At 62.2% G+C, this 57,671-nt stretch carries 51 protein-coding genes and 2 tRNA genes (1 of these 53 running past the window's edge); 6 read left to right on the plus strand and 47 right to left on the minus strand.

The genetic code is table 11. The annotated features are described in order from the left end of the window. Positions 1 to 700: 700 nt before the first annotated feature. From HY896_12790 to HY896_12800, 3 genes are all read right to left on the minus strand, one after another. On the minus strand, positions 701 to 889 hold the full coding sequence (locus HY896_12790) for a hypothetical protein (protein ID MBI5577222.1): 189 nt from the start codon (positions 887 to 889) through the stop codon (positions 701 to 703). Positions 890 to 1,708: 819 nt separating this feature from the next. Continuing rightward, on the minus strand, positions 1,709 to 1,966 hold the full coding sequence (locus HY896_12795; protein ID MBI5577223.1) for a hypothetical protein: 258 nt from the start codon (positions 1,964 to 1,966) through the stop codon (positions 1,709 to 1,711). Positions 1,967 to 2,528: 562 nt separating this feature from the next. Next, positions 2,529 to 2,614: transfer RNA gene (locus HY896_12800), tRNA-Leu, on the minus strand. Positions 2,615 to 2,756: 142 nt separating this feature from the next. On the opposite strand from HY896_12800, the gene HY896_12805 reads away from it, so the two are divergent. After that, on the plus strand, positions 2,757 to 4,589 hold the full coding sequence (locus HY896_12805; GenBank protein ID MBI5577224.1) for a NapC/NirT family cytochrome c: 1,833 nt from the start codon (positions 2,757 to 2,759) through the stop codon (positions 4,587 to 4,589). A gap of 58 nt (positions 4,590 to 4,647) precedes the next feature. On the opposite strand, the gene dinB is transcribed toward HY896_12805, so the two are convergent. The 12 genes from dinB to HY896_12865 all read right to left on the minus strand — a co-directional run bounded on the left by dinB (position 4,648) and on the right by HY896_12865 (position 18,367). After that, positions 4,648 to 5,877, minus strand: a complete 1,230-nt coding sequence (gene dinB, locus HY896_12810) for a DNA polymerase IV (protein MBI5577225.1) — start codon at positions 5,875 to 5,877, stop codon at positions 4,648 to 4,650. Positions 5,878 to 5,908: 31 nt separating this feature from the next. Beyond that, positions 5,909 to 6,766 (minus strand): lipoyl synthase, encoded by an 858-nt coding sequence (lipA, locus tag HY896_12815; protein ID MBI5577226.1) that lies wholly within the window; start codon positions 6,764 to 6,766, stop codon positions 5,909 to 5,911. Next, positions 6,763 to 7,389, minus strand: a complete 627-nt coding sequence (gene lipB, locus HY896_12820; GenBank protein MBI5577227.1) for a lipoyl(octanoyl) transferase LipB — start codon at positions 7,387 to 7,389, stop codon at positions 6,763 to 6,765. The genes lipA and lipB overlap by 4 nt, the downstream gene beginning before the upstream one ends. Positions 7,390 to 7,447: 58 nt before the next feature. Beyond that, positions 7,448 to 8,776 (minus strand): 2-oxo acid dehydrogenase subunit E2, encoded by a 1,329-nt coding sequence (locus HY896_12825; protein ID MBI5577228.1) that lies wholly within the window; start codon positions 8,774 to 8,776, stop codon positions 7,448 to 7,450. Between the two features lie 20 nt (positions 8,777 to 8,796). Next, positions 8,797 to 9,771, minus strand: a complete 975-nt coding sequence (locus HY896_12830) for an alpha-ketoacid dehydrogenase subunit beta (protein ID MBI5577229.1) — start codon at positions 9,769 to 9,771, stop codon at positions 8,797 to 8,799. Continuing rightward, complete coding sequence (locus HY896_12835) at positions 9,772 to 10,743, minus strand: thiamine pyrophosphate-dependent dehydrogenase E1 component subunit alpha (protein ID MBI5577230.1); 972 nt, start codon at positions 10,741 to 10,743, stop codon at positions 9,772 to 9,774. It lies immediately after the preceding gene. 16 nt (positions 10,744 to 10,759) lie between these two features. After that, complete coding sequence (gene lpdA, locus HY896_12840) at positions 10,760 to 12,130, minus strand: dihydrolipoyl dehydrogenase (GenBank protein MBI5577231.1); 1,371 nt, start codon at positions 12,128 to 12,130, stop codon at positions 10,760 to 10,762. Positions 12,131 to 12,137: 7 nt separating this feature from the next. Further along, positions 12,138 to 13,313, minus strand: a complete 1,176-nt coding sequence (locus tag HY896_12845; GenBank protein ID MBI5577232.1) for a 2-oxo acid dehydrogenase subunit E2 — start codon at positions 13,311 to 13,313, stop codon at positions 12,138 to 12,140. A 100-nt stretch (positions 13,314 to 13,413) separates the two neighbouring features. Next, positions 13,414 to 14,853, minus strand: a complete 1,440-nt coding sequence (locus tag HY896_12850) for an aldehyde dehydrogenase family protein (GenBank protein MBI5577233.1) — start codon at positions 14,851 to 14,853, stop codon at positions 13,414 to 13,416. Positions 14,854 to 14,891: 38 nt separating this feature from the next. Then, a complete protein-coding gene (locus tag HY896_12855; GenBank protein ID MBI5577234.1) occupies positions 14,892 to 15,866 on the minus strand; it encodes an alpha-ketoacid dehydrogenase subunit beta in 975 nt (324 codons plus the stop codon). 4 nt (positions 15,867 to 15,870) lie between these two features. Then, on the minus strand, positions 15,871 to 16,947 hold the full coding sequence (gene pdhA / locus HY896_12860; GenBank protein MBI5577235.1) for a pyruvate dehydrogenase (acetyl-transferring) E1 component subunit alpha: 1,077 nt from the start codon (positions 16,945 to 16,947) through the stop codon (positions 15,871 to 15,873). Between the two features lie 238 nt (positions 16,948 to 17,185). Continuing rightward, positions 17,186 to 18,367 carry a CoA transferase gene (locus tag HY896_12865; GenBank protein ID MBI5577236.1) on the minus strand — a complete coding sequence of 394 codons (1,182 nt, stop codon included), beginning with the start codon at positions 18,365 to 18,367 and terminating at the stop codon, positions 17,186 to 17,188. A gap of 47 nt (positions 18,368 to 18,414) precedes the next feature. Between HY896_12865 and HY896_12870 the strand changes: the two genes are divergently transcribed. Continuing rightward, positions 18,415 to 19,185, plus strand: coding sequence for a UDP-2,3-diacylglucosamine diphosphatase (locus HY896_12870; GenBank protein ID MBI5577237.1), 771 nt, complete (start codon positions 18,415 to 18,417; stop codon positions 19,183 to 19,185). 5 nt (positions 19,186 to 19,190) lie between these two features. Here HY896_12870 and HY896_12875 read toward each other — a convergent pair whose 3' ends face one another. From HY896_12875 to HY896_12915, 9 genes are all read right to left on the minus strand, one after another. After that, on the minus strand, positions 19,191 to 19,628 hold the full coding sequence (locus HY896_12875; protein MBI5577238.1) for a hypothetical protein: 438 nt from the start codon (positions 19,626 to 19,628) through the stop codon (positions 19,191 to 19,193). Between the two features lie 23 nt (positions 19,629 to 19,651). Then, a complete protein-coding gene (locus HY896_12880) occupies positions 19,652 to 21,901 on the minus strand; it encodes an Rne/Rng family ribonuclease (GenBank protein MBI5577239.1) in 2,250 nt (749 codons plus the stop codon). Continuing rightward, positions 21,901 to 22,569, minus strand: a complete 669-nt coding sequence (locus tag HY896_12885; GenBank protein ID MBI5577240.1) for a pyrimidine 5'-nucleotidase — start codon at positions 22,567 to 22,569, stop codon at positions 21,901 to 21,903. Before HY896_12885 ends, HY896_12880 begins: the two co-directional genes overlap by 1 nt. Further along, positions 22,566 to 23,906: a TldD/PmbA family protein gene (locus tag HY896_12890; protein ID MBI5577241.1), complete on the minus strand. Its 1,341-nt coding sequence runs from the start codon at positions 23,904 to 23,906 to the stop codon at positions 22,566 to 22,568. The genes HY896_12885 and HY896_12890 overlap by 4 nt, the downstream gene beginning before the upstream one ends. Continuing rightward, positions 23,899 to 24,369 carry an N-acetyltransferase gene (locus HY896_12895; GenBank protein MBI5577242.1) on the minus strand — a complete coding sequence of 157 codons (471 nt, stop codon included), beginning with the start codon at positions 24,367 to 24,369 and terminating at the stop codon, positions 23,899 to 23,901. Before HY896_12895 ends, HY896_12890 begins: the two co-directional genes overlap by 8 nt. Next, positions 24,366 to 26,045 carry a DNA repair protein RecN gene (gene recN / locus HY896_12900; GenBank protein MBI5577243.1) on the minus strand — a complete coding sequence of 560 codons (1,680 nt, stop codon included), beginning with the start codon at positions 26,043 to 26,045 and terminating at the stop codon, positions 24,366 to 24,368. Before recN ends, HY896_12895 begins: the two co-directional genes overlap by 4 nt. A gap of 13 nt (positions 26,046 to 26,058) precedes the next feature. Beyond that, positions 26,059 to 26,913: an NAD(+)/NADH kinase gene (locus HY896_12905; GenBank protein MBI5577244.1), complete on the minus strand. Its 855-nt coding sequence runs from the start codon at positions 26,911 to 26,913 to the stop codon at positions 26,059 to 26,061. 179 nt (positions 26,914 to 27,092) lie between these two features. Continuing rightward, complete coding sequence (locus HY896_12910) at positions 27,093 to 27,719, minus strand: PEP-CTERM sorting domain-containing protein (protein ID MBI5577245.1); 627 nt, start codon at positions 27,717 to 27,719, stop codon at positions 27,093 to 27,095. Between the two features lie 283 nt (positions 27,720 to 28,002). Continuing rightward, positions 28,003 to 28,656, minus strand: coding sequence for an HD domain-containing protein (locus HY896_12915; GenBank protein ID MBI5577246.1), 654 nt, complete (start codon positions 28,654 to 28,656; stop codon positions 28,003 to 28,005). 155 nt (positions 28,657 to 28,811) lie between these two features. Here HY896_12915 and HY896_12920 point away from each other — a divergent pair, with 155 nt between their 5' ends. Beyond that, positions 28,812 to 30,152: a replication-associated recombination protein A gene (locus HY896_12920; GenBank protein ID MBI5577247.1), complete on the plus strand. Its 1,341-nt coding sequence runs from the start codon at positions 28,812 to 28,814 to the stop codon at positions 30,150 to 30,152. A 131-nt stretch (positions 30,153 to 30,283) separates the two neighbouring features. Here the strand turns inward: HY896_12920 and HY896_12925 are convergent, their stop codons facing one another. Together HY896_12925 and HY896_12930 are read right to left on the minus strand one after the other, a co-directional pair. Next, positions 30,284 to 30,619 carry a PEGA domain-containing protein gene (locus HY896_12925; GenBank protein ID MBI5577248.1) on the minus strand — a complete coding sequence of 112 codons (336 nt, stop codon included), beginning with the start codon at positions 30,617 to 30,619 and terminating at the stop codon, positions 30,284 to 30,286. 10 nt (positions 30,620 to 30,629) lie between these two features. After that, positions 30,630 to 31,418, minus strand: coding sequence for a hypothetical protein (locus HY896_12930; protein ID MBI5577249.1), 789 nt, complete (start codon positions 31,416 to 31,418; stop codon positions 30,630 to 30,632). On the opposite strand from HY896_12930, the gene HY896_12935 reads away from it, so the two are divergent. Next, positions 31,408 to 31,605, plus strand: coding sequence for a hypothetical protein (locus tag HY896_12935; GenBank protein MBI5577250.1), 198 nt, complete (start codon positions 31,408 to 31,410; stop codon positions 31,603 to 31,605). The two genes, HY896_12930 and HY896_12935, sit on opposite strands and share 11 nt — an antisense overlap. Here HY896_12935 and HY896_12940 read toward each other — a convergent pair. The 15 genes from HY896_12940 to HY896_13010 all read right to left on the minus strand — a co-directional run bounded on the left by HY896_12940 (position 31,586) and on the right by HY896_13010 (position 47,283). Beyond that, on the minus strand, positions 31,586 to 32,260 hold the full coding sequence (locus HY896_12940) for a DUF799 family lipoprotein (GenBank protein MBI5577251.1): 675 nt from the start codon (positions 32,258 to 32,260) through the stop codon (positions 31,586 to 31,588). The genes HY896_12935 and HY896_12940 overlap by 20 nt on opposite strands. Before the next feature lie 94 nt (positions 32,261 to 32,354). Beyond that, a complete protein-coding gene (locus HY896_12945) occupies positions 32,355 to 32,546 on the minus strand; it encodes a ferredoxin (GenBank protein ID MBI5577252.1) in 192 nt (63 codons plus the stop codon). Between the two features lie 116 nt (positions 32,547 to 32,662). Beyond that, positions 32,663 to 34,186, minus strand: coding sequence for an HD domain-containing protein (locus tag HY896_12950; protein MBI5577253.1), 1,524 nt, complete (start codon positions 34,184 to 34,186; stop codon positions 32,663 to 32,665). A gap of 109 nt (positions 34,187 to 34,295) precedes the next feature. After that, positions 34,296 to 34,369, minus strand: a tRNA-Gln gene (locus HY896_12955). 15 nt (positions 34,370 to 34,384) lie between these two features. Further along, positions 34,385 to 34,669 carry a septation regulator SpoVG gene (spoVG, locus tag HY896_12960; GenBank protein MBI5577254.1) on the minus strand — a complete coding sequence of 95 codons (285 nt, stop codon included), beginning with the start codon at positions 34,667 to 34,669 and terminating at the stop codon, positions 34,385 to 34,387. A gap of 21 nt (positions 34,670 to 34,690) precedes the next feature. After that, complete coding sequence (ispE, locus tag HY896_12965; GenBank protein ID MBI5577255.1) at positions 34,691 to 35,542, minus strand: 4-(cytidine 5'-diphospho)-2-C-methyl-D-erythritol kinase; 852 nt, start codon at positions 35,540 to 35,542, stop codon at positions 34,691 to 34,693. Positions 35,543 to 35,688: 146 nt separating this feature from the next. Beyond that, positions 35,689 to 38,277: an ATP-dependent chaperone ClpB gene (gene clpB / locus HY896_12970; protein MBI5577256.1), complete on the minus strand. Its 2,589-nt coding sequence runs from the start codon at positions 38,275 to 38,277 to the stop codon at positions 35,689 to 35,691. Between the two features lie 4 nt (positions 38,278 to 38,281). Next, positions 38,282 to 39,745, minus strand: coding sequence for a DegQ family serine endoprotease (locus tag HY896_12975; GenBank protein MBI5577257.1), 1,464 nt, complete (start codon positions 39,743 to 39,745; stop codon positions 38,282 to 38,284). A gap of 11 nt (positions 39,746 to 39,756) precedes the next feature. Beyond that, positions 39,757 to 40,218, minus strand: a complete 462-nt coding sequence (locus HY896_12980; protein MBI5577258.1) for a DUF1844 domain-containing protein — start codon at positions 40,216 to 40,218, stop codon at positions 39,757 to 39,759. Further along, positions 40,218 to 42,488, minus strand: coding sequence for an ATP-dependent Clp protease ATP-binding subunit (locus HY896_12985; protein MBI5577259.1), 2,271 nt, complete (start codon positions 42,486 to 42,488; stop codon positions 40,218 to 40,220). The genes HY896_12980 and HY896_12985 overlap by 1 nt, the downstream gene beginning before the upstream one ends. Positions 42,489 to 42,517: 29 nt before the next feature. Continuing rightward, positions 42,518 to 43,372, minus strand: a complete 855-nt coding sequence (gene htpX / locus HY896_12990; protein MBI5577260.1) for a zinc metalloprotease HtpX — start codon at positions 43,370 to 43,372, stop codon at positions 42,518 to 42,520. A gap of 75 nt (positions 43,373 to 43,447) precedes the next feature. Next, complete coding sequence (locus HY896_12995) at positions 43,448 to 44,443, minus strand: J domain-containing protein (GenBank protein MBI5577261.1); 996 nt, start codon at positions 44,441 to 44,443, stop codon at positions 43,448 to 43,450. Positions 44,444 to 44,447: 4 nt separating this feature from the next. After that, on the minus strand, positions 44,448 to 44,900 hold the full coding sequence (locus HY896_13000) for an Hsp20/alpha crystallin family protein (protein ID MBI5577262.1): 453 nt from the start codon (positions 44,898 to 44,900) through the stop codon (positions 44,448 to 44,450). A gap of 57 nt (positions 44,901 to 44,957) precedes the next feature. Beyond that, entirely contained in the window at positions 44,958 to 46,865 is a 1,908-nt protein-coding gene (gene dnaK, locus HY896_13005; protein MBI5577263.1) for a molecular chaperone DnaK, read from the minus strand. Positions 46,866 to 46,902: 37 nt separating this feature from the next. Further along, entirely contained in the window at positions 46,903 to 47,283 is a 381-nt protein-coding gene (locus tag HY896_13010; GenBank protein ID MBI5577264.1) for a response regulator, read from the minus strand. A gap of 378 nt (positions 47,284 to 47,661) precedes the next feature. On the opposite strand from HY896_13010, the gene purL reads away from it, so the two are divergent. Continuing rightward, complete coding sequence (gene purL / locus HY896_13015; protein MBI5577265.1) at positions 47,662 to 51,600, plus strand: phosphoribosylformylglycinamidine synthase; 3,939 nt, start codon at positions 47,662 to 47,664, stop codon at positions 51,598 to 51,600. Here purL and HY896_13020 read toward each other — a convergent pair. The 3 genes from HY896_13020 to HY896_13030 form a co-directional block, all read right to left on the minus strand. Beyond that, positions 51,578 to 52,942, minus strand: a complete 1,365-nt coding sequence (locus HY896_13020) for a sigma-54-dependent Fis family transcriptional regulator (protein ID MBI5577266.1) — start codon at positions 52,940 to 52,942, stop codon at positions 51,578 to 51,580. The genes purL and HY896_13020 overlap by 23 nt on opposite strands. Continuing rightward, positions 52,939 to 53,691, minus strand: a complete 753-nt coding sequence (locus HY896_13025; GenBank protein ID MBI5577267.1) for a HAMP domain-containing histidine kinase — start codon at positions 53,689 to 53,691, stop codon at positions 52,939 to 52,941. The genes HY896_13020 and HY896_13025 overlap by 4 nt, the downstream gene beginning before the upstream one ends. Before the next feature lie 82 nt (positions 53,692 to 53,773). Then, positions 53,774 to 54,427 carry a hypothetical protein gene (locus tag HY896_13030; protein ID MBI5577268.1) on the minus strand — a complete coding sequence of 218 codons (654 nt, stop codon included), beginning with the start codon at positions 54,425 to 54,427 and terminating at the stop codon, positions 53,774 to 53,776. Positions 54,428 to 54,639: 212 nt separating this feature from the next. On the opposite strand from HY896_13030, the gene HY896_13035 reads away from it, so the two are divergent. Continuing rightward, on the plus strand, positions 54,640 to 56,661 hold the full coding sequence (locus HY896_13035; GenBank protein MBI5577269.1) for a PBP1A family penicillin-binding protein: 2,022 nt from the start codon (positions 54,640 to 54,642) through the stop codon (positions 56,659 to 56,661). 36 nt (positions 56,662 to 56,697) lie between these two features. Here the strand turns inward: HY896_13035 and HY896_13040 are convergent, their stop codons facing one another. The 3 genes from HY896_13040 to HY896_13050 form a co-directional block, all read right to left on the minus strand. Continuing rightward, positions 56,698 to 57,123, minus strand: coding sequence for a type II toxin-antitoxin system VapC family toxin (locus HY896_13040; protein MBI5577270.1), 426 nt, complete (start codon positions 57,121 to 57,123; stop codon positions 56,698 to 56,700). Further along, positions 57,120 to 57,350, minus strand: coding sequence for a hypothetical protein (locus tag HY896_13045; protein ID MBI5577271.1), 231 nt, complete (start codon positions 57,348 to 57,350; stop codon positions 57,120 to 57,122). Before HY896_13045 ends, HY896_13040 begins: the two co-directional genes overlap by 4 nt. 169 nt (positions 57,351 to 57,519) lie before the next feature. Next, on the minus strand, positions 57,520 to 57,671 hold the 3' portion of the coding sequence (locus HY896_13050; protein ID MBI5577272.1) for a hypothetical protein. 28 nt of this gene lie beyond the right edge of the window; only the last 152 of its 180 coding nucleotides appear in the window; its start codon lies beyond the right edge, outside the window — the gene reads right to left on this strand; its stop codon occupies positions 57,520 to 57,522.

Consider the following 57,671-nt stretch of genomic DNA (forward strand, 5'->3'; position numbering starts at 1 on the left):
AATTTCTGGAAGGGTGGTACAATCCGCATCGCCGTCACTCCGGGGCGGGAAATCTCTCTCCCATGGAGTACGAAAGACAACATGCCGTCAACGCTTGAGACTCAAGTGCTCAACCGTCCACCAAACCGGGGGAACTCCACTGCTGGATAAACGGCATGGCGTTGACATCAAACCTCTCGCCGAAAATGTGTGCCGGGAATGTGGCCTTGCAGGTGATGAACTGGCTACTTAGAGACTGTATCGGTGGCGTCAAAATCGTCCGCCCGACCCGCTGGAGGTCGGTAGGTCTCAAGATCACAAATCCAAGATAACTCTTCCTATACTTCGAAAACCCGATACGCGTCCGTGGCGGAATGGCGCGCGAAAAAAAATGGATGCGAATACAGCGATGCGGATACCGCTTGAATGATTTGCTGTAGAATGCGGCAAATTCGTCCTGGTAGTCCTTGTCAACGTAGTCCTCTTCGAAAACAGCCGATTTGCAATTCAGAGGAGGACTCTTGAGCTGATTCAAAATAGTTACTATTGGCGTTAGATTACCGCTGTATGGTAATACGGCATTTACTAGGCGCCGATCGAATTCTTGTGTGGCGAATTCGGTTATCCTAAAAGCCTTCTTCATGGTAAGAAAAAGCCGCTGGCTCTCAACCTGAAGCCAGCGGCTTTTGACCCCTTTCCGAGCCTTGGGTTTGATTCTTAGTTACAGAAGCACCTGGTGCGCGGCCGCCTCCCGCGACTTAGCACGAGCATGCTCGTAGGCATCGACGTCCTTAGAAACGTTCTGAACCAGTTGAGTCCAAACGTGCGCCAAGTCGACGTCTTCCCACAATTTTTGGAGATCCTTCGGGGAGATGGGTTTCTTCTTTTTCCTCTTCGTACCGGACTTCATCCCTCCTCCTTTCCACCTTTCCACTTCAAACCGATGCCCTGTCGCGACCCTTCGCAGTATCAGGATGCCTTCCGCCAGTCGGGAGCGCCACGCATAACACAATTTATCGGCGTTGGCAACTTTTTCTTCAACCGGAAGACACTCTTACACTTCGGTAAGAGTGTGCCCGGACTGCGTCCGTTTAGCAATCATTCGTTCATGAATCGAATAATGCACAGGTGCGAGGCTTCGGAAGGAAGACTGTCTCTTCGCAGGACATAGCAGGGAGACTCCATATATAGTACGACGCCCCATGGGTTCCCACAACACCTTGATACACGGTCCTGTCTCGGTCGTCAAGAGGCAATTTATTATGGTATCCCGCACGTTTGCCCATCTGGCCAAAAAATAGCCCGAGGCGTACGGTGAGGCACGGCTAAGAATCCCTGGTGAACAAGCTATACCCCATCTCGGCCGATTCGTGGTTCCCCCATCCTCGCAGAGCCTTGCCTTCCTGTCGTTTAGACGAGCATTATGACAAGAAGTTCCCGAATTATCTGGTGAACGTAAACCTATTGTTGATTTATTCCGCCTCGTTGAGCCGTTCCCGGTATTGGACGAAGACTCACTCTTCGGGAATCGCCCCCTCTTTGTTGACGATGATCATGAAGGCCTTTGTCTGGCACTTCCTCCCAACCGGCACCGCACGCCATATTCCAAGGCCCGCTTGAACTCAAATCGAGGGTAATAGTCGTGATGGCCCAGCACAACCACGAACGAGCACACCGCGCTCGGCATTCGGACAAACCATTTCCTCCACAAGCCCGGGAGCCGATTCCCTTAGTCTTGGAGCGAAGGTGGAACGGCCATCGGTCCAAACCCCATCCCGTTGTGCTCTCTCACCTCCGACTCAAGGACAACGGGGCTGAAGAGGACTTTGCTCACGACGCGCTCATCCGGAACGGCGACCAAGGAGAGCAGACGGACGCAGGAGACGCGAAGTCTGTCGACGACCTCAGCCTCCATGAGCTGGCCGAACGCGTCCTCGTTCTGACAGCGGACGGCCAGGATATGGAGGTTTGTCCCTGCCAAGATCACGAGCGCGGAATCCTCTCAAAGAAAGCATCCGCGAGCCACTTTTGAGCCAGTCGGCCCGTTATTACTAATAAAGGGAACCTGGCGCGAAGCCATCATCGGGGACATTCCTGCACTTTCTTATTCCGGGATGCGGGAGAGGAGTGTCCCCGCCCGGCGATGGTGCCGAAGGGGGGACTCGACCGGCTCGCGCTCGGGCATCCATGCCCTCGCTCCGCCGGCGGCCGCGGCGCCTGACGCGGCCATCCGTGGCCGCTTTTCCTCCCTTTTCGGTCGCCGGCGCCTTGGAGTTCGAGTCCCCGCAGAGCACCAGTCGAAAAAAAAGGCGCCCAACTCTTCGCTGAGCGCCTTCAAAGTTTCGACTGGTGCCGAAGGGGGGACTCGACCGGCTCGCGCTCGGGCATCCATGCCCTCGCTCCGCCGGCGGCCGCGGCGCCTGACGCCGCCATCCATGGCGGCTTTTCCTCGCTTCTCGCTCGGCGGCGCCTTGGAGTTCGAGTCCCCATAAGCACCAGAAAATGAAAAAGGGAGCCTCGGTTTCAAGCCGAGCTCCCATGACATTTTCTGGTGCCGAAGGGGGGACTCGAACCCCCACGGGTTTCCCCACCACCCCCTCAAGATGGCGTGTCTACCAGGTTCCACCACTTCGGCACGCGAGGAAAAATAATGTTATCCGCCCTGCACACGAAAATCAATAGCCGGTAGATATGGATGCACAACATGCTTCCAAAATCCGTCCCGGCGCATTATCCTTTCTAATTATCCTTTTCCCGGGGGGGAGGGTATTTCCCAGATGGACACGAACGGAAATGAAGTGAAGCACACCGGTCTTTACCGCAACACCGTCAGTTTCTTCGGAGCCCTGATCTCGGCGGGCAGCGTCCTGTTGATGGTATTTGCGTTCGCCCTCGACATCAGCATGAAACGCCCGAGCCCATACATCGGGATATTCACTTACATGGTGTTCCCCGCCATATTCTCGGTGGGCGCGATTCTCTTCCTGTACGGCATGCGGAGGGAGAGCATCAGGCGGCGGCGGGCGCAGACCGACGAGGCGCTTCCATACCCGCGCGTGGACCTGAACGACCCCGTCCACCGCAGATGGTTCAGCTATATCGTTATGGGCGGGACGTTCCTCGCCATCCTGATGGCGTTCATAACCTACAACGCCTTCCTTTACTCCGAGTCCGTCTCGTTCTGCGGAACGCTCTGCCACACGGTGATGAAGCCCGAATACGAGGCGTACAAGGCGTCGCCTCATGCAAAGGTAAGCTGCGTGGACTGCCACGTCGGGCACGGCGCGTCCTGGTACGTGAAGGCCAAGCTGTCCGGCGCGCGGCAGGTCCTTGCCGTCCTCATGAAGAGTTATCCGACTCCGATCCCAACGCCCATCGAAAACCTGCGCCCGGCCCGCGAGACGTGCGAGGAGTGCCACTGGCCCGCGAAGTTCTTCGGGACCCAGCTCATGCAGATCCCGCATTTCCGATACGACGAGAAGAACACGCCCGAGCAGATCAGCATCGGGGTCAAAACGGGCGGCGGCAGTTCGGCGTTGGGCGGAACCGCCGGGATCCACTGGCACATGCTCATCGAGAACAAGGTCCAGTACGTGGCCATCGACCGGCAGAAGCAGGAGATCCCGCGCATCGAGGTTCGCCATACAGGCGGACGCGTGGAGGAGTACACGAGCCTCGATTACAAGGGGACCGAGGAGCAGCTCCGCTCGCTGCCCAGGGACGAAATGGACTGCATGGACTGCCACAACAGGCCGACGCACAACTTCGACCCGCCCGAGACGGCGGTGGACCGCGCGATGACTACGGGACTGATATCGCGCACGCTGCCCTGGGTCAAGAAAGTGGTGGTGGACGCCCTCGTCCGAGAATATCCCTCGCAGGAAAAGGCCCGCGAAGGGATCTTGTCGGAGATCGGGGATTTCTACGCGAAGCGTTACCCGGCCGTCTACAAGACTCGCGCCGCGGATATCGAAAGGGCCGTCTCCACCGCCGTGTCGATATACAACCGAAGCGTCTTCCCGGAAATGAAGGTCAACTGGAAGACTTACCCGTCCAACATCGGGCACCGGAACTGGCCCGGTTGCTTCCGATGCCACGACGGCCGTCACGTCTCGAAAACCGGGAAAGTCCTGACCATGGAGTGCAGCGTCTGCCATACGCAGCCCGCGCGGTCGCAGCTCATGCCCATAGGAACCGTCGTAACCGCGAGCAAGATGTCATGGCACCCGATCGAGCTGGCCGGCAAGCATAGCCGGATACTGTGCAACCGTTGCCACTCTGCGGGATATCGCCCGCCTGCGGATTGCGCCGAGTGCCACAAGATCGACGCGAAGGCGCCGATGATGAAGTCGATGAAGTGCGCCGAGTGCCACACCAAGGGTTTCGAGGCCAAGCCCGTCGCCGAGTGCAAGGACTGCCACGATTCCATTTCGGGCCTGCATCAGAAGGGGGGGCATTCGGAGTCCGCGTGCACGGATTGCCACAAGCCTCATTCATGGTCGATCAAGGGGCGGGAGCTTTGCCTCGAATGCCACAGCGACATGAAGGAACACAACAAGGCCGCCGGGGTCTGCACGAAGTGCCACGATTTCCGGGGGAAGAAGAAATAGACGGGCGATACGGGGACAGGGGGATGATGCGTGCAGCGGGAAGGAGCTTGCCCGCTCTCTAACGGTCGAGAAGTTTCGCGGGGCGGATCCCCTTGTCTCCGAACTTCTCCCGGATCCTGTCCACCGCCCGGTTGAGCTTTTCCTTCTTTTCACTCGAAGGTTGCGGCGGCGCAGACTCCTGCCGGCTCGAGCCGTCTCTTCCCCCCTGCGGTCCGCCGAAGAGGGTCAGTTGTTCATGCTTGCCGCCGGACCTGTTCTCCTCGTCTCCCGAAAGCCGGGAAAGTGAAATGCCGAGCAGCCGTACCGGCCGTTTCCCCGCCTCGGTCTTTCCGAGCAGCGGCAGGACGCTCCGGTAGATTTCTGCCCCGTCGTCGGTCGCCCGGTCCCTCGTCACGCTACGCGTGACGAGGGTAAAATCGCAGTACTTCACCTTCAGCGTGATCGTTTTACCTTTCGCTTCATGGCGCCGCAACCGTGATGCTACCCGTGTTGCGAGGGAAAACAGCTCATTTTCAATGGACCCGATGTCGACCAGGTCTTCCGGGTACGTTTCCTCGTGCCCCACGGATTTCGCTTCAACCTCCGGTTCCACCTCGCGGTCGTCGATTCCCTGGGCCAGCAAGTGCAACTGTGCGCCGTGCATTCCGAACTTCCTTGCAAGCGTCTCCCTCGGGATGCGGCTCAACTCTCCTATGGTCCGGACGCCCATCCGGTGAAACGCCTCCCCGGTGACCTTCCCCACTCCCCAGAGCTTTTCCACCGGGAGGGGCGCAAGGAACGCCTTTTCCTTTCCGGAAGGGACGACGGTGAGGCCGTCGGGCTTGTTCATGTCGGAGGCTATCTTCGCAAGCAGCTTGTTGGATGCGACGCCCGCCGAGACGGTGAGCCCCGTCTCCTCGCGGACGGATGAGCGGATCTTCCCTGCGATTTCCACCGGCGTTCCGAACAGGCGGACTGAGTCCGTCACGTCCAGGAACGCCTCGTCTATGGAAAGGGCCTCGACGAGAGGGGTGAATCTCCGGTAGACGTCGAACACCATGCCGGAAAACTCCTTGTATCGTTCCATGCGCAGCGAAAGAAAGATGCCTTGCGGGCACAGACGCCTGGCGGTCGCCGTGGGCTGGGCCGAATGGACCCCGAATTTCCTCGCTTCGTAGGAAGCGGCGCAGACGACCCCCCTCCTCTCGCTGCCGCCGACGATGACCGGTTTCCCTTTCAGGGAAGGATCGTCCAGGGTCTCTACGGAAGCGTAGAATGCGTCCAGGTCCAGGTGGATTATGCGGCGCAGGCGGGAGGGAATCACGGGAGGACCTGGCCTTTCACATGTCGGTCCCCGCCTTGTAGGAGCTGCGCACTAGCGGGCCCGACGCTACTCGTGAGAACCCCATTTTTTTCGCCGTCTCGGCATAATCGCGAAACGCTTCTATCGGCAGGTATTCCTTCGCCGGCGGATGGTTCCTGGACGGCGGAAGGTACTGGCCCAGCGTGACGGAGCGGGCCCCCGCGGCATGGAGGTCCTCCAGGACGGAGTACACCTCTTCGCGGGTCTCGCCGAGCCCCACCATCAGCCCCGACTTCAATTCCATTCGCGGGGACATCATGTGCGCCCTTGCAAGAAGCTCCAGAGACCGGACGTATACCGCTCCCTTGCGAAACTCCGGGTAGAGGCGGGGAACGGTCTCCATGTTGTGGCCAAGGACGTTCGGCCGCGCCGATATCACTTTCCTCAGGGCATCCCAGTTTCCGCCGAAATCGGGGATCAGGAGCTCTACGGCGGAATCGGGCGCCCGTGTCCGGATCTCCTTCACAACGGCCACGAACTGGGACGCTCCGCCGTCCGGAAGATCGTCGCGCGAAACGGAAGTCACGACTATGTGCTTCCACCCCAGTTCCACCGCCGCCCACGCGACTCTTCCCGGTTCGTACGGATCCGGTGGCGCGGGGATGCCCGCCCCCACGCTGCAGAAGGCGCATGCGCGCGTGCACGCCTCCCCCAGTATGAGCACCGTGGCGGTCCCTTCCTCCCAGCACTCGCCCATGTTGGGGCATCGCGCGTCCCGGCACACTGTGCGCAGACCGTAACGGCGCAGCACCTCGGCGACCTTCTCCACTTTCTCGCCCGACGGGGCGCGCACCTTGAGCCACGGGGGACGCTGGGGAGGGATGGGGGCTTTCATGAAAATCCCCGCAGGTGTTTTTCGCAGGCGAAAGCAACCGACTGCCGGATCGTATCCATGGGCAGATCCCTTCCGGCCACGTCCCTTATGGAAGTCGCCTCGCGCCCTTTCAATCCGCACAGGTGGATCCGCCGGAAATAGGAAAGGTCGGTATCCACGTTAAGTGCGAATCCGTGGTAGGTGACCCATCTTCGCACGCCGATCCCGATCGACGCGATTTTCCTGTCCTCCACCCATACTCCCGTCAGTCCTTCGATGCGGCGACCTCGAATGCCGAATTCCGACAGCGCCTCGATCAACGCACCTTCGACGCCGCGGACGAACCGGTGGACATCGGGTTTCGACAGCCGGACTATCGGGTATCCGACCAGCTGTCCCGGCCCGTGATACGTTATGTCCCCGCCGCGGGAAACCCGTTCGACGGAAATCCCCTCGCGGTTCAGGGTTTCGGCGGAAACCAGCAGGTTGCTCTCGCTGCCGACCCGGCCGATCGTGTAGACATGCGGGTGCGTCAGGAGAAGGAGGGTGTCGGGGATTTCGCCGGAAGCCCGCATCTCGACGCATTCCATTTGCACCTGCAGCGCCTTGCGGTATTCCAGGTGTCCGAGCCAGGACGATTCCATCCTCCCCTTCCATAGACCGCATTTCTCACCATGCTTCTGCTGCGGCGGCGGATACGGGCTAAAGGGAATACTCACCCCCTTCAAGTATCTCACGAACGCGGTACAGGAACCCGTTTCCGATCACGCCGTCGATGATACGGTGGTCGTACCCCAGCGTAAGGTACATCATCGGCCGTATGACGATCGCTTCCTCTCCGTCCGCCTCCACGACGACGGGCCGCTTCACGATCTGGCCGATCCGCAGGATGCCGACCTGCGGCTGGTTGATGATCGGCGTCCCGAAGAGATTCCCCTTCGGCCCCGGGTTGGTGACGGTGAACGTCCCGCCGGCCATTTCGTCCGGCATGATCCTGTGAGCCTTCGAGCGGGATGCGAAATCCTCGACGGCGCCGCCGATCTCCACGAGGCTCTTCCTGTCCGCATCGCGGATTACCGGTACGACGAGCCCGCGGTCCGTGTCGACCGCCACACCGATGTGGATGGACTTGTGCAGGACGGAGGATTCTCCTGCCACCGAAGCGTTCATTACCGGGAATTCCTTGAGCGCCCTTGCGGCCGCGTAAATCACGAAAGGAAGGAACGTCAGCGACACCCCCTCATTCCTTTTCGCCTCGCGGAAGGCGACCACCAGGTGCATGTCCACCTCGGCGACCGTGTGCACGTGCGGCGATGTGCGCTTGCTCATCACCATGTGCTCGGCGATCCTCTTGCGTATCGGCGTGAACGGGATGACCTGGTCCTCCCCGGCTGCCGTGGCGACGGGCTTTTCGGCTTCCGCGGGGCGGGGAGCGCGGGCCTCCGGCGGCGAAGGAACGGCCGGTTTCTCCTGCGGCGGCCGGACGGCGGGGGGTTTTCCTGCGAGATAATCCTCGAGGTCCTTTTTCGTCACACGTCCGTCGATCCCGGTCCCGGATAATTTCGTGATGTCGATGCCGTGCTCGGCGGCAATCCGGGCCACTACGGGGGAAATCCGCATCCGGGGAGGGCCGGACGGCGGCTGGGGCGGAGGTGGGGCGCCGGGTTCGACCCGGGGCGGCTGCGGAAGAGGCGGACCGGTCTTGCGGGCCATCGCGCCGGGGAAGCCCTCCGTCTCTTCATCCCATGGGGCCCTCTCCGGCGGAGCCTGGGGAGGAGGCGCGGCGGCGGCCGCTTCGGTCTCGATCCTCGCGATGGCGGCGAGGATCGGCACGGTGTCGCCTTCCTTCGCCAGTATTTCAACGATCGTTCCGGCAACCGGAGAAGGGATCTCCGCGTCCACCTTGTCGGTCGAAATCTCGACGAGCGCCTGATCCTTCGCGACCGTGTCCCCCGCCTTGACCAGCCACTTGGCGATCACTCCTTCCACCACGCTTTCCCCGAGCTGGGGCATGACCACGTCGACGCGCATTTCGCGATCCCCTTTCGACTTCAGTAGGAAGCGAGCTTCCGTATCGCCTCGGCTATCTTTTCCTGGTTCGGCAGGATGTACTCCTCCATCGGCGCCGCGAAGGCGTTGTGGGTGTCCATGGATGCGACACGCAGGACCGGCCCGTCCAGGTATTCGAACAACTCCTCGGCGATGCGGGCGGCTATCTCCCCCCCGATTCCGCCGGTCCGCCGCGCTTCGTGCACGATGAGCGCTTTCCCGGTCTTCGCCACCGATGCGCGGATGGTCGCCCAGTCGAGCGGCAGAAGGGTCCGCAGGTCTATCACCTCGATGTCTATCTCCCCGGCCATGTCCCTTGCCGCCTTGATCACCGCGTGGACGGGAGATCCGTACGAGATTGCGGTCAGGTCCCTCCCCTCCTTCCTCAGGGCCGCTTTCCCGATGGGCACGAGGTATTCCGAATCGGGGAGGTCTTCCTTGATTCTCCGGTAGAGGAACTTGTGCTCCAGGTAAATGACGGGGTCGTCGTCGCGGATGGCGCTTTTCAGCAGCCCTTTCGCGTCGTACGCCGTCGCGGGAGCCACGATCTTCAGGCCCGGGACGTGGAAGAACCATGCCTCCGGGTTCTGGGAGTGGTAGATCCCGCCGTGAACCCCGCCGCCGCACGGCCCCCGCACCACGATGGGACAGGCGGTCTGCCCGCCGTGCCTGTACCTGAGAGTGGCCGCCATGTTCACGATCTGGTCGAAGCCGCACGAGATGAAGTCGATGAACTGCATCTCGAGTATCGGACGCATCCCCTGGATGGCAAGGCCGACCCCCGCGCCGACAATGAGCGACTCGGCGATGGGAGTGTCCACAACGCGCTCCTTGCCGAACTTCGCAAGGAGCCCGTCCGTCGCCTTGAAGGCTCCGCCAAGGACTCCGACGTCTTCGCCGAGCAGCAGAACGTTTTCGTCCCGCGCCATCTCCTCGTGCATCGCCTGGTTGATCGCCTGTATGTAGGTGGCAGGCATTCAATCCTCCTCGACCGGCGTCGCGTAGAGGTCCTCCATCGCTTCCGTGCCCTCCGGCCACGGGCTCGCCTCCGCGAACGCCAGGGCCTCGTCGACGACCTTCTTCACCCGTTCCGTCGTCTCCGCGCGGATGGCGGCGACGTCGTACTTCCGTTTCCCCATGTAGACCTCCCAGCGCTCGATGGGATCGCGGCTCTCCCAGGTGATCAGCTCTTCCTCGCTGCGGTATGCCGCCCCGTCGTGCTCCGAGTGGCCGTGGTACCGGTAGGTCTTGCACTCCAGGAAGGTCGGACCTTCACCGTTCCTTGCCCGGTCGATCGCCTTTTTCGCCGCCTTCATCACCGAATGCAGGTCGTTCCCGGAGCAGACATCCCCCCTGAACCCGTATCCGGGTCCCCTGTCCGCCACGTCCTCGACCGCGAACTGGAGCTCGTTAGGGGTGGAATATGCGTAGAAATTGTTTTCGCACACGAAGACCACGGGCAGCTTGTAGATACCCGCGAAGTTCATCGCTTCGTGGACGTCGCCCCGGGAGCTTGCCCCCTCGCCGAAGAAGGCGATCGCCACCCGGTCCTCCTTCTTTATCCTGAACTTGTAGGCGGTTCCGACCGCGACCGGAAGCGTCGAGCCCAGCATCGAGGTCGCGCCGAAGATGCAGTGCGAGAAGTCTCCCCCGTGAAGGAAGGAATCCTTCCCCTTGGCGAACCCGTCCCTCCTGCCGAAGATCTGGGCCATCAACCTTTTCGGGTCGGCCCCTTTCACGAGGAACGCGCCGAGGTCGCGGTGCAGGGGGAAGATCCAGTCGTCCGGCCGAAGATCGTGGCAGATCCCGACCACGATGGCCTCCTGCCCCTTGCCGGAATATATACCCCCCTGGATCTTCCCCTGCTTGTCCAGCGTGGATATCCTGTCCTCGTACTCCCGGATGAGGCGAAGCCAGAAATAGAGTTCCCGCTCCTTCTGCTCGGTCATGCCTCTTTTCGCCTCCTTAAATATCGATCGCTTCGCCGCCCAGCATCAGGGCCGCTTCCCGTATAGCCTCCGGCAGCGTCGGATGAGGATGCACCGTCCTGCCTATCTCGCGGAACGTGGCCTCGACCGTCCGCGCGAGGGATATTTCCGATATGAGATCCGGCGCTCCGTCCCCGATGATATGGCAGCCGACCACTTCGCCGTACCTCTCCTCCGCGACCATCTTGACGAAACCTTCGGTGTGGCCGGACGCGACCGACCGGCCAAGCGCCGAGAACGGGAACTTGGATGTTTTCACCGCCATGCCGCGGCGCCGCGCCTCCTCCTCCGACAGCCCGATCGTCGCAACCTCGGGCCTGCAGTAGATGCACGAGGGAATCCTGTCGGGGTCGGGCCTCTTCGCCCCCATCCCGGCCATCATCTCCACGGCCGCCGCTCCTTCGGCGGACGCCTCGTGGGCGAGCAGCATCCCTCCGATCACGTCGCCTATGGCATGGATGGACGGGCACGCGGTCCGGAACGCAGAGTCCACCTTTATGAATCCGCGGTCCAGCTCCACCCCGCAGGCTTCAAGCCCCAGTCCTTCCGTGAGCGGCTTTCGTCCCACCGCGACCAGGATCTTGTCCGCCGGGAGCTTTTCCTCCGCCCCGCCGGCGGAAACCGCAAGCGCGCCGCTCGCATCGTCGATCCCTTTCGCCGAGGCGGACGTCAACACGCGGATCCCCTGCTTCCGGAACGATTTCGCCAGTTCGACAGCCACCTCCCGGTCGACGCGCGGCAGAAGCTGGTCCATCATTTCGACGACGGTCACCTCGGCCCCGAAGGTGCGGTAGATGTAAGCGAATTCCACGCCCACGGCGCCGCCGCCCAGGACGGTCACGGACCGTGGAAGCGTTTCCTGGATGAGCGCATCGTCGCTGGTGAGGATGTTCTTCCCGTCGGGCTCGATCCCCGGCAAACCCTTCACCGCCGTGCCCGTTGCGACCAGGATGCGCCCCGTCTCCAATTCGTCGCCGCCGACGCGCACCGTCGTGGGAGATGCGATCGTCGCGTTTCCCGCGAAGAGCTCGATGCCGTTTTTCCGGAAAAGGAATGAGACTCCGCGGGACATCCGCTCCGCCACCTTTCGGCTTCGCCGGATCACTTCCCCGAAATCCGCCGAGAGCCCCCGGCAGGAGATCCCGTACGCTGCGGCGTTCGCCATATCCTGGTAGAGGCAGGCGCACTTGAGTATGGCCTTGGAAGGGATGCATCCCAGGTTGACGCAAACGCCGCCGGGGCGGTCCCGTTCCACCACCGCTACCCGCATCCCGAGCTGCGCCCCGCGGATTGCGGCCACGTACCCGCCGGGCCCCGCGCCGATCACCACCAGATCGAAACGCTTCATCGCACCCTCACTCCGGCGCCGGCGCTTCGAGCAGCCGGATAACGTCGTTCATGAACCGCGTGGCCGTACCCCCGTCGATCAACCGGTGATCGAAGGAAAGGCTCAAGTACATCATGTCGCGCGCAACGACCTCTCCTTCGCGCACGACGGGCCTTCGCACGATCTTGTGCACGCCGAGAATGGCCGCCTCCGGCACGTTTATCACCGGATAGCTGAACAAGCCGCCGATCGAACCGACGCTCGTCACGGTGAATGTGCTTCCCGTGACGTCGGAGAGGGAGAGCTTTTCGGCACGGGCGGCCTCCGCCAGCCGCTCTATTTCGCGGGCCAGTTCCACGATGGTTTTCTCTCCCGCGTCGCGGATGACGGGAACGACAAGCCCGCTCTCGGCGTCCACCGCCATTCCCATGTTGTACTCCTTTTTCCGCACGATTTCGCCGCGTTCCTCGTCGAGAGAAGCGTTCATGGCGGGATGGGTCCGCAGGGCGGTCACGACCGCCTGGATGATGAACGGCAGCACCGTGATCTTCACCCCTTCGCGCTCCCCTATCTCGCGCAACGATCCCCGCATCGCCAGGAGATTCGTGGCATCCGCTTCGTCGACGAGGAGCGCATGCGGTACAGTGGTCTTGGATAAGACCATTTTCCTCGCCGCCATCTTGCGCCTTCCCCGGAAGGGAATGCGATCCTCCCGCCCTTCCGGGCCGCCGCCGGGAGCGGACGCCGCTGCTGCTTTCCGGATATCGTCTTCCGTTACGCGGCCGGACGGGCCGGTGCCGGAAATCCGCGAGAGATCCACCCCGAGGTCTTTCGCCAGTTTCCGTACGGCCGGGGTGGCGAGCACGTCACCTTCATGGGGGGGATGCCCGGCTGGCGCCGCCGGATGCACGGTTGCAGATGGCGGTTCGGCGGACTTCTCCGGAACGGACGGCCGGGCCGCCTCCGCCTCCGTTTCGATGAGGGCGATGACCTCGCCCACTTTCACTATCCGGCCGGGCCGGGCGAGTATCCGGGACAAAACGCCCTTCACGGGCGAGGGAATCTCGATATTGGCCTTGTCGGTCAAAACCTCGACCAGGAGATCGTCCTCCCGGACGGCGGCCCCTTCGGCGACAAGCCAGCGGACGATTTCCCCCTCGGCAACCCCTTCTCCTACGTCGGGAAGCCGGAGCTCAAACGCCATACGGGCACCTCTTCACGAAGGATCCGCTACCGTTCCGAACTCCATATTCCAACATACGGATGACCCCTGGCGGAAATCCGCTTCAAAATATTGCGGATTTTCAGGGCTTGATCATGACCATCTTGATATTGGTCATCTCTTCCACGGCGAACCGGACTCCTTCCCGCCCCAGTCCGCTCATCTTGTTCCCCCCGTACGGCATGTGGTCGACCCGGAAGATCGATGTGTCGTTGATCATGACTCCGCCGACGTTGATCCGCTCGATCGCGTGCATCGCCTTCCGCAGGTCGTTCGTGTAGACGCCCGCCTGGAGGCCGTACGGGGAATCCTCCACCATCCGCACCGCGTCCTCGAACGATTCGTATTCGTAAAGCGAGACCAGCGGAGCGAACGCCTCCTGGCACATTACTTTCATCTCGGCGCGAACGCCTGCAAGGATCGTGGGGTACATGACCCGGCCCACGCGGTTTCCCCCGACGAGGACCTTCGCACCCTCGGCGACCGCTTCCCCGATCCACGACTCAGCCCTCTTCGCCTCCCCCTCGTCGATCATGGGCCCGACGTCGCAATCCTTCTCCAGCGGGTTGCAGACTTTAAGCCTCTTCGTAGCCTCGACGAACCTCTTCGTGAACTCTCCGGCGATCGCCTTGTGGAGGTAGAGCCGCTGGAGGGATATGCAGACCTGCCCCGAGTTGGCGAAAGCGCTGACGACGCACCGCGGGACCGCGTCGTCGAGGTTCGCGTCCGGCTCGACTATCGTCCCGGAGTTGTTCCCCAATTCCATCGTTACCTTTTTAAGGCCCGCTTTCTTCAGGATCGCCTCGCCGACGGGAGGGCTCCCGGTAAAGGAGATCTTCCCGACCCGCGGATCGGTAACTATCCAGTCTCCGACGGTCCCCCCGGATCCGACGACCACGTTGAAGGCTCCCGCGGGGACCCCCGCCTCCTCCAGTATTTCACCGAGCAGGATGGCGGTCAGGGGAGTGGTGGAGGCGGGCTTGAGGACCATGGTGTTACCCGCGGCGAGCCCCGGTCCCACCTTGTGCGCCACGAGGTTCAAGGGGAAGTTGAACGGCGTGATCGCCGCCACGACACCGACAGGGCAGCGCAGGTAGAACCCGACCCTGCCCTCTCCGGCGGTGCTGGCATCCATCGGCACCGTTTCTCCGTGGACCCGCTTCGCCTCTTCGGCCGAGAACTGGAACGTTTCCACCGCGCGGGCGACCTCTCCCATGGAATATTTCCAGGCCTTTCCCGCCTCCCGGCATATGGTCGACGCGATTTCCTCCTGGCGCTTCGCCAGAAGATTCGCCGCTTTCTCCAGTATCCTGAACCGGCGGTGGGCCGGTGTCTTCGACCACCCCGGGAACGCATCCCGGGCGGCGCCGATCGCCTGCCCCACCATTTCCCGCGTGGCAACCGGCACCTCGCCGATCGCCTCTCCGGTGTACTTGTCGATGACAGTCATCTTATCCTTGCCGTCCGTCCACTTGCCGGCGATAAACAGACGGTAAGGCTTCGCCGCGACTTCTCCCGCCATGGTCTCGCTCCTCCTTTTCACCGTCGGTTTTTTCCCTGTCAGAAATTCATCGCTGCCCGGACCGCGTCAAGGACCCTGCGCGCATCGGGGATATAGAGTTTTTCCAGCGCATACGGGAACGGCGTATCGAAGCCGGTCACCCGCTGGACGGGGGCCTTAAGGTGCAGGAACGCCTTTTCCTGGATCAATGCAGCGAGTTCCGCGCCGAACCCGCACGTACGGGGCGCTTCGTGAAGGACGACCGCGCGCCCTGTCAATTCCACCGATTGCACAACCGCATCGATGTCCAGGGGCCAGAGGGTCCGAAGATCGATCACGTCCACCCCGATTCCTTCCTCCGCCGCAATCGCCGCCGCCTCTTCGGCCACATGCACCGTCGCGCCGTAGGTAATCAGGGATACGTCTTCACCGGATCGGACGCTCCGCGCCTTCCCGAGCGGCACGACGAAGTCCCCTTCGGGCACGTCCCCCTTGACGGTCCGGTAAAGCGCTTTCGGTTCGAGAAAGATCACGGGATCGGGATCGCGCATCGCCGCGGCAAGCATTCCCTTGCCGTCCGCGGGCGTCGACGGCATCGCGACCTTGAGTCCCGCGGTGTGGATGAAGTACGCCTCGGGGCTCTGCGAATGGTAGTGCCCCCCCTTGATCCCTCCGCCCGAGGGGGTCCTGACTACGACCGGCGCGGGAAATTGTCCCGCGGAGCGGTACCGGAACTTGGCCAGCTCCGACACGATCTGGTCGAAGGCCGGATAGATGAAATCCGCGAACTGGATCTCCGCGACCGGGCGGAGACCGTTCAGCGCCATGCCGATGGCCATCCCCACGATTCCCGCCTCCGCAAGCGGCGTGTCGATCACCCGGGCCGGTCCGAACCGCGCCCACAGCCCTTCCGTGGCGCGGAACACTCCGCCGTTCTTCCCGATGTCCTCTCCGAGGAGGACGACCCGGGGATCGCGCTCCATCTCCACGGCAAGCGCATCGTGGATCGCCTGGACGAACGTCATCGTCGCCATTGCATCACCTCCCGCCGGGTTGCCGGAGCCATTCACGCTGCTCCGACAGATGCCACGGCATCTCGGCGTAGACGTCCTCCACCATGCTTTCCGGGGGGACGGGGGGTGCGGATTCGCACTCCGCGACCGCCCGCCGGACTTCCTCCCTCGCTTCTTCGGCGATTGTTTCCTCGAACGCGTCGTCCAGGAGGCCGAGACTCCGGAGATGGGATGCGAACCTGGCTACGGGGTCCTTCTTCCGCCACGCTTCCACCTCCTCGGCGGACCGGTAGCGGGTCGGGTCGTCCGATGTGGAGTGAGCGCCCATCCTGTAGGTCACCGCTTCGATCAGCGTGGGGCCGCCTCCCCCTCGCGCCAGCTCCAGGGCGTCCAGGGTCACCCTGTACACCGCGAGGACGTCGTTCCCGTCCACCCGGATGCCGCGAAATCCGTAGGCCGCGGCTTTCGCCGCGATCGAGCCGGTTGCGGTCTGCCTCGATACGGGAACGGATATCGCGTACTGGTTGTTGCTGCAGAAAAAGACATTCGGAGTCCGGAATACGCCGGCGAAGTTCATTGCCACGTGAAATTCGCCCGTGGAGCTTCCGCCGTCGCCGAAGTAGGCGATGAAGGCGTCCTTCTCCCCTCGCATTTTGGCGGCATAGGCCGCCCCCACCGCCTGCGGTAGCTGGGTAGCCACCGGGGATGAAACAGATACGATGCGCCTGGATCGGTCGCACCAATGATTCGGCATCTGCCTACCCTTGGTCGCGTCCAGCCGGTTGCCGAAAAGCTGCGCAATAAGCGAGGAAAGCGGATATCCGTGAAGCAGGGCGACGCCCTGGTCCCTGTAGGAGGGAAACACCCAGTCCCCGGGCTTAAGGGCGAAGCCCGAGCCTATTTCCGACGCCTCCTGCCCCGCGGCGCCGATGTAAAAACCGATACGTCCCGCCCTCTGGAGATTGAGCGCCTTCTCGTCCAGGGCGCGGAGGAACACCATTTTGCGAAACAGGAACCGGAGGGTTTCGCCGTCGAGCCCGGGATCAAGTCCGGGATCGACCGATCCGTCGTCGCGAAGCGCCACCGTCAGCTGCTGATCCATGCCGGCCTCCATCGCTAAACCGAACCGACGATTTACCGCGCTCCTTCTATTCCGATGAGTCAAGCGGGAGCAGGATTCATTCCTCCTCTTCTTCCGGCGTAACCTTCTTCCGTCACGCGCCCTTTTCCGCCGTTTTCTTCGGGTCGGGGATGGCCCTGGATGGTTTCGGCATGACTCCCCTCTCCTTGACCTTCGGGATCCGTATAACGATCGGTTCTTTTCTCCGCGGCATCCAGGCTCACCTGCTCCTGATAACGCCCTTTGACTGAAAATCCTTTATTTGCGCCTCATTATACCCAATTCCCAAAAGAATCGCCTCATCGTGCTCGCCAAGCATGGGCGCTCTGCGAGGGGCAGCATCCTCTTCACCGGCAACCTTGATCGGCAGCCCAAGCTGCCGCTCTTTACCGCCCAGAGGCGATTCCACATCTATAACCATCCGACGGGCGGCTGCATTGGGGTGGGAAAGCGCCTCCGACAGAGACAGCACCGGAGAAAGACAGATGTCGTGCTCCCGGAAGAATTCCACCCATTCGTCCCTGCCTTTCGACCCGAAGACCTTCGAAAGATCGTCGCGTGTTCGTTCCGCTTCAGCCCCCTCGGCATATTGCGACCCGAGAAGGTCCTCGCGGCGAAGCGCCTTCAACATCCTTTCCCAAAACCACCCTTCCAGGGGGCCGACGCTCACGTACCGGCCGTCGGCGCACCGGTACGTTTCGTAGCAGACGTATTTTCCGGTGTAGTTCATCGCGCCGCGTTCGGGCTCGCTTCCTCCCGTCAAAAGGTCGGCGGCGTGGATCGACAGCATGGCCATGGCTCCGTCGGTCATCGAAAGGTCCAGCCATCTCCCCCGTCCGGTGCGCTGCCGGGCGTGCAGCGCCATCAATATCCCCGACAGCGACATCATCGCTCCTCCGAACAGATCGCCGATCTGCACCGGGGGAATCGCAGGCGGACCGTCCTTCCTGCCGCACAGCCCGAGAACGCCCGCATAGGAAATGTAATTGATGTCATGCCCCGCGACGCTGCGAAGCGGGCCTGTCTGGCCGTATCCCGACAGAGAGCAATACACGAGTTTCGGATTCAGCGCCGACAGGGTTTCGTAGTCCACGCCGAGCCGGGCGGCAACGCCCGGCCGGAACCCTTCCATGACGACATCGGCATCAGCGGCCAGTTTTCGAAAGATCTCCTTTCCCTCGACCGATTTGAGGTTAAGCGTCAGGCTCCGCTTCCCCCGATTCAGGTACCGGTCGGCGGGAGAGGTTCCCGCTTCCTCCCTGGAGTGCGGATTGCGCGCCCGGGGGTTCGGCTCGTCCACCTTGATCACGTCCGCTCCGTGATCGGCCATCACCATGGTGCAAAATGGGCCGGGCAGCTGCAACGACAGGTCCAGAACGCGGATACCGGCAAGCATCGACATCCCTTCGTCTCCCCCCGGCTGATTCTTGTGCTATCGTATTCGACGGTATGGAAAAGGGGCTTCCGATCTCCGCGGCCCGGGCGGTCTTCCTGTCCGACGCCCACCTGAACCAGGACGATGTCCACTCCAGGAACTTCGTCGCGCTCGCCGGGAACGCCGCCGCCGAAAACGCCGCCGTATTCCTGCTGGGCGACGTGTTCGACCTGTGGTTCGGAAGCTCCGGCCTCACCTTCCAATTCCAGAAACCCATAGTTTCGCGCCTGCGCGAGCTGCGCGCCGGAGGCCTTCGTCTATATTACGTGGAGGGAAACCGCGATTTCTATCTGAAAAAATACCACGAGGGAAGCACTTTCGATTCGGTCGAAGAACTCGAGATGCCCGCATCCGTCGCAGGAAGGCGCCTCTACCTGTCGCACGGAGATGCCGTCAACCCGGCGGATACCGCCTACAGGTTCTGGAAAGCCGTTTCGAAAAACCGGCTCTCCTTCGGCGCCGTTTCGGCGCTCCCCTCGTCGCTCGTTCTTCCGCTGGCCGACTGGATGGAACGAAAGCTGAAAAAGACGAACCACCGGTTCCGCGGATCGTTTCCGGAAAAGGACTGCCGTGATTTCGCCATGCGGAAATTCGCCGCGGGGATGGATTACGTGATCCTGGGGCACTTCCATAACGAACGATTCTTCCGGTTTCCCCGGCCGGATAAGGAAAAGGCTCTCGTGGTGCTTCCGTCGTGGCGCGAGGGATGGCGCTATTTCTTCATCTCGGCGGAGGGAGATTCGGGTTTCCGCACGTACCACCCCGGCGAGAAGCTCGTCCCCTGACCGTGTTAACGCTTCCCGCCGATCGTCTTCCCCATAAGCACGGCGAATAATATTCCCGCGGCGGCCTCGACGAGGCCGAACAACACCGAGATGCGGTCCAGCCCAAGCCCCACAGGCATCAGTGCCCCGGCCAGCATACCCACGAGTCCCACGTTGGCCAGCCAGAACTGGACTTCCGCCCAGCCGATGCCGGTGACCCGCGGAAGCCCGAAGAACATGGTGGGAAGAAGCTTGAACCCGATGCCGTAGATCAGGAAGAGGACGAACCCGACGAGCAGCATATGGGTATGGACGAAGAGAAAGCCGTCGTTCCCGAATGCAAGCATCCCGACGCCCATGAGCAGCCCCAGGGAGAGATAGAAGAACGCGACCCGTATGTATCTCCGGCACAGCCGATTAAGGCGGTCCTGGATGGCGCGGTCCTGGACGGTCGGGTCGATCATCGCTTCCCTCTTCCTGCCTTACCTCACGCCGTCCCTTCCACGACAGAGTAGGAACCGTCGGGTAGGGACATGTCCGCCGTGAAGACGACGTGTCCTCCGCATGCCTTCTCCATCGCGGTCACTTCCTCCCGCTTCTGGTTGATCAGCACCTGCAGGAGCGTCGGGGACACGCGGACCGCGACTTCCTTCCCGTGCTCTTTCGCAAGCTCGGAGTGGACCTTGCGAAGCAGGCGGACGATCACGGAATCCGAAGTGGGCAGCGACCCCGTTCCTCCGCACAGGTCGCACCCCTTCAGCAACACGTCGTAAAACGAGATTCCCATCCGCTGCCGGCTGATGCCGACGAGGCCGAATTTGCCCATGGCGGAGACGTCGCTCTTGGCCTTGTCCCGCTTCAGCGCGTCCTTCAGTATCTTCTCCACATCCTTTATGTGCCGGCGGTTCTCCATGTCGATGAAATCGACGACGATAAGGCCCCCCATGTCCCGGATCCTAAGCTGGCGCGCGGCTTCGACGGCCGCCTCCTTGTTCGTCCGGTAGGCCGTGTCCTCGATGTCCCTGTCCTTGGAGGAACGGCCGGAGTTCACGTCGATAGCCCACAGCGCTTCCGTGCGGTCGATCACGATGTGCCCGCCGGACGGCAGGGGGACCTTCCGGGCGCAGGCCCGCTCCAGCTGGTCTTCGAGGTTGAACTTGAAGAACAGCGGGCGCTTCTGCCGTATGACCTTCAGCTTCTGCATCTGCTGGGGATAATAGACGTCGAAGAACGCCCGCGCCTTGCGGTACGAGTCGTCCGAGTTCATCAGCACTTCCGCAACGTCGGAAGAGTAGTTGTCCCGGAGCGTGCGGACGACGATATCCTGTTCCTCGTAGAGAAGGGAGGGCGCCTTCTGCGTGCGCGCTCCCTCCACGGTGCGGTCCCACAATTTCAGCAGGTTTTCCAGGTCGGCCTTCAGGTCCTTCAGCGGCTGCCCCGCGCCGACCGTCCGGACGATGAAGCCGATATGCTCCGGATATTCCAGCTTCTCCATGTTCTTCCGGATCCGCTCCCGTTCCTTCTCTCCCGTGATCTTCTTCGAGATCCCGTAGCGCTTCATACCCAGCATCATGACGAGGTACCGGCCCGCGATGCTGATGTAGGAGGTCAGCGCGGCTCCCTTGATGGAGGATTCCTCCTTCGTAACCTGGACGAGGATCTCGGTGCCGGGGCGCAGATGCGGCCGTTTGTCCCCTTCGTTCCAGGTTCCCAGGCTCTCGATCAGCGCGCCGCCGCAATACTCGTTCAAGGGAAGGAAACCGTGCCTCCCGCCTCCGAACTCCACGAACGCGGCCTCGATCGCCTGGGCGACGTTGACCACCTTCCCCTTGTAGATGTTTCCCTTGAAGGCTTTACGCCGCTGGTTCTCCACCTCGAAGTAATCGAGGTCCCCGTCGCTTACGATCGCCACACGGATTTCCTCCGGGTGGAGGCCGTCGATCAGCATCACCTTTCGGGGGCCTTTGCCGGGTTCGGCGGCGGTCTCTTCCTCTTCCGCGCCGGTTTCCGCTTCCGCCTCCGCTTCATCGCTCCACTCGCCCGCTTCCGCCGTCTCGCGGACGCCGGGGTCATCCGAGGAGGTGCCTTCCGCCCCGCCGTCGAATTCCTCCCGCGCGGGGGCTTCCGCGGCGACCGATTCAACCGCCTGCGGCTGCGCAAGCCCTTTCCCCCTGCGCCGTCCCCTGCGGCGGCCCCTGCGGCGGCCTTTTCTCGGTATGTCCGCCGATTCTCCCTGCGCCGCATCGGCGGCGGGAGGAGTAACGGCGGCCGCTTCCTGCGGTATCTCCTGCGAATCTTCCTGCGCGGACACCGGCAGAGCTTCCGCCGCCACGGAAGCGACTTCCTCGTGCGTCGCTTCGCCGGGCGCCGGGAATGTCCCGGTCGGAGGCGTTACGTCGCCTCCGGGCGAGGTTTCCTGCGGCGCCGGCTGCCCCTTTCCTTTCCGGCGGCGGGACCTGCGTCGGCGGCCTCTCTCGCCTGGAGATGCCGCAATCTTCCTCTCCACTTCAAGTATTTCCGGCGTGGGTGCAGCCCCCTGCTCCTCTCCGGAGCCGCCATCAGCCGGCTCGCCGTGGGCGAGGGCCTCCCCTGCCGGGGGAACTCCCCCCGGGGGTTCCCCATCCCCCGGCAACGATCCCCCTTGCGTGTCCGCCGGTTGGGACGGCGCGGACGCCCCTTCCGCCTTGCGCCGGGGGCGCCGCCTCCAGTACTTGCGTTTCCCGCTTTCCTCCGTCATCAAAATCCTCCCGAAAAATTTTGATCCAGGAACCTGTGAAGGACTCCCGGAAGATCGCAAACGTCGCGCACGATTGCATGGGCCGGAGATGCCTCTCCCCGGCCTCCCACCCAGACCGTGAACATGCCGAGCTCCCTGGCCGGAAGCAGGTTCTCGCGGACGTCCTCGCAGAAAAGGGACGCGGCGGCCGATGCTCCCGTGACCTTCAGAAGTTTTGCATACGGATAGGGCGACGGCTTTGCGATATATTCCATGAACTCGATCCCGTAAATTCCTTCCATCTGGTCCGCGACGCCAAGAGCATCGAGAACGCGCCGGGCATACGATTCGGAACCGTTCGTGAACACGACCCTCCTGCCGGGAAGGCCGGAGAGCATCCGCCGCAGATCAGGCCGCTGCGGCACGATATCCGGTATCGGCACATCGTGCACGAATTCGAGATAATCGCCCGGCGGCACGCCGTGGTAATGCATCAACCCCCGCAGCGTGGTCCCGAATTCCTTCAGAAAGCTCTTTCGCACGTGCCTGGCCTGGTCCGGCTCCACGCCCAGCTTTTCCTGTACGTATCGTTCGATGCGCTCATCGACGATGCGCCAGAGGCTCACTTCGGGCGGATAGAGCGTGTTGTCCAGGTCGAATATGAACAGCGGCTCTACCGCCACCTTCATTCCCCTCCTACTTCGATGCAGGAAATAGCCAGGGACGGCGCGCCCGCGTTCCCGAACCACCGGAAATCGGAGCCGGCATCCGTCACTTTCGACAGGAGGGAGAGAACGTTTCCCGAAACCGCGAACCCACGGACCGGCTCCCTTTCCTCGCCCTCGTCGAAGCGGATCCCGGCTGCCCCGACCGAGAAATCCCCGGAAACCGGGTCGGCCGTGTGGATTCCCAGCAGCTCGGTGACCAGGACTCCCGTTCCCAGGTTCCGCATCATCTCCGCAAGGGTCCTGTCGCCTGCCGAAATCCGCAGGTTGGATATCCCCACGGCGGGGGGAACCTTGGGCGACGTCCTCCGGAGGCTGGCGGTCGTCCCGGTTCCCAGCTTCTTCCCCCAGAACGAATCCGCGAGAAATCCTCTCAGAACTCCCCCCTGCACAAGGACGTTCCGGCGGCAAGGCGTCCCTTCGGCATCGAACTTCGCCGCACCGCTGCCGGAGGGATCCAGTGGGTCGTCGCAGATATGTACTATTTCCGATGCGACCGTATTCCCGATCTTTCCCGAAAGTATCGACCTTCCCTTGACCACGTTGGAAGCGAGAAAGGAAGGAGCAAGGACTTCGAGCAGTTCCGCAGCGACGGCATTTTCGAGGATCGCAGCGTAGCGGCCGGTTTGCAACCGCTGCGGACCCAGCATCCTTAAAGCTTTTCCGGCGGCTTCGACGGCGATGTCTCCGGCATCCAGACCCGAAAACCTGCGGGAGAACCCGTATCCGTAACCCGTCTGCCCCTCGGCGCCATCCTCGGCGACCGCTTCGATCCATGCGGCGTACCGCGACTCGCGCGCCGCCCCGAAGCGCCCCGCCGAATTCCGGAACGCCGTTTCCCCGACCGTCTCCACGAGTGTCGCCGTGCGAACCCTCTTCATCCGCGGATCACGGGAAAGGGCATCCCGCTCCATCCGAACCGCGAATTCGGCCTTCTCGCGCTCTCCCACGCCCTCGCACTCCGGGTCATGCAAGGAAAGCTCGGGGAACCCGCCGTCCCCGCCGGGCAGCCCGTTGGCGGGATCGGGGTCCGCCGACGCCGCGGAGAAAAGGGCGGCCTCGACCATCCTCACGATCTCGTCGTCGCCTGCACGGAAACCGTAGGAGAACCCCATCCGTCCGTCCCGGAAAACGCGAATGCCGAGGGACAGGGTGTCCGAGAAGGAAAGGGAGTCGATCCCGCCTGAGCGGGAATCGTAACGCCTCGTGCGCTCCCGCACGACGCACAACTCCGCCGCTCCGCCGCCGCGCCGGGCAGTCTCCCTCGCGACGAGGCCGAAGAGGGACGTAAGCTCAGGCATTCCGCGTTCCGGAAAAATCCGCCACCAGGGCCACTTCGTCGCAATCGGGGAATTTGGAGCACTTCAGGCAGTCGGACCAGATCTTGTGAGGCAGCTCGGCCTTGTCCACCCGCCGGAATCCCAGCTTCTCGAAGAACACGGGCTTGTACGTGAGGGCGAATACCCTGGATATCCCCAGCACGATGGCTTCCGAAACGCATGCCTCGACCAGCTGCGTGCCCACTCGCTGTCCCATACGGTCTTCGCGCACCGCGAGGGAACGGACCTCGGCCAGGTCTTCCCACATTATGTGTACGGCCGCGGAACCGATCACTTCGTCGCCGTCCTCCACACAAACGAAGTAGTCCCGCAGGTTCTCGTATATCTCGCTTAGCGACCGCGGCAGCATGTCGCCCTTCCTCGCGTAGTCGGCGATCAGTTTCTGGATCGTCTTGACATCCCCCATCCTTGCCTTCCGGATCATCCCCCCGCCGCCCTCTCTATCAGTTCTTTCGCGTGCGCTTTGGCCTCCCCCGTGACCTCCGAACCGGAGATCATGCGCGCCAGCTCCAATATCCTATCCTGTTTCGCGAGCGGTTTCACGCTGGTGGTGACCGCTCCCACGGCGGAGGACTTGCTGACGAGGAGGTGGCTGCCCGCGAAAGCGGCGACCTGGGGAATATGCGTCACGCAGATCACCTGGGCCGACCCCGCGAGGCCTTTCAGGCGGGCCCCCACCCTCTCCGCGACCCGTCCGCCGATCCCCGTGTCTATTTCGTCGAAAACGATCGTTCTCCCCGTCCGGCCGCGGGATGACGCATTCCGCAAGGCCAGCATCACGCGCGAAAGCTCGCCGCCGGATGCGGTGTGCGACAAGGGCCTGAGCTCCTGACCAGGGTTGGCGCAGAACATCAGTTCCCCCTCGTCGAGCCCCGATGCGGAAAGAGAGGCGGCTCCGGGATCGCGCGAAACCATCGCGGCCCGGAATTTCGCGTCCCGGAGCGCGACCCGGGACAGCTCCTTTTCCACCGCTTCCCCCATCTTCTTCGCACCCGCATGCCGCTCCCGGCTCAGCTCTGCGGCGGCGGCGACGCACCCCTTCTCCTCCGCAGCCAGCGCTTCGCGCGCCGTGCGCTCCTCATCGAGAGCGGAATCGAGCCCTGCGCGCTCTGCGCGAAGCTCCTCGAGGTGGGCGATCAGACCGGGGACCTCCTTCCCGTACTTGCGCTTGAGGCGGCGGATTTCGGAGAGGCGTTCCTCTATCCGTTCCCGGCTCTCCGCATCCACCGTGATCTTTCCGGCGCGTGAAACCAGCTCCCGGGCGAGGTCCTGGGCCTCTCCCTGCGCCGCGCGCAGGCGCTCCGCAAGCTCCGCGAGGCGCGGATCCGCGGACGCGGCTTCCCGAATCCGCGCGGCCGCGAAGGACAGCGATGCGGCTGCGGACTGTTCCGATGAAGACAGCGCGCCTTCCGCTTCGCGAATCGCGGAGAGGATCCTGGCGGCGTTCCTGAGAGAGGCGTGCGCAGCGGCCAGCTCCTCCTCCTCTCCGGTCACGAGCTTCGCCCGGGACAACTCCTCCATCCCGAAGTCCAGCGACTCCATACGCCCGCGGGCCCCCGCTCCCCTCGCGGCGGTCTCCTCCGCCGTCCGCCGCAGGGCGCATACGCGGCGGAACATGCGGCGCACTTCACGCGCTTTCGCCGCCGTCCCGGAGAAATCGTCGATCGACGCCAGCGCCGCGGGCCGTGAAAGAAGATAGGGAACGCTGTGCTGGCCCACCATCTCCACGAGGAGCGGCGCAAGCGATGCAAGAGCGGACTGCGCCGCCGGCCGTCCGTTCAGGTAGGCCCGGCTCCTTCCCTCGACGGGTATGACCCTCCGTAGAACGAGTTCTTCCTCCCACGGGAACCCGGCTTCCTCCCATGCTTCCCGTAAATCCTCGCGGCCGGCAAGGTCGAAGAGAGCCGCCGCTTCCGCCTCCGACTCTCCACCGCGCACCGACATCGGGTCGGCTTTCTCTCCCAGCGCGAGGCGGATCGCCTCCACCAGGATCGACTTGCCGGCCCCCGTTTCCCCGGTGACGACGTTCAGGCCCGGCCCGAATGGAACGCGGACGTCTTCGAAGATGGCGAGGTTTCGGACGGACAGCTCGATCAGCATGGGCAGGAACGTATCAACGCTCTCCCCACTTGAGCTTGGTGCGAAGGACGGTGAAGTAGTCCTTGGAGGGAGAGCGGAAGAATCGAAGGGGGGCATCCGCCTTCTTCACCTCCACGACGTCCGATTCCCGGAGGCCGAATCCCACCTGGCCGTCGAGGGTAAGGAAGACGTCGGCTTCCCGGGATCGAAGTTCCGCCCTGACCACCATGTCGTCGGGGATGACAAGCGGCCGGTTCGTCAGCGTGTGGGGGCAGATCGGAGTGATCAGAATGGTGCGGAGCATCGGGTAGACGATCGGCCCCTGCGCGGAGAGGGAATACCCCGTCGATCCGGTCGGCGTGGATATTATGAGCCCGTCGGCCTTGAAGGTTGAAAGGTACATCTCGCCGACGCTCGTCTCGATGTCGATGATTTTCGCGAGCGCGCCCTTGTTGATGACGACGTCGTTCAGCACGGTGTAGTTCGCCACGCGTTCGCCCATCCGGTGGACGTGCGCCACGAGCATCATCCGTTCGTCGTAGTCGAAATCGTAGGAGAAGATCCTCTCGAGCACCGGGAAGAGCTCGTCGAGTGTGATCGCCGTGAGGAAACCGAGGGCTCCGAGATTCACCCCGAGGATCGGTTTTCCGGAGGTTCCAACGACGCGGGCGGCGGAAAGGAGCGTTCCGTCTCCCCCGAGAACTATGAGGAAGTCGCACGCATCCGGCAGCTTGGAGCGCACGACGGCCTCGCCGCGGCGGACAAGTGCGACCGTTTCACGGTCCAGCACAACCTTCCGCCCGCGGGCGGCAAGCCACTCGCAGAGCTCGGAAACGATTTTCGGCGCCCTGGGGTCGGTGTGTTTTGCAATGATCCCGACGCACTTCATCGCGCATTAGGATAATATATCGGCCGGAAAAGAGAAAGGCGGGATCTAGCCCGCATTTCTCACCAGGGTTCGTAGCGAGGTGGTGGAGACATGGCCGTATCCGCCACCGCAGTAGAAGCCTGGTGAGAAATGCGGGCTAGACGGGACCCCGCCTTTCGCCGTGTCGTGCGCGCCGCGGGCTACTTCCTGACCGTCCGCTTCCTTCCGTATCCGGCAAGTCCGACCAGTCCGCTCCCCAGCAGAAGCATAGTGCCGGGCTCGGGCACAGGCGCGGGAACGGGCTCGCCGAAAGCCTGGATTTCCGATACCGAAAACAGCCGGTCGCTGTTGTTCATGTCGCCGCTGAGCTTGAGCTTGCTCGTCACGATCGACGCGGGCAGCAGGTACTGCTCATTGTCGTTGAAGGGGTTCGGGCGCGTCTGCATCCCCCATACGTTGACGCCGTTGTACCAGTTGTAATTGGGAATATTCCACGCCGTTTTCCAGGAGCCGCTTCCATCGTCCCAATATTCCAGCTTGTAGGCGTCGTTGTCGTCGACCTGCGCGATGAAGCTGTAGATCGAATACGATCCGCCCAGGTCGATCGTTATGTACTGTCCCGTGTTGCCGCCCCTTGCATCCCACCACACGGCGCCCTGATCCCACCGGTTGTTCTTCGGGAGAAACCTTCCGTCGACAACGGTGGATTTATCGACGACCCAACCGCCGCCCCATCCGTTCGTGAAGAACGTTCCGCTCAGCGTGACATCCGAATTGAGAGCGACATTGGCCGCCGAAGCGCTGCCGCAAGCGAGTACGAGCAACATCGAGAGACATGAAACGATTCTTGAAGCCTTTCCCATGCCCAACCCCCGGGTGTCTTTTTTAAATTCGTAAGACCCGTCTCCCCGGACGTAGCAGCAATAACCAAGCCAGGATGCAAAACATTAAATAATGCCAATTGAATATACTAAATATGAACTTTTCAGCAGTTATTATTGATTAAGTGATTGGCAGCGATTATCCCAAATGGGTATAAATTTACCCATGCATATGCTTGTAGGCAATATTTTTCCGCCTTCAATTAAGACGGGAGACTTGCGGGCTAGCTCAGGCGTTGTACGGATGCGCGTCGAAAATGTCCTGGAACGACCTCTCGCAGGAGAGGAAGACGTCGAGGATATCCGGATCGAAATGCTCGGGCCTGGTGATGTAATTTCCTTTAGCAATGACATGCACGGCATCCTCGTGCCGGAAAGGGGGCTTGTACGGGCGCCTGCTCCTGAGCGCGTCGTACTTGTCGATCAGGTACATTATCCTCCCCTCGATGGGGATCTCCTCGCCTTTCAGACCGAACGGGTATCCTGTGCCGTCCCACCTTTCATGGTGATACAACGCGAATCTCTGAGCGGATTCGAGGTACGGATTGTTCGATCCGCCCAGGATCTTCTCTCCGATGATCGTATGTTTTTTGACGATATCGAATTCCTGCGGAGTCAGTTTTTCACTCTTAAGCAGGATCGAGTCCGGGGTTCCGACTTTTCCAATATCGTGCATCGGGCTCGAAAAGATCATAATTCCCGAATCGGGCTCTGATATCCCCAATTGGCGCACGAGAAATTCGGTATAGTGCCGCACTCTCCGGCAGTGCGAATGGGCGTCCTCGTCCCGGTATTCGGCGACCAATGTCAGCCGCTGGACCGTTTCGAGCAATGTTTCACCCACCAGGACCGCCGCTTTCCATTCCGTTTGGCTCGAAAACACGACCTTGTTCCTCCTGCCCCGTCGGTACTGATCCTATCGGACCGATCGGCGAATATCTTTATTTCCATATTTCGGCGAGAAGCATCGTTTTCGATACCCCGTACCGAACAAGCGGAATTTGATGGATAATATGTCGGAAAGGAATAGGAAGACCCATGAGCCGTTCAAGCCCTCCCACATCCCTCTTCCCGGGTCCGAAGCGGCCGCGCGCGCCGCTCGCCGACAGGATGCGGCCAAGGTCGTTGTCGGAGTTCGAAGGGCAGGAGGAGATCCTGGGAGAGGGAAGGTTCCTCTCCTCCGTGCTTTCCGCCCGTCCCCTCCCCTCACTGGTTTTCTGGGGTCCGCCGGGTTCGGGGAAAACCACTCTGGCCCGGATCATCGCGAGCGAGACGGACGCGGTCTTCCTTCCTTATTCGGCAGTCCTGTCGGGGATCAAGGAAATAAAGGACGCGCTTTCCGAGCTGAAACGGACCGTGCGATCGGGGGAACGCCCGGCCATCCTGTTCATCGACGAAATCCACCGCTTCAACAAGGCGCAGCAGGATGCGCTGCTGCCGTTCGTCGAAGAGGGCACGGTCACGCTCTTCGGCACCACGACGGAAAATCCGTCGTTCGAGATCCGAAACGCGCTGCTCTCGCGGTGCCGCGTTCTCGTCCTGACTCCGTTATCGCACGCACAGGTGGAAACCATCGCAAGGCGCGCCTTGACCGATGGGGAACGGGGGCTCCGAAAGACCGCGTCGTTCCTTGCTCCCGAGGCGCTCCGGCATATAGCGGAAATATCCGACGGGGACGCGCGCGTGGCTCTGAATGCGCTGGAGGCCGCTGTCGCGATTGCGGAACACCGGAACCTCGGACAGGTGACCGTGGCGGTCGCAGAGGAGGCGCTGAGAAAGAAGGCGCTTCTCTACGACAAGGACGGCGAAGAGCATTACAATCTCATCTCGGCGTTCCACAAGAGCCTGAGGGGATCGGATCCCGACGCGTCGCTCTATTGGCTGGCCCGAATGCTGGCGGGCGGCGAGGACCCGCTCTATATTGCGCGCAGGATGATCCGGTTCGCCTCGGAGGATATCGGCAACGCGGCGCCGGGAGCCCTGCAGCTGACTCTTGCCGCGGCGGAGGCATATCGCACAATGGGGAGCCCGGAAGGAGAGCTGGCCCTCGCGCAGGCGGCCGTATATCTGGCCACGGCGCCGAAGAGCAACAGGATATACACTGCGTTCGGACGGGCGATGAAGGACGCGGAGAACGCCGGCAGCCACCCGGTCCCGCTGCACCTGCGGAACGCACCCACAAGGCTGATGAAGGAGCTCGGATACGGGGAGAAATATCGATATCCGCACGACTTCGCCGACGCCTTCATCCCGGAGAACTACTTCCCCGAAACGCTCGGCCCCCGCAAGTACTACGAGCCTTCCGAAGCAGGTTACGAGAAGACGATCGCCGAGCGCCTCAAGGCGTGGTGGGACGGCACACGGAAGAACCGTAAATAGCCATTCTCTTGTCGACAAACCCTACGTGCACCCGAAATGCTCACACCGCAATAACTCGGGCAAGCCGCCGAGACGGGGTGCCCCGCGAGGCGTGCCGAGCCCGGCTGTAGCAAGGCACCTCCCGGGCGAGGTTACCTTCCGCCGACTCCGGGACCGGCGTGTATGAGGGCGGCCTCGATCCGAAGCAGCGAGTTCGAAACGTAGACCTCGCGGCGATGGGTTTCGAAGCCTGCGAGCCTGAGCTCCAGCACGTGCGTTCCGGCGGGCACCTTCAGGAACCTTTCCTCCGTGAACTCGGATGCCTTCCCCTGGATGACGCCGTCCAGCAGCACCTCCGCGTCGGGGGGGTTCACCGCGAATATCAGCCCCCCCTCGTTCCCCACCCCGTAGATCTGCCCCTTGGGAAAGCATCCGGCGAGGAGGATGACCGCCGACAGTCCGATTACGGGCACCAGGAGCTTCTTCATGCCGCGCCTCCTATCTCGCCAGCTTCACGATGTCGTTGACGGCGAATCCTTCTCCGGCCGTGCGCCTGCACACCGCCGCATCCTCGCCGAAGAAATCCGTAACCGTGACCAGGCCTTTCTCCCTGCCCGGCTTCCGTCCGAGTGAGACCTTCGTGTCGGGGTCGATCACTTCGCGGCCTTCTCCGAACACCTTCAGGCGGTCGCCGACCGCCAATCCCGTCTTCCGTCCGGCGTTCACGGTGATTTCGTCCCCATCCACCGCAGCGACTTTTCCGCTCCACTCGATCTTCGCCATGCGCAGGATGAGGTTATCGATGAACTTCGATACCGCGGCGCGGAGAGCTTTCCCCTCCATCGTCTCGTCGTACCCCTTCGTCCCTCCCATTCCCAGGATCTGCGTCGAGCTCTCTTCGTACACGCCGCTCCCGCTTTCGGCGTAGATCACCTGGCCTGTCGTCGCGTCGATGAGACGGACGTCGACCGTCGCCTCGGCGGTCTGGGCCTTGCTCGCGCCGAGCAGGTACGTGGCCGATTTCTGCTTCACGCCGAACTGGGAGACCGCTCCGGTGACGATAGCGTTAAGGCCCAGTATCTCGCCGGACTTCGCGCCCGTCCCCTTCTTGATCATGTTGGTCCCGGCGAGATCCTGCTCGTCCAGAACCAGTTCCATGTCGGAGCCGCGTGATATCAGTATGAATTGCCCCGACCGTGAAAGCTCCGTGATCAGGATGTCCTGAACGGCCCCTCCAAGGCGCCCCCTGCCATACGCGCTCTTGTCGGTGAATTTGATGACGGCCACCCTCTTCCTGGGCCCCTTCGTCGTAATGGGAGCTTCATACGCCGGGCTCCCCGAAGATGCAGCCGGGGCGGACGGGCGGTCCGCAGGCCCAGTTATGGGGGGCGACGTCGCACACCCGGCAACCAGCAGCGACAAAGCCAGCAACCACGTCCCGGAACGGCGGTTCCTCATTTCACTCCTCCTGTGACGGCGGGATCGGTTTGTCCGGCGACGCCTGATCCCCGAATCGTATTATCTGATGCAAGCGGAGCATGAAGCGCGCCGCCGGGAAGCTTGTGGGCGATGTTTCTTCCGACCGTCCTGCCGTACGGCGTCATCGGGTTCATCAGCAGGTTGACGATGGCATGACCGACGATCTCCGCGCCGATCTCCTTCCCTCCGCCGCGCGGCACGTTCTTCCTGAATTGCCGGTCTGCGCCCTGCCAGGCCAGCGAGCCGTCCCTGCGGTAAAGCCGGAACCCCGCCGCGACGGACACGCTGTTGTAGATGCCGGTCGTCGTTTTGTTCCACTCCTCAACGTCACCGTAGAAAACGCCGTCCACTCCCAGTGCCCCGCACACTTCTTCGGGCGTGGTGGACCTCAATTGGCCCCCGTAGCTGATTCCGAGGCTTTCCCTGAGCATGCGGTCGCTTTCCTCGACGGGAACGACGTTCCAGCCCCTCCCGGCGATTTCGCCTGCAAAGGCGGAACGGATTATCTCGGAGGCGTCCAGGTCATTGCTCCGGTTTTCCATGGGCGCTACGGCTACCTTCGGCCCGACCGAAGGCGAAGGCGGGCGTACCGTTTCCCTCTTCGCGGCTCCGCACCCCCCGGCGACAAGCAACGCAAGGACGGCTACCAATGGAAAACGGCAGACTCCCCGCCGGATCGATACGCGCATCTCCTTTTTTGGACGCGCCGGCGGGAAATTCATTCAATGGAATTCCAGGCGGTGATCATTCCTTCCAGTGTATGCAAGTGACGGGACACAAGTCCATCGCTTCCTGTATTGAAGCTTCCGTGTCCCCCTCCGGGTCGAAGACTTCCGCTTTCTGGTCCGCGTCGAAGCGGAACACGGTCGGCACGGTGTCCACGCAAACTCCGCAACTGATGCATTCCTCCTTCACGACATACGCGATCCTGTTCATATTTTCCTCCCCGCGAGAATCGATCGAGCCTGCACCGGCTCCCGTACGATTCCGCCGGAGGGCAAACTGTTTCCTGTCCGGCAAAAAACTGACGAAATCCCGGTGAGCGGGGCAGGTCAGGCGATAGCGAGGAGGCCGGCCTCGGGGTTCTCGGCGAGATAGGAGAGGAACGCGGTCACGCATTCGGGATCGAACTGCGTCTCCTTGCAACGGATCAGTTCCTCGATGGCCTCCTCCCGTGTCCGGGTCGGCTTGTAGGCGCGGGCGGAGATCATGGCATCGAAGGCGTCGGCGACGGCAAGGATGCGGGACGCCAGCGGGATCTCCTCTCCTTTCAGGCAGTCCGGGTACCCTTTTCCGTCGTATCGCTCATGGTGGTGCCGGACGATGGGGCAGAGACGCGCCAGCGAGCCGACCGGCTTCAGGATGTTTTCTCCCCCGATAGGGTGGCCCAGGACGAACGTTACGCCGTCCGGGGGCAGCGCCCCGGTGTTGTGCAGTATGTGGTCCGGGATGCCGATCTTGCCGATATCGTGAAGCAGCGCCGCGGATTCGACGTCCCGGATGAACCACTCGGGCAGCTTCATCCTTCTCGCGATCTCGACGGAGAACTCGGTGACGCGTTTGGAGTGGCCCCTCGTGTATTTGTCGCGCGCTTCCACCGCGGTCGCCAGCGCAGCCACCGTTTCGACGTAAGTGCGCTCCATCTTTTCCTTCAGATCCGCGTTTTCCATGGCGACGGCAACCTGGGTCGCCAGGTTCTGGATCATCTGGAGGTCGTCGCCCGTAATCTCCTTCTCGCCCTTCCGCAGCCCGATGCTTATGACGCCGCGGGCCTTTCCGCCTGCCATCATCGGGACGTGGACGGACCACGGCATGCTTTTCTCGAACTCGGTGAGCGCCTCGGTCTTCCGCCACGGCATCGATTCGGAGGTGGTCACCAATTGTCCGTTGGCGGCAACCCACCCGATGATCCCCTCCCCCGCCGGAATAACGGTGGATTTCATCTCATCGGGGAGCCCGACGGAGACACGCACCCTCAGGCGGTTGTCGGCCCGGGATACGAGAAAGATGGCGCCGATTTCGAGGCCGGTAAGGGAAAGAAGGGTGTTGAGAAACACGGTGAACATGTCGGTGATGTCGCGCCGATTGCTGCCCGAGGCGCAAACCTGCGACAGAAGCGACTGCATCTGCTTTTTGGAGGTCTGGAGGTTGTCGACGGTGTGCTGGAGCCGGCTGGTGATGCGGTTGAAATTCTTTGCGAGATCGCTGATTTCCGTGGCGGCGTCGGTGCTCAGGCGCCGTGTGATGTCCCCCTCGGCGATGGCCGCGGCGTCCCTTGCCGCGCGCAGAAGAGTCTGAACCACGGACTGCGTTACGAAGAACCCCGCCATTCCCAGGATCAACACGGAAATGACGATGACGGTGATCTGGGCCGAATCCTTCGGCAAGCCGGTGGTATATTCGGTGAAGAGATATACCGCGATGAACAGGGGGATGACGAACATCGCCGAAAAGGCGATGATGAACTTCCTCGCAAGCGTTTCGGTCCTGGTCTTGCGCTTTGCCGGATGCGGGGTGTCAGGGCCGATGTCGATGGGAGCGGAACCTGCCTTTTCGGCCACACCGTCTACGGCCACTGGAAACCCCTTGAATTCCGGGCACGATTCATCCTTGCAGGACATCGTTCCATGTTAACCATTTCGGAAACGGATTAAAGAACTTTACAGGTTGATTGCAGATGGAAGTTGGCTGGGAGGGAAGGGGTCGAACCTTCATTAGAGGCTCCAAAGGCCCCTGTCCTGCCGTTAGACGACCTCCCAACAACTTCGTGAATCTTATCGGGCGGCCGCCATGCCGTCAAGTTTGCGCAGTTCGGCATCGTATTCCGTCAGGACCGCCCCCTCGATCATGTCACGGGTCTCGGTATTGAGAGGATGGGCCGTGTCCCGGTACGTGCCGTCCTTCTTCTTCTTGCTGGGCATCGCGACGAACAGGCCGCTATTGCCGTCGATTATCTTCAGGTCCCGCACCACGAAGCAGTTGTCGAAGATGATCGTCGCGTACCCCTTGAGTTTTTCGTTGTCCGAAACCGGGTAAACCTTAACCTCCGTGATTTCCATCTTCCCCCCCTTCCTTCCTTCTCAGATGTTGCGGGCGACGAACAGCCTCCGCCCGTCGTCTCGCGAAAGCATCCCCCGCGCGCGATGCGCAGCTTCCGCGCTATCGAACAATCCGAATACAGCCGATCCGCTTCCGGAGAGCCCCGCCGCTCTCGCACCCGCCGACAGGAGCTCCCCCTTGATCGCTCCTATCTCCGGATGCATGATATCCCACGCGGACTCGAAATCGTTGGTGACTGCGCAAATCACGTCCTCCCAGCATGAAAAGGCAGGTATATCCGCCTTTCCGGGAGGATCGCCCGCCCCGCGCCGCAGCCGCTCGTACCCCTCCCTCGTCGAAAGCCCGAAGGGCGGCTTCACTATCAATGTGAAGAACGGCACGCTCCAATCCACCGGGGTCAGCCGTTCCCCGAAACCCTCCGCCAGCGCCGGCATGTTCAAGGTGAAAAAAGGGACATCCGCTCCCGTTCTTCCGGCCAGACCGAGCAGCGTATCCCCTGAGGGGACGCGCCCGGTAACCGCCATCATCCCCTTGAGCGTTGCTGCCGCGTCCGAGCTCCCGCCCCCAAGACCTGCCTCGGAAGGAATCCCTTTCCGCACATGTATGCGGACCCCTTTCGGCGTCCCTGCCCATTCCATGTACAGCGCAGCCGCCCTGTAACAAGTGTTCGAATCCCCGCCGGGAATCGACGGGTCGTCGGTCGTTACATGAATTCCGGAATCGGCCTCTTCCACCGTTACCTCGTCGTAGAGGGAAACGGGGACCATTACCGAGCGGATGTGATGTAATCCGTCGGCGCGTCGGCCGAAAACTTTGAGGGAAATGTTCAATTTTGCAGGAGCGAGGATGGATAAACATGTGGGAGCGGTCACGATGCACTCATATCAAACGATGTTTTTATTTGAGGTTACTCCCCTCCTTCCGGTTTGTCAAGCGATGGCGAAGGGACAAGGCCAATATTTTGGCGTAAAAAAACGGCAAGAATATCAATGGGTTTCGAACATAATGAACGAGGAACTCACTCCTTCTTCCTGAATAGCAAGCCGGAATGCGCGTCCGCGTCGACTACCACGGCGTCCCCTTCCCTGAAATTTCCCGATAGAATAGAAAGGGCGAGGGGATCCTGGATGTGCTTTTGTATGGCCCTCCGCAGGGGCCTTGCTCCATAAGCCGGATCGTACCCGATCTCCGCTATGCGTTCCCTGGCCTTTCCAGTCAACGTCACGCTGATATTCCGATCATCCAGCCGTGAGTTGAGCTCGCGCATCATGAGATCGACGATGGCGGCGAGCTGCTCTTTCCCCAGGGCGTTGAAAATAATGATTTCGTCCAGCCGGTTCAGGAACTCGGGGCGGAATACCCGCCGAAGCTCCTCCATGACCCTGTCTCGGACGGCCTTTTCCCCTTTTCCAGCCATCTCCTGGATCCAGGAAGAACCGATATTGGACGTGAGGACAGCAACGGCGTTACGAAAGTCCACCGTCCTGCCCTTCCCGTCGGTAAGCCGCCCGTCTTCGAGGATCTGGAGAAGCACATTGAAGACGTCCGGGTGCGCTTTCTCCACCTCGTCGAAAAGAACGACCGTGTAAGGCTTTCGGCGGACAGCCTCCGTCAGCGCCCCCCCTTCCTCGTACCCGACATACCCGGGGGGAGCCCCGATCATCCGGGCGACCGAATGTTTTTCCATGTATTCCGACATGTCGAGACGGACCATGGCGGCCTCGTCGTCGAACAGGAACTGCGCAAGCGCCTTCGCCAGCTCGGTCTTCCCGACGCCGGTAGGCCCGAGGAACAGGAACGAACCGATGGGGCGGCGGGGGTCCTTCAGGCCGGATTTCGCACGGCGGACTGCGTTCGACACGAGCCGGACGGCTTCCTCCTGTCCCACTACACGTGCGCCCAGTCTCTCCTCCATCCGGAGAAGCTTCTGCACTTCGCCTTCGACAAGCCGCGATACGGGGATTCCCGTCCACCTGGATACGATCCGGGCGATGTCCTCCTCGTCCACCTCTTCCTTGAGCAGCCTGCCCCCCTGCCCTCCTGGGGGAGAGGCATTCGCGAGCGACTCGGCATCCCGCTGGAGAGCGGGGATCGTCCCGTATTTAAGCTCGGACGCCTTTTCCAGGTTCCCCTCCCGCTCCGCCCACTGCATTTCGGAACGTGCCTGCTCGATCCGCTCCTTGACGGTCCTTCCCCGGGCGATCGACTTCTTCTCCTCTTCCCACAGGGCGAGGTCGCGGGCCTCCCGCGCGGAAAGGGACGAAAGCTCCTCCTCGAGGCGCGCAAGCCGCTCCCGGGAGGGCTCGTCGGTCTCCTTGGAAAGCGCGAGCTTCTCCATTTCGAGCTGGGTCTTCCGGCGCTTGACCTCGTCGATCTCCGTTGGGACGGAGTCTATCTCTATACGCAGGCGGGACATGGCTTCGTCCATGAGATCGATGGCCTTGTCGGGAAGGAACCGGTCCGTGATGTACCGGTGGGACAGCGTCGCGGCCGCAACCAGGGCGGTGTCCTTGATACGAACCCCGTGATGCACCTCATACCGTTCCTTCAACCCGCGAAGGATCGCGATCGTGTCCTCCACCGTGGGCTCTTCCACGCGCACCGGCTGGAAACGCCGCTCCAGCGCCGCGTCCTTCTCCATGTGCTTCCGGTATTCGTCGAAGGTCGTAGCGCCTACGCACCGAAGCTCTCCGCGCGCCAGGGCGGGCTTGAGCATGTTCGAGGCATCCAGCGCGCCTTCCGCCTTCCCCGCTCCGACCAGGGTGTGCATTTCGTCGATGAAGAGGATCACGCGGCCCTCGGCGGCGCTGATCTCCTTGAGCACCGCCTTGAGCCGGTCCTCGAACTCCCCGCGGTACTTCGCCCCGGCGATCAGCGCGCCCATGTCGAGGGAAAGCACCCGTTTCTCCTTCAATCCCGCCGGCACGTCTCCTGTCACGATGCGTTGGGCCAGCCCTTCCACGATCGCCGTTTTCCCCACGCCCGGCTCGCCGATCAGTACCGGGTTGTTCTTCGTGCGGCGCGAAAGCACCTGGATCACCCTCCGGACCTCGTCATCCCTCCCGACCACCGGGTCGAGCTTGTCGCGCCGGGCCATCTCCGTCAGGTCGCGGCAATACTTGTCGAGCGCCTGATACTTGTCTTCCGGATTCTCGTCGGTGATCCTCTGGGTGCCGCGGATCGCGGTCAGGGCGGAAAGGAGCGATTCGCGGGTGGCTCCGTGCTTGCGCAGAAGGTCGGCCGCCTTCCCCGGTTCGGACGTGAACGCCAGGAGAAAGTGCTCCGCGGAAAGGTACTCGTCCCTGAAGGCGTCGGCTTCGGAAAGCGCGCGCGAGAAAATCGGCTCCAGCCGGGGGGAGAGTCCCCGCGACACCGCGCCGGACACTTTCGGCAATGCTGCGACGAGGGCGTTCGCATCCGCCTGGAGCTGCGTGAGCGAAATGCCGGTACGGGCGAAGAGGTCGTGCGCGACTCCTCCCTCCTGCCGGAGAAGCGCCGCGAAGAAGTGCTCGGGAGCGACTTCCGCGTGCCCGCGCTCCGATGCGAGCCGCACCGCGTCCTGGAGCGCCTCCTGGGACTTGACGGTGAGCTTGTCGAGGGAAATCATCCGACTATTTGTTCTTCACCGCCAGGAAGATCCGGGCGTCGCCGCGCTCCACTAGGAACAGGACGGTTTTCGCGCTCTTGACCTTTTTCAGCTGTTTCTGGAACTCGGCGGTGTTGGGCACCGGCTGCCGGTTGATCTGCCGGACGATGTCGCCGTCCTGGAAGCCTGCGTCGTCCGCCGGGCTTCCGGGCTCCACGGCGCTGACGATCACGCCTTTGCGGTTTTCGAGCTCCATGTGCCTTGCGATCTCTGCGGTGATGTCCTGCACCGTCAGCCCAAGCCCCTTCGTGAGGTCCGGTCCGCCTCCCGCGCGCCGGCGCGGCTCCCCTTCCATCTCCGCGATGGTCACGGGTATGGTCATCTCCTTGCCGTCGCGGATCACTTTGACATCGACCTTCTGGCCGGGCCGTGTGGTAGCGACGATCTGGGGAAGCTCGTGCTCGTCGGAAACGGACTTCCCGTTGAACGCCACGATCACGTCCCCCGACCGGAGCCCCGCCTTCTCGGCAGGCCCGTCCTTGGTCACGTCGGCCACCACCGCCCCTTTCTTTCCGGGGACGGAAAGGGACTCCGCCATATCGGGAGTGAGCTTTTGTATGTAGACGCCAAGCCACCCGCGGGTGACCTTGCCCTTCTCCTTAAGTTGGCCGAGGACCGACTTCGCAAGATGGATGGGGGTAGCGAATCCGATCCCCTGTCCTCCCTGGATGATCGCCGTGTTGATCCCCACCACTTCGCCTTTCAGGTTGAACAGGGGGCCTCCCGAGTTCCCCGGATTGATCGACGCGTCGGTCTGGATGAAATCGTCGTACGGTCCGGATCCTATGATCCTTCCCTTGGCGCTCACGATCCCCGCCGTGACCGTGTGACCCAGGCCGAACGGGTTCCCGATCGCAAGGACCCACTCCCCTATCTCCAGCTTCTCCGAATTGCCGAGGTGGACGAATGGAAGCTTTTTCCCGGATTTTATCTTTATCAGCGCGATGTCGGTCTTGGGATCGGTCCCGACCACTTCGCCCTTGAACTCTTCCTTGTCGAGGAGCGTGACGGAGATCTCGTCGGCCTTTTCCACGACGTGGGCGTTCGTCAGGATGTACCCGTCCTCCGAGACGATGAAACCCGATCCCAGGCTCTTCCGCTTCTGCTCCTTCGGTATGTTGCCGAAGAAATTGTTCCAGAAATCGTCGTAGGGGTCCTGCTGCCCGAAGGGGGAGCGCATCCGCGGACGGTTAAGCCGAACCACCTGTGTAGTGTTGATGTTGACCACCGCCGGGGAAACGTCCTTGAACATGGAAGGGATGTCGACCGGGAGCAGCCTGGAGCCGGCCGGGGAGGAAACCGCGGGATTCTTGTCCTTATCCCCCAGGAACAGCGCGTTGCTGATCGGAGACAGGTTCAGCGCGGCCGAGATCACGACCCCAACGGCTACCGCGGCGAGCAGCAGCACCGCGAGACGTCCCTTGTTCATCTCCTTCAATTTCACTTTCCCTTTCCTCCTTTTTCCTGCCCCGCCTTCATCAGTTCCAGGTAACCCATCCGGAGATGGTACAGTCCCTCCGAAAGGATTCCGGTTTCCTCTTCCGTGAGGTTCCCCTTCGTCTTCTCCTGGAGGACCGAAAGAAGGTCTATCGAATCCTTGGCGGCAGGCAGGTTGACGGGCGAACGCTTGCCCTCGGAGGACCGGATCATCCCCATGTTGGCCATCGCACCGAACTGCAGCATGCCGACAAGATCCAGGAACTGGGGGCCACCGATGGAAGACGGCTCTGCACCGGGGCTTTCTTCCCCTTTGACATCCTGAGGCCCGGGCCGGTTCCCGGTTTCCTTCGGCGGCTCCGGCTGCTGCGGAGGCGGAGAAGGAGACGCCGCGGGTGTTTCCCTCTCTTCCTTCTCCAAGCCGCGCTTGTCGACGACCTTGAAACCCTTCTTTTCCTCTTCCATCAGATGGGCACCTTTTGCGTGATGACGATCACCTCGCCGCCGGCTTCCTCGACGAAGAACTGGTCGGATTCCTTCCAATGCAGCGTTACGGGCATCTTCACTTTCTCGTCGATGTGCCGCTTGAGGAACCGCGCTCCGTACTTCACGCTGAACCCGGCGCGCGCCAGCGCCGAGAGCGCGGCGTCGCTCACGGACAGAGCCTTCCCTTCGCGGGCCATCGTTTTCCGGATCTGGTCGAGGTACAGCGCGGCGATGGTCCTTACCTCATCCATGGAAAGCGGAGAGAAGACTATCACCTCGTCGAGCCGGTTGATGAACTCGGGGCTGAACCGGTTCTCGACCGCCTTTACGACCCCCTTGCGGATCGGCTCGAAATTTTCCGCACCGTCGGCAAACCCCAGCGGACGGGTGAGCTTCGCAAGCTCCTCCGCCCCCAGGTTGCTCGTCATGACGATGATCGCGTCGGAGAAGTAGACCTTCTTGCCGCGCCCGTCCGTGAGCCATCCCTCGTCGAACACCTGCAGGAAAAGGTTGTGTACGTGGGAATCGGCCTTCTCGATCTCGTCCAGCAGCACAACGGTATAGGGGTTGTCCCGCACCTGGTTCGTGAGGATTCCTCCCCGCTCAGATCCGACGATTCCCCGGGGCATGCCGATCAGCTTGTCCACCGCCAGCGCCCCGTCCCGGTATTCCGACATGTCGACCCGCACCATGTGGCGCTCGTCGCCGAAAAGGTACTCCGCCAGCGCCTTCGCCATCTCCGTCTTCCCCACGCCGGTGGGCCCCAGGAAAAGCAGCACGCCGTCGGGTCTGAAGAGATTCGCCTTCAGTGGTCCCTTGTTGAGCCGCAGCGCCTTCGCCACGGCCGCGATCGCCTCCTTCTGGCCGACCAGCCGCCGCGCGATCTTCTCTTCGATGTCGCGGAATCGGTCGACGACGTCCCTCTGCACGATATCGACCGGCGTCCTCGTCTCGTCGGAGATGACCCCGAGGACGTCCCTGGGGCCTACGACCTTCTCCTCCCCGCCGCGGATCTCGACGCGGACGCACGCCGTGTCGATCCAGTTGATCACCTTGTCGGGCAGCCGGAGTGAACGCGCGTACCGGTCGGACATCGAGAGCGCCAGGTCTATGGCATCGTCCCGGATCTCCACGCCGTAGTTGACCTCGAGCCGGGGCTTGAGCCCGAAAAGGATCTCCCTGGTCTCGTCGATCGTAGGCTCCTCGATCTTCACCACACGGAACCGGCGGGCCAGCGCCTCGTCCTCCTGGATGATCTCCTTGTATTCGGTGACCGTAGTGGCCCCGATGATCTGCACTTCTCCACGGGCCAGGCTGGACTTGAAGATGTTCGCCGCGTCGGAGGGGACCCCCATCGCGGACCCGGCCCCGATCAGCGTGTGCGCCTCGTCGACGAACAGGATAATGTTCTTCCTCTCGCGGACCTCCGCGATCACCTTTTCGATCCGGTCCTCGAACATACCCCGGAAGACGGTTCCCGCGACCACGGTGTTCATCTGGAGGTTAACGATCTGGCTCTCCCGCAGCCGCTCGGGCACCCTGTGCGGCTCGTACTCCAGCCGCATCGCCAGCCCTTCCGCGACCGCGGTCTTCCCCACGCCCGGGTCGCCGATGATCATCACCGAATTGCTCCGGTCCTTGTGGCAGAGGTACTCGATTATCTGGTCTATCTCCCGCTCGCGCCCTATGATCGGCGGGATCTTCCCTTCACGGGCGAGCAGGTTCAGGTTCACGCCGAAGGTCCGGAGATTCGCCGGGAGTTCGTACCGCTTGCGGAACTCCTCGACCTTCTCTTCCCGCGTGCGCAGTTGCGACGCGAAACGGGAAAGGGCGAGTGCGGGGTCCACGCCGTAGGACTTGAGGATGCGCGCGGGAATCGAGTGGATCTCGTGGAAAATCCCCAGGAAGAGATCCGACGCGTCGATCTGGGCGCGGCGGTTCCGCTGCGCCGTTTCCCACGCGACGCGGAAGACCTGCTTCGTCGCCGGGGGGACCTTCAACCCCACACCGAGGTACTGGCGCGATATGTTCAGGTGCTCGTTCACCGAATAGAGCACCGCCTCCACGTTCAGGCCGATCGTGTTCATGAGCTCGCGGAACAACGGTTTTTCCTGCTCCGCGAAGGCGATGAACAGGTGTTCGAGCCCCAGGTAATAGTGATGCCGCCGCTGCGATTCCTCTATCGACGCGTTCAGCACGCGATGCCCGGATTCGGACAGTTTTTCCCGGTAGAACGATATTTCCATCATGGTGATACGTTACTCCTCCCGCGCAGCGGTCATCGCGCCGCCGCCATGGACCGCAGCCGTTCCACACGCTTTTCCACCGGCGGATGCGTGCTGAAAAGGGAAAGCAGACCGCCGCCCGTCAAGGGGCTGACGATGAACATGTGGGCGGTCGCCGGCGTCGCTTCCATCGGGACCTGCCGGTTGACGCCCGATATCTTTTCCAGCGCGAGCGCCAGCGACAGAGGTTTCCCGCAGATCTTCGCGCCGGTCTCGTCCGCCAGGAACTCCCGCGAACGGGAGACGGCCATCTGGATGAGCATCGCTCCGAGCGGCGCCACGATCGCCATGAACAGCATCCCCAGCACTCCTCCGCGGTCGTCGTCCCGGTCGCGGCCGGCTCCGCCGAAGATCGCGGCGAACTGCGCGAACCGTGCGAGCATCATCACGGCGCCGGCCAGAGTCGCCGCGATCGTTCCGACGAGGATGTCCCGGTTCCGGACGTGGGCAAGTTCGTGCGCCAGCACGCCTTCCAGTTCGTCGGGCGAAAGCATCCTGAGGATGCCTTCCGTGACAGCCACCGCCGCGTGCTGCGGGTCCCGGCCGGTTGCGAACGCGTTGGGTGAATCCGTAGGAATTATGTAAACCTTGGGCATGGGCAGGCCGGCGGCGAGGCTCAAGCGCCGGACGATCCCGTGCAGGTACCCGGCTTCCGCCTCGGAAACCTCCCGCGCCCGGTACATGCGCAGTACGATCCTGTCGGAGAACCAATACGCTCCGAAATTCATCAGCACGGCCAGCACGAAGGCCATAACCATGCCGCTCTGCCCTCCCATGGCATCGCCGATGAGAAGGAACAGTGCGGTCAATACCGCCAGCAGCAATCCTGTCTTCAGCGTGTTGCTCATCGTTTTCGTTTTCTCCTTCTTCACAACGTTAGATGCCGTCAACGCTCCGTAAATACCGACATCATTATAGTCCAATCAGTTCCAGCCGCTCCTCAAATCAGGATCCTCGAAGGCCTTGATCCGGTCCACCAGATCGAGCAATTCCGCCGTGTGTAATGCCGGCACCGCAACCTGCAATATAACGTACTGGTCTCCACGCGACGTCGTCCCGGGAGCGAGGATCCCCTTCCCCTTGAGCCGAAGTTTCCGGCCGCTACCGGACCCGGGAGGGATCGAGACCGTCACCGGACCGTCGATCGTCGGTATCTGGATCTTCGCTCCTTTCACCGCTTCCGAGTAGTGGATCGGGACGTCCAGGAGGACGTCGTTTCCTTCCCTCCGGAAATAGGGGTGAGGGATCATCCTGAGCGTGATCACGAGGTCGCCGTTCATGCCCGGCCCCGGCTTTTCCTCGCCTTTCCCCGCCGCGCGGATCTTCGAACCGTCCTGCGCTCCGGCCGGGATCTTTACCTTTATCCTTTCCTCCGCTTCCTTCGTTCCCGAGCCGTAGCAGCTTGCGCAGCCTCTCCGCCCGGACTGTCCCGACCCTCCGCACGCCGCGCATGGGCGTGCCCGCCCGTAACGGATTTCACGTACCGCTCCGTGAGCCATATCCAGGAATTCAACGGGCAATTCCAGATGTATGTCACGCCCCTGGACCCCCTCCGCGGAAAAACCGGCGCCGGCGCCGCGGAGGATGTCCCCGAGAATCTCGTCGAAATCGACCGTCTCGGCGTGATGGACCCGCCCTCCCGGCTTGAAGTCGAAGCCCCCTTGCCACCCGAACGGGCCGCCGCGCCCCCCGGAAAAAACGCTCTTCCGCAAGGCGTCGTACTCTCCCCGCTTCTTCCGGTCGCTTAAGACTTCGTTCGCCTCGTTTATCTCCTTGAACCTGGACTCCGCCGTCTTGTCCCCCGGGTTGACGTCCGGGTGATATTTCTTCGCCAGGCGCCGGAATGCCTTCTTGATATCCTCGTCCTTCGCGCTTTCCGGCAGTCCGAGGACCTCGTAATAGTTTTTCTTCGGATCCATCTTCCTACTTCACATCCACCTTGATCTGCTTGGGCTTGGCACGTTCCTTTTTGGGCAAGGTCACCTCGAGGACCCCGTCCTTGAATTTCGCGCTGATCCTGTCCTGCTCGACGGACGAGGGGAGTGAAAAGGAGCGATGGAACGTGCCGTAGGACCGCTCGATGCGGTGGTAGTTCTCCTCCTTGACCTCCTTCTCGAACTTGCGCTCGCCGTGCAGGGTCAGGATGCCGTCCTTGACCTCGACCGCGATCTGGTCCCTCTCCAAGCCGGGGATTTCCGCCTTCACCATGACGGCCTCTTCCGTCTCGAAGATGTCCACGGCGGGCGTCCACATCCCTTTCCCGAGCGCCTCTTCGCGCCCGCGGGTTCGGGAGAACGTATCCTCGAAGAGCTGGTTCATCTTGTCCTGGATGCCGGAGAGGTCCCTCAAGGGGTCCCACCAACGCACGATCGCCATGTCGTATCCTCCTTCCTCACGGCTGTTCGCCGGCCGAATCGATGATTATTACGGGCCTTACTTCTTGCCCGGGTCTTCGTACTCCGCTTCCACCACGTCGCCTTCGGGCCCCTTCTTCCCGCCTGCGTCCTCCGGCGGCGTCCCGCCTCCCGGAGGAGGAGCGGAGGATGCCGCCTGGTAGAGCTTTTCCGCCATGGCGTGGGCCTCTTTCATCAGTTTTTCCGAAGCGGCGTTCAGCGCCGCCGCATCCTCGGATTTGAGCGACTCCTTCGCCTCCGCCACTGCGGCCTCGACCTTCGAAACCACCTCGGCCGGCAATTTTTCCTTGTTCTCCCCGATCGTCTTCTCCGTGTTGTATATCAGGGAATCGAGATGGTTCCTGGCCTCGATCACAGCTTTCCGTTTCCTGTCTTCCTCGGAATGCGATTCGGCCTCCTTGACCATCTTGTCGATGTCCTCCTTGTTCAGACCGGTGGAAGCGGTGATCGTGATCTTCTGCTCCTTTCCCGTGGCGGTGTCCTTGGCGTTGACGTGCAGGATGCCGTTGGCGTCGATGTCGAAAGTCACCTCGATCTTCGGGATGCCGCGCGGCGCTGCCGGAATCCCCTCAAGGTGGAACCTGCCCAGGGTCCGATTGGCGGCGGCCATCTCCCGCTCGCCCTGAAGGACGTGGACTTCCACGCTCGTCTGCCCGTCAGCCGCTGTGGTGAAGAATTCGCTCTTGCGGACCGGGATCGTCGTGTTCCGGTCGATGAGCTTCGTCATGACGCCGCCCAGCGTTTCTATCCCCAGCGAAAGAGGGGTCACGTCAAGCAGCAGGATGTCCTTCACCTCGCCGCCGAGGACACCGGCCTGCACCGCTGCGCCCGCGGCGACGACTTCATCAGGGTTGACCCCCTGGTGCGGGTCCCTCCCGAAGAAACTCTTCACCATCTGCACGACCTTCGGTATCCGCGTGGAGCCTCCGACCAGCACGACCTCGTCGATCTTGTTCACGGCGATCCCCGCATCGCGTATCGCCATCTCGCAGGGCTTGAGCGCCCTGTCCAGGATGTCCTGAACCATCTGCTCGAACCGCGCGCGGGTGAGCTTGAGCTGCAGGTGTTTCGGCCCGGTGGCGTCTGCGGTGACGAACGGGAGGCTGATCTCGGTCTCCAGCACCGATGACAGCTCGATCTTCGCCTTCTCCGAGGCCTCCTTCAGGCGTTGCAACGCGGTGCGGTCCTTCGAAAGGTCGATCCCCTGGTCCCTCTTGAACTCCGAAACGATCCACTCGATGATCCGCTGGTCGATATTATCGCCGCCCAGGTGCGTGTCCCCGTTGGTGGCCTTCACCTCGACCACGTTGTCGCCGACCTCGAGGATGGAAATGTCGAATGTGCCGCCGCCGAAGTCGAACACCGCGATCAGCTCGTTCTTCTTCTTGTCGAGACCGTAGGCGAGAGCGGCCGCCGTCGGCTCGTTGATGATCCGAAGCACTTCCAGTCCCGCGATCGTCCCCGCGTCCTTGGTCGCCTGCCGCTGGGAATCGTTGAAGTAGGCGGGCACCGTGATGACGGCCTTCTTCACCTCCTCGCCGAGGTACGTCTCCGCCGCTTTCTTCAGCTTGCCGAGCACCATCGCGGAGATCTGCGGCGGGGTATACTCCTTCCCGTCGGCGGACACGCGCGCATCCTGGCTGGAGCCGCGAATCACCTTGTAGGGAACGAGCTTCATCTCCTCGTTTACCTCCTCGTACCTGCGGCCCATGAACCGCTTGATGGAAAAGACGGTGTTTTCGGCATTCAGGACCGCCTGGCGTTTCGCCACCTGGCCGACGAGGATCTCGCCCCCTTTTCCGAAGGCCACCACCGACGGCGTGAGGCGGCTTCCTTCCTCGTTGATGATGACCTTGGGCTCCCCGCCTTCCATGACGGCCACGACCGAATTCGTCGTCCCGAGGTCGATCCCGATGATTTTCGCCATTGTCCTTCGCTCCTTCCCGAAAATGATTATTTGTGTTTCAGGCTTCTCTAAGCACTTTCGCGATGAACCGCAACAGAACCTGTCCGTCGCACGGTTTTGTGACGTAGCTCGTGACGCCCGCCCCGACCGCCCACATCCTGCGGGACCGGCTGTCCTCCGCGCCGAGCAGAAGCACCGGTATGCGCGACGCGATCCGCCCGATCTCGATCATCGCCTCCAGGCCACCCAGCGACGGGGTGTCGAGATCGACCACCAGCAGGTCGGTTCCACCACGGATGGCGCTCCTGAGTCCCGCGGACCCGTCGGTGAACAACTCCGTCATCGCTCCCGCTTCGGACAACGCGCCGAGCAGCGATCTCATGGTGCCGAAATCGTCCGCGCCCGTGTCCGTTATGAGCACCACCCTGTGCGTCCCCATCTTTCGCCTCCGCCCTGAGCACACTCCAACATCCGTGCCACCCCCATACCCGGGCTAACGAATCTATAACCGGCTGATTTGTTTTGGATATTTTCTGTCCGGTAATTCCGGGATCACAAATCGGCACACCGCAACCGCGCCATAATGGCACGGCGACAAAGTCATCCGTGCCATACGGGCACGGATCCGACCTATTGAAAACCTCACGGAAGCGCATAAACCCAAGCTGGGTGGTGGGGGCGAGCCGCCGAGGCGGGGTGCCCCGCGAGGCGTGCCGAGCCCGGAAGGACCCCTGCGGCTTACGCGATTCCATGAGGTTTTCAATCACTGGATATGTGCTACGATTAGTTCTTCGATGAGACACGTTTCCCCGAACCGATGAGATTACTCCACTTCTACAGAACGCCTGCGCTCTCACGGACGAAGAAGGAGCATCTCCTTTCCGTCGCGAGGAAGAAGGTCTTTCCGGGGATCCGCGATTTAGACACGGAGTTCTGCTTCAACGTCGAGACGACCGCGCCGCTTTCCCGAAAGGAACTCGACACCCTGTCATGGTTGCTGGCGGAGACGTTCGAACCGGAAAACTTCTCCTCGTCAGGCTCCATGGCCCGCGACGGCGTCCTGGAAGTCGGGCCGCGAATGAACTTCACGACGGCATGGTCGACGAACGCCGTCTCCATATGCCACGCCTGCGGCCTGAAAAAAATCGTCAGGATCGAGAGGTCCAGAAGGTATCGGCTCGAGGCTGAAGGTAAGCCGGGCAAGGGTCACGCAGGGAAATTCCTGCCCGAAGTTCACGACCGGATGACGGAATGCCCGTACCCGAAGACATTGACATCGTTCAAAACCGGGATACGCCCCGAACCCGTGTTCACGGTTCCCCTGATGGAAGAAGGGATCCCTGCGCTCGCGAAGATCAACGTTTCCCTCGGACTCGGGCTCGACGACTGGGACCTCGAGTACTACCACGATCTTTTCGTCAACGACCTTAAGAGGAACCCGACCAGCGTCGAATGCTTCGATCTGAGCCAGTCGAACAGCGAACATTCCCGGCACTGGTTCTTCAAGGGAAAACTGATCGTTGACGGGGAAGAGATCCCGGACACCCTCATGAGGATCGTCAAGGCCCCGCTGCAGGCGAATCCTTCAAACAGCATGATCGCTTTCCGGGACAACTCGAGCGCAATCCGGGGATACCGCATCAGGACGATCATCCCCGAAAACCCGGGCCGCTTCTCGCGGCTGAAAGAGACGGCAGTCAGATACCACCTGATCTTCACGGCGGAGACGCACAACTTCCCGAGCGGCGTAGCTCCCTTCCCCGGCGCGGAAACCGGCACCGGAGGCAGGATCCGCGACGTGCAGGCGACGGGAAGAGGCGGGCTCGTCGTGGCGGGGACCGCCGCCTACTGCGTCGGGAACCTTAGGATCCCGGGCTACCCGCTTCCCTGGGAAGACGCCTCCTTCGAATACCCCGGCAACCTCGCATCTCCCCTCCGGATCGGGATCCAGGCCAGCAACGGGGCCTCCGATTACGGGAACAAGTTCGGCGAACCGGTCATACAGGGATTCACTCGTTCCTTCGGGCTGCGATTGCCGGGCGGGGAACGGAGGGAATGGATCAAGCCGATCATGTTCACCGGCGGTGTCGGCCAGATGGACGCCCGTCACGTGGAGAAGGAGCCGCCGGACCAGGGAATGCTCGTGACGAAGATCGGCGGACCTGCCTACCGCATCGGCATGGGGGGCGGCGCCGCGTCGAGCATGATCCAGGGGGAAAATATCGCGGAGCTGGATTTCAACGCCGTCCAGCGCGGCGACGCCGAGATGGAGCAGAAGGTCAACCGCGTGATCCGCGCCTGCGTCGAAATGGGCGATGCAAACCCGATCGTGAGCATCCACGACCAGGGGGCCGGCGGGAACTGCAACGTCGTGAAGGAGATCATCTATCCTGCAGGGGCGAAGATCGAGGTCCGGGAAATACAGAGCGGTGACTCGACGCTCTCCGTGCTCGAGCTATGGGGCGCGGAGTACCAGGAGCAGAACGCGCTTCTCATCCGGCCGGAGCGGGCCCCCCTTTTCGAAGCGATGTGCGGAAGGGAAAAAGTTCCCTGCGCCTTCATCGGCGAAATCACCGGGGACGGTCGCATCGTTCTGCACGACGAAACCGACGGAAGCGCCCCGGTCGACCTCGACCTCGACAAAATCCTGGGCGACATGCCGCAGAAGACTTTCCGTCTCGACAGGGTGAAACCGGACCTTGCGCCTCTCGATCTTCCTAAGGGTCTTCGCGTGAAGGATGCTTTGGACCGGGTCTTGAAGCTCGTCTCCGTCGGATCGAAAAGGTTCCTCACGAACAAGGTGGACAGGAGCGTCACCGGCCTTATCGCCCGGCAGCAATGCGCGGGCCCCTTGCAGCTCACCGTATCCGACGTCGCGGTGATCGCCCAGGGCCATTTCGGGCTCACCGGCGCTGCGATCTCCATCGGGGAGCAGCCGGTCAAAACGCTGATCGATCCTGCGGCGATGGCAAGGCTATCCGTGGGGGAGGCGCTGACCAACATCGTCTGGGCGAAAATCGGCGCGGTGGAAAACATCAAGTGCTCCGGCAACTGGATGTGGGCAGCCAAGCTTCCCGGCGAAGGAGCGAGGTTATACGACGCGGCCGCCGCCGTGCGGGACATCATGATCGAGCTGGGGATCGCCATCGACGGCGGCAAGGACAGCCTTTCGATGGCGGCGAAAGTCGTGTCCGGGCAAAAAAGCGAGACCGTCAAATCGCCCGGAACGCTCGTAATCTCCGCCTATGCTCCATGCCCCGACATAACGAAAGTGGTAACCCCCGACATCAAGATGCCGGGGAAAAGCAGGCTGCTATTCATCGACCTCGGAAACGGACGGAACCGGCTCGGCGGATCCGCCCTCGCGCAGGTCTACCGGCAGGTCGGCGACGTATCCCCGGACGTGGACGACCCGAAACTTCTGAAACGCGCTTTCATCGCAGTCCAGGACCTTATCTCTAAAGACCTCTTGCTCGCCGGTCACGACAGGAGCGACGGCGGGCTCGCCACGACGCTCCTTGAGATGGCTTTCTCCGGCAATTGCGGGCTTGATCTGGATATCGACGGCGATCCGGCGATCCCGTTCCTCTTTTCCGAGGAGCTCGGGCTGGTCATCGAATACCTTCCGCAGAACGAGAAGAATATCGTTACACACCTCGGGAGGGCGAAGGTCCCGTATCGTGTCCTCGGCGCAACGACCGCGGGGAAACGGATACGGATCAGGTCCGGCCGCCGGCCCGTTCTCGACGAGGACATGAGGGTATTGAGAGAAACATGGGAGGAAACGAGCCACAGGCTGGAGCTCCTCCAGGCCGAACCCAAATGCGTCGTCCAGGAAAAGAAGAACATCTTCGACAGGCCGGGGCCCTCCTTCAACCTTGCATTCAGCCCGTCTCCCTCCGCGGCGGCCGTCATGAAGAAAAGGAAGAAGCCCGCCGTTGCGATCATCCGGGAGGAAGGAAGCAACAGCGACCGGGAGATGACGTCGGCGTTCCACCAGGCGGGGTTCGATGCGTGGGACGCGACCATGACCGACTTCCTGGACGGAAAGGTCGATCTCGGGAGCTTCCGCGGCGTGGCCTTCGTCGGCGGATTCAGCTACGCGGACGTGATGGACTCCGCGAAGGGCTGGGCCGGCGTCATACGGTTCAACAAGCGAATCTTCGATCAATTCCAAAAATTCTACGAAAGGCCGGACACATTCAGCCTGGGAGTCTGCAACGGCTGCCAGTTGATGGCGCTGCTCGGCTGGGTTCCATGGCAGGGGACCGAAGGGAAATTGCAGCCGAGGTTCATCCACAATCTCTCGGGCAGGTTCGAATCGAGGTTTTCCACCGTCAGGATATTCCCAAGCCCGGCAATCATGCTGAAAGGCATGGCAGGCTCCACGCTGGGCATCTGGGTCGCCCACGGAGAAGGAAGGGCATATTTCCCCGGAAAGGAAATTCTAAGGAAGGTGGAGTCCCTTTCGCTTGCCCCGGTCCGATACGTAGACGACAAGGGCAACCCGACGATGCAGTACCCGTTCAATCCGAACGGGTCCGCCGGCGCCATAGCGGCGGTCTGCTCACCGGACGGCCGTCACCTCGCGATAATGCCTCACCCGGAACGGACGTTCCTCAAATGGCAATGGGGCTGGATGCCCGAGGATTGGAAGAAAAACCTGAAGGCATCCCCTTGGCTCAAGCTCTTCCAGAACGCCCGTGAATGGTGCGAAAAACGCACGTCCCCCGTCAGGAGATCCCGTACTCCTTGATCTTGCGGTGAAGGGTGCGAAGGCCGATTCCCAGGACCTTCGCCGCCTTCGTCTTGTTCCCTCCCGTTTCCTTCAGGGCGGCGCCGATGGCGTCCCGCTCGATCTCTTCCAGGGTGCGCGGGCCCGGCAGCGGGATCGGCCCCGCCGGCGATGGGGGAATGGCGCCGCCGGCGATTTCCGGCGGGAGGTCTTCCGGTCCGATCGATTCCCCTTTCGCCACGAGGCTCGCCACCTCGAGCCCGTTCCGCAGTTCCCTGACGTTCCCCGGCCAGCGGTATCCCAGCATCGCCTTCAGAGCTTCCGGCGATATCGTCTTCGGAGCGGTCTTGTTCTCCCGTGCGACGCCCTGCAGAATCTGCTCGGCCAGCTTCGGAATGTCTTCCCTGCGGTCCCGCAACGGCGGAACGACGATATTGAACACGTTGAGGCGGTAGAAAAGGTCCTCGCGGAACTCTTTTTGCGCCACCTTCCCCTTAAGATCGCTGTTCGTCGCGGCGAGTATCCGCACATCGACCTTGATCTCGGGCCCGCCGCCGATCCGGGAAATCTCCTTCTGCTCGATGGCCCGCAGCAATTTGGCCTGCAGCGACAGCGCCATGTCCCCGACTTCGTCGAGGAAGAGGGTCCCCCCCTCCGCCGCTTCCATCTTCCCTTGCCGGGCGGCCACGGCTCCGGTGAAAGCCCCCTTCTCGTGGCCGAACAGCTCGGATTCGAGCAGGTTCTCCGGTATTGCGGCGCAGTTCAGCGGCAGGAACGGCTTCCCCCTCCTCGGGCTCATGGCGTGAATGGCGCGGGCCACGAGCTCCTTCCCCGTCCCGCTCTCTCCCTGGATCAGGACGTTCATCCGCGTGGGAGCGACCAACCGGATCCTTCGGAGGACTTCCTCCATTTCCCGCGAAAACGCGACGATCCCCTCCGGACCGTAGCGCTGTCCCATCTCCTCCCTGAGCTGTTCCAGCTCGCGGTTCCTCTCCCTGTCCTTCGCCGCCTTGAAGACCGCCGCGCGGAGCTGGGGGATCCCGACCGGCTTCTCGAGGAAGTCGGACGCCCCCGCCCGCATCGCTTCCACGGCGTTGTAGACCGTTCCGAACGCGGTGAGCACCACGACGGACACGCCCGGATGCTCCGCGGCGACCCGCTCGACGACCTGCATGCCGCTGATGCCCGGCATCTTGAGGTCGGTGACCACGACATCAGCGCCCTCCGATGAAAGATGGGCAAGCCCCGCCGCCGGATCTGCGAACGGGCGAACGTCGTAGCCGTCCCTCCGAAGCGCAGCCGCGACGCTGCCGAGACTGTCGGGATCGTCGTCGATGACGATCACTCTGGGTCTGCCCTTCATCTCACTTTATCCGGGAGCAGGCTCTTGCCGGCCCCGCCCGAAAATTTGGCCTTTTGTTGCGCCTCCGAGGGCAGCGTGACGGTGACAGTCGTCCCACGTCCCTCCCGGCTGCGGATCGATATTTTCCCGCCGTGGTCCCTCACGATCTGCCGCACGATCGGAAGCCCCAACCCGCTTCCGTTTTTCCGGGTCGTGAAGAATAGACGGAAGACCTGGCTCCTGTCGCCGGCAGGGATGCCGCGGCCGTTGTCCTGCACGCGCACGAACGGCCTGCCGCCCGCATATCCCGTCGATACGACGATCTTCTTCCGTTCCTTGTCCATGGCCTCATCGGCGTTCAGCAGGAGGTTCAGCAGCGCCTGGCGCAACTGCTTCTCGTCGGCAAAGAGATGAACGGGCTCCGGATGCAACTTCGCGACGAGCTCGACGCCGCGGCGGGAGAAGTCCACCTCGATGAAACGGATGGTTTCCGAAACGATCCGGTTCATGTCCGACACTACCAGCTCCATCGACGGCGGCCGGGCGTACCGGAGAAAATCGGCAAGAAGGTCGGAAAGCCGCTGGGTCACTTTAAGGTTTGACCGCGCCAGGGAGAGAAGCTCGCCATGCCGCGCGGGCTCAGGCATCCCTTCGAGCATTTCGACTATGAGCTGGCTGTTGATGTGGAGCGAGTTCAGCGGATTGCGGATTTCGTGGGCGAGGCCGGACGCGACCGCCCCGAGGTCTGCGAGCTGCTTCTTCGTTCCCATGGTAGGCACGAGGAAATTGTACAACAGAAATGTAATCAGCTACGCCGTGAAGCGGGCCGCCGGAAAGTGAATAGGCTTTACGTTAAAAGTATTCGACGGTCAACAGCGGAGCGGTTGACGACTCCGAGTCGGAGATGGTCACCAGCCCGGCCGCGCCCGGAACCAGGTCCAGCAGGAACCGCAGCTGGAAGTTCCGCAATCCCAGACGTTGCGCTTCCCGCATCAACGAGGTGACGTCGATCCTCACGAGATTTCCCGCGTCGGTGGCAAGGAAATCCAGCGAACGGAATGCCAGCGGTGTGGGATTGGTGAAGTCCCCGGCGACCGGGCCCGTAACGGGATCGTATGTGATCAGGTCCAGAAGCGTCGGAACGGTCGTGGCGAAATCCACCCTGCCGACGAACACTTCGATGTCGGCGGATACGATGGTCGCGCCGGCGGGAACGGCGTCCCCGCTGTTCGAACCGTCCAGCGGAAAATCGAGGAATGCGCGGAATTCCACGGAATTCGATCCCGGAGCGGCATCGTTGATGCCGAAAATCACGTTCCCCGTGGACGATGCGTGAGAAACCGTGAACGTGCTTGTCACCGGGTCGAAGGAAACGTCCCCGTCGGCCCTTATGTCGCTGAAAGTCTGCGCGATAAACGTCCCCGTCGAAAAGACCAGGTTTCCCCCGCAGCTCGAGAGGACCGACGCCAGAACGATCGCCATTCCCGCGAACAGAATCTTTCTCATCGGCGCCCTCCGTACGACGTAAGAAGCTTTCTTTTTCGACGTCGTTTCCCGCAAGATATTCAACCCGGCATAACCGGCACAGGTTTCCCGGAATTTTCCGCCCTTTTGGAAACAAGCGCTTGCCTCCCGCCGCTGCTATAATTAATCCGTTCGGCGCAAACCGGCGGCGCATTGCCGGGATACCAGGTCAGAAAGCGGAGAAGCGAGAGTCGTTGGCGAACCATCGCTCGTCCGGGAAATCCGAAGGATCCCCCTGGAAAAAACTGATACTGCTCGGCGTGGTCCTGTGCCTGTGCTTCATGCTCGGGGCCGGGGCGGCGCTTGGGCTACTTGCATTTTTCGGGGACTTTCCGTCGATCGAATCGGCGCAGGCCTATCGACCGAGCGTCTCCACCAAGATCTACGACAGGAACAACCGGCTCGTCGGGGAGATATATCTCGAAAAGCGAACGGTCGTCCCCTATCAGGCCATCCCCAGGCACGTAGTGAACGCATTCCTGGCGGCCGAGGACTCCAATTTCTTCAAGCACCGCGGGGTGGATTACGTCGCCATCGGGCGGGCCATCGTGAAGGACGTGCTGTCGGGCGGCTTTGCGCAGGGTGCGAGCACCATAACGCAGCAGACGGTCAAGACGCTCTTCCTCACTCCGGAGAAAAGCATCCGGCGGAAGTTGAAGGAGATCATCCTCGCATACCGCATCGAAAAGAAGCTGACCAAGGAGGAGATCCTCTACCTTTACCTGAACCAGATATACCTTGGAGACGGCGCGTACGGAGTCGAAGCCGCTTCCCAGGCCTACTTCGGAAAGGGAGTCGGCGCGCTGAACGTGGCCGAGGGGGCGCTCCTGGCCGGCCTGGCCCAGGCGCCGACACGGTACTCCCCCCGGAACCGCCTCGACCAGGCGAAGGCAAGGCAGCGGTACGTGCTTCGCAGGATGGCCGCCGTCGGGTTCCTCGACGCAACAGAAGCGGAAAGAGCGTACCAGGCCAGGCTCACGCTGGCCCCTCCGTCGAATTTCCGGTCCCGGGCCGCCTATTTCCTGGAATACGTCCGGGCATACATACAGGAAAAGTACGGCAGCGACGCTCTCTACCGGAGCGAATTGCGGATCTACACGACTATCGACGGACGCCTCCAGGAATCGGCGTACGACACGCTGGTGCAGGGCATCCGGCAGACAGAGGAGAGGAACAAGTACAAGGGGCTCCAGGGGGCGCTCCTCGCCCTCGATCCGCACACCGGCGGGGTCCTTGCGATGATCGGCGGTGTGGACTTCGCGGAATCGCAGTTCAACCGCGCGATCCAGGCGAGGAGGCAGCCGGGATCGGCGTTCAAGCCCATCATCTACGCCGCCGCGCTGAACAAGGGAAAAACGGTCGTCTCCACGCTGGACGATTCCCCGATCGAGTTCGAGAGGAACGAAAACGAGATGTGGAAGCCCAAGAACTACGATGGAACGTTCCTGGGCCCCATCCCGATGCTGGAAGCGCTGGCCAAGTCCCGCAACCTTGCCACCGTGCGACTGCTGAACGAGATCGGCGTGGATTCGGCGATCCAGATGGCGAGGACGCTGGGGATCGAGTCGCCGATGGAACGGAACCTGTCCATCGCCCTCGGCTCCTCCGGTGTGACCCCGCTGGAGATGTGCGCGGCCTACGCGGTCTTCGCGAACGGCGGGGAGCGCCCGTCACCCTACTTCATCCGGGAGATCCGGGACGCATCCGGTGCGGTTCTGGAGAGCGCGGAGCCGCGCCTGACGCGCTCGATCCCGCCGGATACCGCCTACCTTACGGTTCGCCTTATGCAGGAAGTCATCCGCAGCGGAACCGGAACGGGTGCGCGCGGCCTGGGGACCGCGATCGCGGGGAAGACGGGCACGACGAACGAGAACACGGATGCATGGTTCATAGGATTTTCGCCGGACGTCCTGGCCTGCGTGTGGCTCGGCTTCGATACTCCGAAACCGTTGGGAAGCCGCCAGACGGCTTCCGCGGTGGCGCTGCCGATCTGGACGCAGTTCATGGCGAAAGCGCTGCAGCAGGTTCCCCTGCGCGATTTCCCCGTCCCGCCGGAGATCACCTTCGCCCGCATCGACCCCGTCACGGGCAAGGCGCTGCCGCCGGGTTCAAGCGACGGAATCTCCCTGCCCTTCAAGCTTGGAACCGTCCCGGAAGCCGGCCCCGCCGGAAAGCAGCGCACCCCCCGCCGCCAGGCCCCCGACGACCTGCTTTAACCCGCGTTTCTCACCATGATTCATAGCGAGGCGGCTTCAGGTCACATCTTCGATCCAGAGGAGATGCCGCTCCGCAGGCGTCCCCGCCAAGGCATTGTAAAACTTTCGGTCGGCGGTGATCATTCGGGATTTTCCGGTCATCGCCAACGCAAGGTACAGGCTGTCGTAAAACGTTTGGCGGTGTTTCAGGGCAATTTCCCATGCAAGCTTCAGAAACGCCCCGTGCGGATGCACCACCAGCGGCGACCTCTTGAAGCTGTCCAGGATTTCCCCCCCGGTTGCCCCATCGAACTCGCCCGCCCGACACTTCTTCCAGAGAATGTTTCCGAACTCCGCCTGGATCAACTCTGGAGCCTGCAAGTCGATCTTCCTCCGAAGCAGGCGCAACGCGTGCTCGGAGTGGATCTCGGGCACGAACCATTTCACAGCGACACTGGCATCGACCACATAAGCGGTCTTCACCGGCCGCGATCCTCACGGACGAGGCGGGAGCTGTCGCTGAATTTACCGCCGGCAAGGCGACGTTGCCAGCCTTCCGCTGCGGCAATCATTTCCTCGGGCGTCATGCGTGCGGATTCGATCAGAATAGCTTTCACCTCGCCCTGCAACGACCGGTGGTGCCGCTTCGCCTGGCGTTTCAGTCGTTCCACCAATACATCGTCCAAGTCACGTACCAGGATCTGTGCCATCGTAAGCCTCCGGGCCACTAAGATAGCATTATGATAGCACATGATCGGGGCGTTTTCGCGAACAACCTGTTGATCCCGCAACTGTGGCCCAGAAGTTGTTGTCGAACGAATATCGGTGCTCCCCGTTGGCGACTCCGGAATACGCTACCCGCGTCGTCAGGAACCCGTCTTAAGAGAACGCGATCGCCTGCGTCGTGTTGTCAGGGATTGGAGCGACCGCGCGTGTCAACGTCCAGACCCTGTCCGTGTTGTCGAAGTAGGTCAGATCGACGGACGCCTCCTGGTAAATTGCCCCTGCGAATCTTCCCCCGTTGTCGTTCG

The sequence above is a fragment of the Deltaproteobacteria bacterium genome (genome assembly GCA_016218975.1).
Classification (GTDB): Bacteria; Desulfobacterota; Deferrimicrobia; order Deferrimicrobiales; family Deferrimicrobiaceae; genus JAENIX01.

Coding starts and splice junctions, on each gene's coding strand:
- HY896_12790 (MBI5577222.1), bottom strand. CDS start 889: ATGAAGTCCGGTACGAAGAGGAAAAAGAAGAAACCCATCTCCCCGAAG.
- HY896_12805 (MBI5577224.1), top strand. CDS start 2,757: ATGGACACGAACGGAAATGAAGTGAAGCACACCGGTCTTTACCGCAAC.
- lipA (MBI5577226.1), bottom strand. CDS start 6,766: ATGAAAGCCCCCATCCCTCCCCAGCGTCCCCCGTGGCTCAAGGTGCGC.
- lipB (MBI5577227.1), bottom strand. CDS start 7,389: ATGGAATCGTCCTGGCTCGGACACCTGGAATACCGCAAGGCGCTGCAG.
- HY896_12825 (MBI5577228.1), bottom strand. CDS start 8,776: ATGCGCGTCGACGTGGTCATGCCCCAGCTCGGGGAAAGCGTGGTGGAA.
- HY896_12830 (MBI5577229.1), bottom strand. CDS start 9,771: ATGCCTGCCACCTACATACAGGCGATCAACCAGGCGATGCACGAGGAG.
- HY896_12835 (MBI5577230.1), bottom strand. CDS start 10,743: ATGACCGAGCAGAAGGAGCGGGAACTCTATTTCTGGCTTCGCCTCATC.
- lpdA (MBI5577231.1), bottom strand. CDS start 12,130: ATGAAGCGTTTCGATCTGGTGGTGATCGGCGCGGGGCCCGGCGGGTAC.
- HY896_12845 (MBI5577232.1), bottom strand. CDS start 13,313: ATGGCGTTTGAGCTCCGGCTTCCCGACGTAGGAGAAGGGGTTGCCGAG.
- HY896_12850 (MBI5577233.1), bottom strand. CDS start 14,853: ATGGCGGGAGAAGTCGCGGCGAAGCCTTACCGTCTGTTTATCGCCGGC.
- HY896_12855 (MBI5577234.1), bottom strand. CDS start 15,866: ATGGCGACGATGACGTTCGTCCAGGCGATCCACGATGCGCTTGCCGTG.
- pdhA (MBI5577235.1), bottom strand. CDS start 16,947: ATGGATCAGCAGCTGACGGTGGCGCTTCGCGACGACGGATCGGTCGAT.
- HY896_12865 (MBI5577236.1), bottom strand. CDS start 18,367: ATGTCGATGCTTGCCGGTATCCGCGTTCTGGACCTGTCGTTGCAGCTG.
- HY896_12870 (MBI5577237.1), top strand. CDS start 18,415: ATGGAAAAGGGGCTTCCGATCTCCGCGGCCCGGGCGGTCTTCCTGTCC.
- HY896_12875 (MBI5577238.1), bottom strand. CDS start 19,628: ATGATCGACCCGACCGTCCAGGACCGCGCCATCCAGGACCGCCTTAAT.
- HY896_12880 (MBI5577239.1), bottom strand. CDS start 21,901: ATGACGGAGGAAAGCGGGAAACGCAAGTACTGGAGGCGGCGCCCCCGG.
- HY896_12885 (MBI5577240.1), bottom strand. CDS start 22,569: ATGAAGGTGGCGGTAGAGCCGCTGTTCATATTCGACCTGGACAACACG.
- HY896_12890 (MBI5577241.1), bottom strand. CDS start 23,906: ATGCCTGAGCTTACGTCCCTCTTCGGCCTCGTCGCGAGGGAGACTGCC.
- HY896_12895 (MBI5577242.1), bottom strand. CDS start 24,369: ATGATCCGGAAGGCAAGGATGGGGGATGTCAAGACGATCCAGAAACTG.
- recN (MBI5577243.1), bottom strand. CDS start 26,045: ATGCTGATCGAGCTGTCCGTCCGAAACCTCGCCATCTTCGAAGACGTC.
- HY896_12905 (MBI5577244.1), bottom strand. CDS start 26,913: ATGAAGTGCGTCGGGATCATTGCAAAACACACCGACCCCAGGGCGCCG.
- HY896_12910 (MBI5577245.1), bottom strand. CDS start 27,719: ATGTTGCTCGTACTCGCTTGCGGCAGCGCTTCGGCGGCCAATGTCGCT.
- HY896_12920 (MBI5577247.1), top strand. CDS start 28,812: ATGAGCCGTTCAAGCCCTCCCACATCCCTCTTCCCGGGTCCGAAGCGG.
- HY896_12925 (MBI5577248.1), bottom strand. CDS start 30,619: ATGAAGAAGCTCCTGGTGCCCGTAATCGGACTGTCGGCGGTCATCCTC.
- HY896_12935 (MBI5577250.1), top strand. CDS start 31,408: ATGACGGCCACCCTCTTCCTGGGCCCCTTCGTCGTAATGGGAGCTTCA.
- HY896_12945 (MBI5577252.1), bottom strand. CDS start 32,546: ATGAACAGGATCGCGTATGTCGTGAAGGAGGAATGCATCAGTTGCGGA.
- spoVG (MBI5577254.1), bottom strand. CDS start 34,669: ATGGAAATCACGGAGGTTAAGGTTTACCCGGTTTCGGACAACGAAAAA.
- clpB (MBI5577256.1), bottom strand. CDS start 38,277: ATGATTTCCCTCGACAAGCTCACCGTCAAGTCCCAGGAGGCGCTCCAG.
- HY896_12975 (MBI5577257.1), bottom strand. CDS start 39,745: ATGAACAAGGGACGTCTCGCGGTGCTGCTGCTCGCCGCGGTAGCCGTT.
- HY896_12980 (MBI5577258.1), bottom strand. CDS start 40,218: ATGGAAGAGGAAAAGAAGGGTTTCAAGGTCGTCGACAAGCGCGGCTTG.
- HY896_12985 (MBI5577259.1), bottom strand. CDS start 42,488: ATGATGGAAATATCGTTCTACCGGGAAAAACTGTCCGAATCCGGGCAT.
- htpX (MBI5577260.1), bottom strand. CDS start 43,372: ATGAGCAACACGCTGAAGACAGGATTGCTGCTGGCGGTATTGACCGCA.
- HY896_12995 (MBI5577261.1), bottom strand. CDS start 44,443: ATGGATCCGAAGAAAAACTATTACGAGGTCCTCGGACTGCCGGAAAGC.
- HY896_13000 (MBI5577262.1), bottom strand. CDS start 44,900: ATGGCGATCGTGCGTTGGTGGGACCCCTTGAGGGACCTCTCCGGCATC.
- dnaK (MBI5577263.1), bottom strand. CDS start 46,865: ATGGCGAAAATCATCGGGATCGACCTCGGGACGACGAATTCGGTCGTG.
- HY896_13010 (MBI5577264.1), bottom strand. CDS start 47,283: ATGGGGACGCACAGGGTGGTGCTCATAACGGACACGGGCGCGGACGAT.
- purL (MBI5577265.1), top strand. CDS start 47,662: ATGAGATTACTCCACTTCTACAGAACGCCTGCGCTCTCACGGACGAAG.
- HY896_13020 (MBI5577266.1), bottom strand. CDS start 52,942: ATGAAGGGCAGACCCAGAGTGATCGTCATCGACGACGATCCCGACAGT.
- HY896_13025 (MBI5577267.1), bottom strand. CDS start 53,691: ATGGGAACGAAGAAGCAGCTCGCAGACCTCGGGGCGGTCGCGTCCGGC.
- HY896_13030 (MBI5577268.1), bottom strand. CDS start 54,427: ATGAGAAAGATTCTGTTCGCGGGAATGGCGATCGTTCTGGCGTCGGTC.
- HY896_13045 (MBI5577271.1), bottom strand. CDS start 57,350: ATGGCACAGATCCTGGTACGTGACTTGGACGATGTATTGGTGGAACGA.